Here is a 56,334-nt window from a genome sequence, read left to right on the forward strand (position 1 = left end):
TCGCGCGCCAGGTGCGCGCCGAGGTGCTGGCGCATCCCTGGCTGCTGGAGGTGTCGCCGTGGCGCGCGGTGCTCGGGCCGGGGCGGATGCGGCGCTACGAGCGTCAGCTGGCGGCCATCGAGGGGATCGGGCTCACGGACCTCGCGATGGATCGGGCCATCGCGGTGCTGACCGAGTTCGCGACCGGGAACGCGCGGATGGCGGTGGCCGCCGCCCGCGGCGCCGCGGAGCTGAGCGACGCGCAGTGGTGGGAGCGGTACGGTCCCGAACTGGCCAGGGTCATGCCGCTCGGGGAGTTCCCGCTCGCCGGGCGGGTCGGCGCGGCGGTGGGGGAGCGGTATCAGGCGCCCGCCGATCCGGACGGCGCTTTCGAGTTCGGGTTGGCTCGGCTGCTGGATGGAATCCTCGCCGAACTCGACACCGATGTGACCTAGGCCCCGTCTCGAAGTCCCTCCGCGGCCACGGACACATCCGGCCGGACTTCGAGGCAGGGCCTGGTCCACGTAGGCGAAGCCGAGCCTCGAGCGCTGTGACCTCGAACACAGTGAACTCCGAACACGCCCGCAGCGGGCGACGATTCGTCGCCCGCTGCGGGGAAAGGTCCTGTTGTTCGATGCTGTTGTGTCGGGAAGCGAAAACCGGTCAGAGGGCGGGAGCCGACTCCGTGTCGATCACGGCCTCGAGCTCACGCAGCCGATCCATGTGTTCGTTCGCGTGATGCTGGCAGAAGAGCAACTCTCCACCTGCGGGCAGAACGGCACGCACTCGGGCAGCCGCCCCGCAACGGTCGCAACGATCGACCGCGGTCAGTGGGGTGCTTGTCAGGGTTCCTGGCATGACTCCTCCGTCCTGGCTCCCGGCACTACAGTCCGTTCACCTGGTGTGGGGCCCGTGGTCACTCACCACGAGCTCGCTACCGCTACTTCCCAGCAGTGGTATGACTACTCTGTCAGACGTTCGGGACGGGGGCATTGTTCCCGCAAGTGATTCTGTGTGTTTTCTCTAACACGACCTGGGATTTCGCTGATGGCGAACGCTCCAGGTCAGGCATCGAACCACACTCGATCACCCACGAACTCGTCTATCCAGTTGGTCTGTTGGGAGATTACCCGTGACGTGTGACACTCACACGCTGGTTCACCTTTGTACTTTGCCCGAATGGCGCAACGCACGGCAAACCGGCGAGCACCGACCGCCCTCGTTGGCCGAGGTCGGGTTCGTTCACCTTTCGACGCCGCAGCAAGTCCACCTGCCCGCCAACCGGTTGTACGCGGGACGGCATGACCTGGTGCTGTTGCGCATCGACGCGAAAATGCTCGTGGACCCGGTGAAATGGGAGCCGGGCGTCCCGACGGACCCGGCCTCGATGCTCTTCCCGCACCTGTACGGACCACTCCCTGTGAGCGTCGTCACATCTGTCGACGAGTATCGGCCAGGGCCGAACGGAACTTTCGCGCCGCTGCCGGAGTGACCGCCGTCACTCAGCGCGCCCGCGCCTGCCGCGCCAGGATGGCCGCCTGAACACGGGACCGCACACCGAGTTTCGTGAGCACCCGCGAGACGTGCGTCTTCACCGTGGTCTCCCCGATGAACAACCGCGCCGCGATCTGCGCGTTCGACAAGCCATCGCCGAGGCAGTCCAGCACCTCGCGTTCGCGTTCGGTGAGATCGGCGAGTCCGGCCGGCGCGGCGGGCTCGGCGTCGGTTCCGGAAGACGCGAACGCGGCGATCACCGCCCGGGTGACCTCCGGCGCGAGCACCCCGTCGCCCGCGGCGACCGCGCGCACCGCGTCGACGAGCGCTTGTCCCGATGTGGATTTCAGCACGAAGCCGGACGCGCCTGCCCGCAGGGCGCGAAAGACGTACTCGTCCAAGTCGAATGTGGTGAGGATGAGGACCCGCGCCAGCGCGTCGGCGGTGATGCGCTCGGTGGCGGTGATGCCGTCCACGCCAGGCATCCGCACATCCATCAGCACCACGTCGGGTCGCAACGCCTTGGCCTGCGCGACCGCGACGTCGCCGTCGGCGGCCTCGCCGATCACCTCGATGCCCTCGGCGCTGTCCAGGATCATCCGCAACCCGGCGCGGATCGCGCCGTGGTCGTCGGCGATCAGCACGCGAATCGTCATGCCATCTCCGGAGTTCGGCTGCCATGTGGTGCCGGTTCCGCCCCGAGCGGAAGTCTGGCGCGCACCGCCCAACCATCGGCTTCCGGTCCTGCGGTGAAGCCGCCGCCCAGCGCGGCGGCGCGCTCGCGCATGTTCACCAGGCCGCGATGCGCCGCTGCGGAATTCGCGGATCCGGCCGAATTCGCCGGGGTGGGAGCGGGATTGCGCACCGACACGTCGAGTGTCGACCGATCGGCGCGCACCGCGATGTCGACCGGCCGCCCGGGGGCGTGCTTCATCGCGTTCGTCAAGGCCTCCTGGACGATTCGGTAGGCGGCCTGGTCCACCGCGCTGGGCAGCGCCGCGCCGTCGAGCGAATCGGCAACGCGCACCGTCGTTCCCGCCGACCGGGCGGCGTCCACCAGGATCGGCAACTGGGCCAGGGTGCGCGGCGCGGCGGGCTCGTCCTCGCCGCCGTCGTCGCGGCGCAGCAAACCGATCATGGTCCGCATCTCCTGGAGCGCGCTGACGCTGTTGGCCCGGATCGAGCCGAGGATCCCGGCCATCGCGGGATCGGTATCCGCGCGGGTCAGCACGCCGAGCGCCGCCTCGGACTGGATCGCGATGGCCGAGAGGTGCCCCGCGATGACGTCGTGCAGGTCGCGCGCCATCGTCTTGCGCTCGTCGGCGATGGCGGCGCGCCGGTCCAGCTCGGCCACCAACGCCATCGCCTGCACCCGCGCGCGTTCGGCCTCGGCGATCTCCTTGTGTGTCCGCACCGACAGCGCCCACCAGATCGGCGTGCCGACGAACGCGGCCGCCGCGGCGACCGAGAGCACCAGCACCCGCCAGTCGCCCGCCGCGACGAACGCCGCGATCGTGATCACCGTCGTCAGCCCGGCGCAGCCGATCGTCACCCAGCGCGAGACCGCGCGGGTGCCGTAGAGGACGGCCGCGTAGATCAGATCCGAGTAGACGATCCACACCGGCACCGTCGGGCCGAGCGCCAGATCGATGCCGACCGGGACCGCGCCAGCCAGCAGCGCCGCCAACGGCGCGCGCCGCCGCAGCAGCGTCGCGGCGCACAGCAGCGCGAGCACACCGAACCGGGTGCCGAGCGAAGGGGCGACGCTCGCCTGGGTCATCGGGTAGAGCCCGGACAGGTACAGGAACGCGCCGAAGGTGAACGCGAAGGCCGCGACCAGCGCGTCCTGCGCGGTCGCCGACAACGCGCGCCACTGCTTCACCGACCCATCACAGCACACCCGCCGACGGGCGCGGGTCCGCCGAAGTGATGACGCGCGATCGATCCGACGGCCGACGCGGCGCACCCCGGCGGGGCGCGAGGCTCGGTGCGTGACACTGTTGCTCGCCCTGATCGGGCTCGCGCTGGTGGACAGCACCAGCATCGGCACCCTGATCGTCCCCGTCTGGCTGCTGCTCGCCCCCGATCGACCGCCCGCCCCGGCGACTGCTGATCTACCTCGCCGCCATCGCTTGCTTCTACTTCGCGCTCGGCGTCGCGTTGCTGACCGTGGTCGGCGCTGGCCTCGAGCGGTTCGGTGAGCTGGCGCGCAGCCCGGTCGTGCTGGTGCCGCAGCTGGCGCTCGGGGTCGCGCTGTTCGCCGTCTCGTGGCGCTTCGATTCGAAGAAGCGCCGGGCCAGGGGCGAACCGGACCGGACGGCGGCGTGGCGCACCAGGGCGCTGCGCAGCCAGACCTCCGGCGCGGGTCTCGCGGTGCTCGCGGTGAGCGCCGGTGCGCTCGAAGCGTTCTCGATGGTGCCGTATCTGGCCGCCATCGGGTTGCTCGTCGCCGGTGACGTGCCGATCGGAGGTTCGGTGGCGCTGCTGGCCGGGTACTGCGTCGTGATGGTGGTTCCCGCGCTGGCGCTCACCGCGGGGAGGTCGCTGCTGCACACCAGGATCGAACCGTTGCTCGCTCGGCTGGACGCCTTCCTGTCCCGCCACGCCGACAGCGCGACCGGATGGGCGCTGGCCATCGCGGGCATCGTCTTGGTCCGCGGCGCCATCGGCGGCCTTGCCGCTGGCTGATCCTCGAGAGGGTTACGCTGAACAAGTGAACGTCGACGTCACCGCACTACCCGGCATCGGGGTACGCAAGGACTTCGAGGCCCGGTCGGGCCGCCGGATCGGCGTGGTCGACCACCGGGACGGAAGCATCGATCTGATCGTCTCCAAGCTCGACGACCCCGACGCCTGCGCCGCGCAGGTGCCGTTGACGAGCGACGAGGCGGCCGTGCTCGCCAATCTGCTCGGCGCACCGCAGCTGGTGGCCAAACTCCGCGAGGATCATCGCGACCTGCCCGGCATCACGACCAGGCAGCTGCCGATCGCCGAGGATTCGCCGTACGAGGGCCGAGCCCTCGGCGAGACGGCGATGCGCACCCGCACCAAGGTCTCGATCGTCGCGGTGATGCGCGCCGGTCAGCTGCACCCCTCGCCAGGGCCCGATTTCACCTTCGCCGCAGACGATCTGCTCGTGGTCGTCGGAACCCCCGACGGACTGGACGCCGCCGCGAAGATCCTCTCGCACGGTTGACCTGTGAACACGACCGCGCTCGCCCTGCTCGAGCTCGGAGCGGTGTTCTTCGCTCTCGGCATGCTGGGGCGAGTGGCGGGACGGTTCGGCATGTCCCCGATACCGCTGTATCTGCTCGGCGGACTGGCGTTCGGATCGGGCGGGTTCATCGAACTCGCCGAGGCCAACGAGTTCGGCCACGTCGCGGGCGAGATCGGTGTGGTGCTGCTGCTTCTGCTGCTCGGACTGGAATACACCGCCGCCGAGCTGGTGACCGGACTGCGACGGTCGTGGCCCGCGGGCGTGGTCGACATCGTCGTCAACTCGATCCCCGGTGTGGTGGTGGCGCTGCTGCTCGGCTGGGGCCTGCTCGGCGCGCTCACCATGGGCGGGGTCACCTACATCTCGTCCTCGGGCATCGTCGCCAAGGTGCTCAACGATCTCGGTCGGCTCGGTAACCGCGAAACCCCGGTCGTACTCTCGATTCTGGTGTTCGAGGACCTGGCCATGGCGATCTACCTGCCGATCCTCACCACCCTGCTGGCCGGCCTGAGCTTCATCAGCGGACTGCGGGCGCTCGGCATCGCCCTGGTGACGATCACGATCGTGCTGGTGGTGGCGCTGCGCTACGGCCGCTACGTCTCGGCCGTCGTGGACAGCTCGGACAACGAGGTGTTCCTGCTCAAATTGCTCGGAGCGGCGCTGCTGGTGGCAGGCGCGGCCTCGGCGCTGAATATCTCGGCGGCGGTCGGGGCGTTCCTGCTCGGCATCGCGATCTCCGGATCGACCGCGCACCAAGCCGCGAAACTGCTGGAGCCGCTGCGGGATCTGTTCGCGGCCATCTTCTTCGTCGCCTTCGGGCTGAGTACCGACCCGCGCGCGATCCCGCCGGTCTTCGGCTGGGCGGTGCTGCTCGCCGTGGTGACCACGGTGACCAAGGTCGCGACCGGCTGGTGGGCCGCGCGCAGGCAGGGCATCCGGCGGATGGGCCGGGCAAGGGCGGGGGCGGCGCTGGTGGCACACGGCGAGTTCTCGATCGTCATCGCGGGTTTGGCGGTGAGCGTCGGCGCGGTCGTCGGTGAACTGGCCGCGCTCGTCTCGGCCTACGTGCTCCTGATGGCGGTGCTCGGCCCGATCGCGGCGCGGGTGGTCGAGCCGCTGGTGGCCTTGGTGAAGCACGAGCCGGGTCCCGCGGTCACCCCCTGATCGGGAACGCCTTGCGCCGGTCGGCCGGGGCGCGACGCGCGTCGGCGGACGACTCCGAAGCGAGGCGCTACCTCCGGCGCGGAACGTCGTGCGTCGTCGGCCAATACGGTGTCCCCGTCGTAGGCGCTGCGGAGATCGCGGTCGACTGCGGACGGGGTTCGGGCGCGGGTTCCTCGGCGGCCAAGTGCATGGGGGCCGCGTGCGGCGGCAGCGAGGGCACGGGAGCCGCGTGTGGCGGGAGCGAGGGCACGAGATCCTCGGCGGTCGGTCGCACCGTGGACGGGGAAAGCGACGCGAGATGCTCCGGGGTGACGTGCACCGCGGCGGGGCGCGGTGGTGGCGGTGCGAGATCGTCGGCGGCAGAGCGCGCGGGGGCCACGTGGGGTTTGGGCAGCGGGGCGAGGTCCTCGGCGGCGGGACGGACGACGGCCGCGCGCAGCGGCGGCAGCTCGACATCGCGCTCGATCGCGGTGAGGCTCACGGCGATCAGCAGCAGCATGGTCACGATGCTGATGCCGACGATCAGCGGCGCGAGCAACTGCATCGCTCCCGTCCCGTCGACCGGCGCACCGTGGCTCGCGCCGTGCGCGTGCATCGACGCCATGCCCGTGTAGTGCATGCCGCACACGGCGAGGCCCATGATCCCCGCCGCGCCGGTGGTGGCTAGAAAACCGTTGACCCGCAACGTGAACCACAGCGCAACCGTCGCCGCGACCACCGCGATGACCACCGAGAGCGCCACCATCGGCAACTCGTAGCCGATGGTCGCGTTGGACTTCATCGCGAACATGCCGACGTAGTGCATGGCCGCCACGCCGAGACCCGTGACGGCGCCGCCCGCGAGCAGGGCGACCAGCGTCGGCTGCGGCGTGACCACCACGAACAGCCCGATGCCGACCACCACGATCGCGGTCGCCGCGCTGAGCAAGGTGAGCGGGACGTCGTAGCGGATCTCCGCTCCGGTGATCGAAAAGCCGAGCATCGCAATGAAATGCATGACCCAGATGCCGGTGCCGCCGATCGCGAACGCGGCGAGCACCAGCCACCCGGCCCTACCTTGCCCCGCCCTTGCCCGCGCGGCGCACTGCAACCCGAGCAGCGATCCGGTGAAGGACATGATGTAGGCCAGCAGTGGTGTCAACCACCCGTACGTGAAGTGGTGAATGTCGAGCACGTGAACCCCATGGCCGGGCCGAGACCGCCCGGCGATCGAAAACTTGTGCGTCAGACAGTACGGCAGCGCGCGGCGCAAAACCGCGTTCCCCGAAGTGTTTTGGATCACTTTCCGGTTTTGTTCCATCTGGAAAGTGGTATTGGCTCGTGCCCCTACCGTCGCGAACGACAACGGGCCCGCATCCCGGTCGTGCCGCCGAAATGGCAAGTGGCACAAGGAATGCGGGCCCGTGGGTCCGTGCGTATCAGTCCAGGTAGTCGCGCAGCACCTGGGAGCGGCTGGGGTGGCGCAGCTTGCTCATGGTCTTGGACTCGATCTGGCGGATGCGCTCACGCGTGACGCCGTACACCTGGCCGATCTCGTCGAGGGTGCGCGGCTGGCCGTCGGTGAGGCCGAAGCGCAGCCGGACAACGCCCGCCTCGCGCTCGGACAGCGTCTCCAGCACCGACTGCAGCTGATCCTGCAGCAGGGTGAAGCTCACCGCGTCGACCGCGACCACGGCCTCGGAGTCCTCGATGAAGTCGCCGAGCTGGCTGTCGCCCTCGTCGCCGATGGTCTGGTCCAGCGAGATCGGCTCACGCGCGTACTGCTGGATCTCGAGGACCTTCTCCGGCGTGATGTCCATTTCCTTGGCCAGCTCCTCCGGGGTGGGCTCGCGGCCCAGGTCCTGGAGCAGCTCGCGCTGGATGCGGCCGAGCTTGTTGATGACCTCCACCATGTGCACCGGGATGCGGATGGTGCGGGCCTGGTCGGCCATGGCGCGGGTGATGGCCTGCCGGATCCACCAGGTGGCGTACGTGGAGAACTTGTAGCCCTTGGTGTAGTCGAACTTCTCCACCGCGCGGATCAGACCGAGGTTGCCCTCCTGGATCAGGTCCAGGAACGCCATGCCGCGGCCGGTGTAGCGCTTGGCCAGCGAGACGACGAGTCGCAGGTTGGCCTCGAGCAAATGGTTCTTGGCCCGGTTGCCGTCGCGCACGATCCAGTTGTAATCGCGGCGCATCGCGACCGGCAGCTTCTCGCCCGCCTCGGCGAACTCGCGCACCTTCTCCGCCGCGTAGAGGCCTGCCTCGATCCGCTTGGCGAGTTCGACCTCCTCCTCGGCGTTGAGCAGCGCGACCTTGCCGATCTGCTTGAGGTAGGCGCGCACCGAGTCGGCGGAGGCGGTGAGCTCCGCGTCCTTGCGGGCCTGCCGCAGCGCCTCGGACTCCTCCTCGTCCCAGACGAAATCGCCGGAGGCCTTGTCCTTCTCCGACGGCTCCTCGGCGCCCTCGGCTTCCTCGTCCTCGGCGACGTCCTCGGCCGAGTCCTCCGCCAAGTCCGCGTCGTCGGCGAGCTCGCCTTCATCGACCTCCAGATCGTCCAGATCCTCGAGATCGAGAGCCTCGTCCTCCAACGCCTCCTCGGCGCCGGGCTCGCCGTCGGGGCCCGCCTTCTTGGTGGCGGCCTTCTTCGCGGGCGCCTTCTTGGCCGCGGCCTTCTTCGCGGGCGCCTTCTTGGCCGCGGCCTTCTTGGCCGGTGCCTTCTTGGCGGCAGCCTTGCGGACCGGCCGTGCTGCGGTTACATCGGTGGAGTCGGCGTCGGCCGATTCGGCGGTCTGACGGGTCGTGGCTACCACGTACGCCCTTTCGTGACGGTCTCGTGCGGCGTCACGCCAGAGTGGTGTTCCGGCGGAGCGGTCTGTCGGGTTTCACCGGCGGAGGGCCGGTCGGGTTTCTCCGGCTCACCGCCGGGCATGTTCCATTGTAACGATCCAACCAGGGTACTCACGGCACGATGCCAGTTGTCGCACGCCCGCCTCGCGCGTGTTCCGCGTCGTCGCCGACCCGTCGCTCACGCGCCGCCGTGCAGGTCACGGGACGACGCCCGAGGCGATCGCCATGGCGGCGCCGACGATACCCGCGGTGTTGCGCAGCCGGGCGGGGACCACCGGAGTCCGATTGGTCAGCAAGGGAATCCACTGGTCGGAATCGCGGCTGATGCCACCGCCCGCGACGATCACCTTCGGCCAGAAGAGGTTCTCCAGACCGATCAGTACGGTGCTGACCTCCGCGGCCCACTGCTCGTAGCTGAGGCCGTCGCGATCCTTGATGGAGGCCGCGGCGCGGTGCTCGGTCTCCATGCCGCCGATCTCGAGGTGGCCGAGTTCGGTGTTGGGCACCAGGGTGCCGTTGTAGAGCAGCGCGGAGCCGATGCCGGTGCCGAAGGTCAGCAGCAGCACCAGCCCGTCGAAATCCCTTGCCGCGCCGTAGCGGTCCTCGGCGAGCCCGGCCGCGTCCGCGTCGTTGAGCACCGTGACCGACCGGCCGCCGAGCGCCGCCGAGAACAGGGTGCGCGTGTCGGTGCCGATCCAGGTCTTGTCGATGTTGGCGGCGGTGCGGGCGACGCCTTCGAGGACCACGGAGGGCAGCGTGATGCCCACCGGGCCGGACCAGTCGGCCTCGGCGACCAGCTTGGACACCGCGTCGGCGACGGCGTGCGGTGTCGATGGATGCGGGGTCGCGATCTTGATCCGCTCGTGCAACAGCTCGCCGGTGGCCAGATCGACCGCGGCGCCCTTGACGCCGCTGCCGCCGATATCGATACCGAATGCGTGCCCCCGAGCGGACATGGCTAACCCCTCGTTCCCTTAGCTGGCGGTTGTGATGACAGCGCCCGCCGCACCGGGCCCACGCGGCCGCCCGAGGGCGGGTGCGCTGGGGTGCCCGACGACGGCGCTGTGTCGTGCACGACAAGAGTAATGCGCGATCGAGGCTGCGCACGTGGAAGCATCTGTGATGCGATGGATGGCGTGCCGGAATCCAGTACCCCAGTAGCCGAAGAGTCCGCCGCCGAGACCGCAGAGACCGTGTCCGAACTTCGCCGCTTGGCGGTCGAGCTCGCCGAACGAGCCGCGGCCCACGTCCGCGCCCGCCGCCCCGAGGTGTTCGGCGCGGTCGCGATCGACGGGGCCGTGCGTAGCAAGGGCCACGCGACCGATCCGGTGACCGTGGTGGACACCGAGAGCGAGGAGTTGATCCGCGCGCTGCTCGCCGAGCGACGGCCGGGCGACCCGATCGTCGGCGAGGAAGGCGGCGGCAGCATGATCGCCGACCGCGACGCGGTGCACTGGGTCGTCGACCCGATCGACGGGACCGTCAACTTCCTCTACGGCGTCCCCGGCTACGCGGTCTCGGTGGCGGCGATGCGCCGCGGACGCTCCGTGGCGGGTGCGGTGGTCGACGTCGCGCGGGCGGTGACCTACAGCGCCGGGCTCGGCGCGGGCGCCACCGCGACGGCCGCCGAGGGCACGGTCGAACAGTTGCGGTGCAATCCGGTCGAGGACCTCTCGATGTCGTTGGTGGCCACCGGATTCGCCTACGGCACGCACCGGCGCGCACGGCAGGCCGAACTCCTCGCGCGGGTGCTGCCCCGGATCCGCGACATCCGCCGCTTCGGCGCGGCCGCGCTCGACCTGTGCCATGTCGCCGCCGGGCGGGTGGACGCGTACTACGAGCACGGGCTCAACGCCTGGGACTGGGGCGCGGGCGCGCTGATCGCCGCGGAAGCGGGCGCGCGCCTGACGCTTCCGACCGCGACCGCGTCCGGTGCGGCGGGCGATCTCGTCGTCGCCGCTGCCCCTGGCATCGCACGGGAACTCGGCGAGCTGCTGGCCGAAGTCGGTGCGACGGAGCCGCTCCCGGATCGCTGATCCGAAAGCGGCTCCGTCTGGGTGGGGCTGCTCGGCGTCGACTACGGAACGCGTCAGCAGTGCGCGGCGCGCGCGGCGTCGAGCAGTTCGGAATCGATCGCCGTGCTGCCGCCGGGCGCCGGATTCTTCAGCGAACGCAGCACCTCCTCGGCGTCGTTGCTCGGCCGCAGATCACGGAACAGTGAGCCGAGCACCAGGTCCACGCTGTCGTCCTCGCGCTGATCCTCGATCAGCTCGGCGCACGGCGCGACCAATTGCACCGACGCCGCGGCGGGCCTGCCGTTCACGCCGAAGCGGATCTGCCCGGTGCATTCCAGGTCGCCGTTGACGTATATGGAATCGTTGCCGTACTGCGTGCCTGGTGCGCTCGCGAAGCCGAGATCACCGAGCTGCGCCGCGACGTGCGCGGCCTGGCCACGCTGGTTGTTCGCGTTCAGCACGCGCACCTTGCTCGCCGCGAGCGGTGCGGGTTCCACCTGCTCCAGCCGCGACGCGCCGACCCGCTGACCGAGCTTGGGCGCGGGGGCCGCTCCCGGATCGCTGGCGGGACTCGGCGCGTTGCAGGCCATCGCGGTGGTGTCGGTGTCCTGCGTCGTCAGCGCCTTGATCCACACGATCGCGCAGATCAGCGCCATGACGCCGAGCATGATGAGCCAGGGTTGGGGGCGGCGCCGAGCGTAGGGTCGTCCCTGCGAATCCGACGCGCTGCCTTCGGTGATCAGTGAAACCACGAGCCACACTCTACGAAAATGTCGTGAGGCGGGTGCGGAAGGTCTCGGCGAGTTCCAGCGTTGGTGTCGATTCCCCGACAGTTTCGACTCGGCTGTGTTTTGATTGCGACTTTTGTCGCGCGGTCCGCTATTGTCTGGCGGCCCAGATCGAATCACCAGCGGCGAAAACGGTGGGTCGGTCGCGGGAACAAGTAGGGCATGTCCTGCGTTTACCGAGCGCTACCGGGTATGGATCCTAGTGATCCCCCCTGATAGGTGACCGGTGCACGTGTGATGTGCACCACCGGCGGGGCGGTGCGGACGTTCGATTCCGGCGAGGAATCGGTGTGTCGGCAGCCGGTCCGGGATATACGGAGTAAGGACGAGGGGAAGACGACATGGCAACCGACTATGACGCACCGCGGCGCACCGAATCCGACGATGTGTCGGAAGATTCGCTGGAGGAGCTGAAGGCTCGTCGCAACGAGGCGCAGTCCGCCGTCGTGGATATCGACGAATCCGATACCGCGGAGTCGTTCGAGCTTCCCGGCGCGGATCTGTCCGAGGAAGTGCTTTCGGTTCGGGTGATTCCGAAGCAGGCCGACGAGTTCACCTGTTCCAGCTGCTTCCTTGTTCACCACCGCAGCAGGCTTGCCAGCGAGGCAGGCGGTCAGATGATCTGCATGGATTGCGCAGCCTGATACTTCGCGGAATGTGAGATCCGGCCGGATCGCGGGTTCGGCCGAAGGTAACTGTCAGCCCGCGCTCGGCAGCCCGAGCGCGGCAAGGACCTTTTCCGGTCGGCGCGTACTGATCAACCAGTACGGCGTCGGATCATCGGGGTCGTCGAGGACCAACAACACCATCGGACCGATCCAGGGACGGTGTTGCACATACGCGGCGGGATCGAGCTGGCGGCCGAGGGCCGCGCTCTTCGCGGAGGGGGCGACCATCGCCGCACGGGACACGAAATTCACCGGCAGGTGAGCGCGGTCGACGCGCAGTTCCGGTGTTCCCGAGGCGTCGGCGGCCACTTCCACCTTGTGGCGGCTCAACCACAGCAGCACCCACGCCGCGATCGGGAACAGCAGAACGTAGGGCAGCCAGGCCCGGATTCCCGGTGCGCCCATGTGGATTTCGGCGGCGAGCAGCCCGGCGATGCCGAACGCGACCGGCCACCACCACAGCGGCACCCAGAGCCGCTCATTGTAGGGCTGGCGGGCCTGTTTCTCGTTGTCCGTCACCGAAGGGTTGGGCCTGTCCGACACGACTCAACAGTAGGCCACCGTCCCGCCAGGCGAACGCCGAGGTACGCGTAGGCTCGACCAACGTGAGCGCACTTTCACCGATACCCCTGCTGCGGCTGGATCCGGGCATTCCCGTGCCGACGCGCGCCCATGCGGGCGACGCGGGCGTGGACCTGTGCACCACCGAGGACGTCATCCTGGAGCCGGGGGAGCGGGTGCTTGTCGGCACCGGTGTCGCCGTTGCGCTGCCGGTCGGCACGGTCGGGCTGATCCATCCCCGGTCCGGGCTTGCCGCCAAGACCGGGCTGTCGGTGGTGAACACGCCGGGGACCGTGGACGCGGGCTACCGGGGCGAGATCAAGGTGTGCCTGATCAATCACGATCCGCGCACGCGCATCGAGTTGCGCCGAGGCGATCGGATCGCGCAGCTGCTCGTGCAGCGGGTCGAGCTGGTGGACTTCGTCGAGGTCGATCAGCTCGACGACACGACGCGGGGTGCGGGCGGCTACGGGTCCAGCGGCGGTCACGCCAGTCTGGGCGCGGAGACCGACGGGGCGAGCCGGGCGACCGGCGGGGAGGCGTGAGGCGACGATGTTCGGAAAGAGAAAGAAGCGGTCGGACCGGTTCGAGGACCAGTACGACGAATACGGCGCCGAGTACGACGACGTGGACTACGACGCCGAGTACGACGAGCTGTCCTACGACGAATTCGCCGAGGACACCGCCGGTTTCGCGGAGCGCAAGGAGGAGGGCGAGCGGACCGGCCCCTACGACTACGACGAAGTGGCCGAGCTGCTCGAAGGAGTCGTCGAGCAGCGCCTCGACCTGGGTTCGGTCATCCTGCCGGTGCCGCCGGGCGGCCAGCTACAGGTCGAGATGACCCCCGACGGCACCCCGCAGGCGGTGCACCTGGCCACCGAGCACGGCCGCATCACCGTCGCCGCCTATGCCGCGCCCAAATCGCCGGGACAGTGGCGTGCGGTGGCGGCCGACCTCGCCGACTCGCTGCGCAAGGACGGCGCGCGGGTCGCGGTGGAGACCGGTCCGTGGGGCCGCGAGGTCCTCGCCATCACCGAGGGCGCCGATCTGCGCTTCATCGGGGTGGACGGCTACCGCTGGATGGTGCGCCTGGTCGCGGCGGGCCCGTCGGGCGCGGCGAACGACGGCGCGCCGCTGGTGGCCGCGGCCCGCGCGATCCTCAGCGAGACGGTCATCCGGCGCGGCACCGACCCGCTTCCGGTGCGTGATCCGCTGCCGGTCGTCCTTCCGCAGCAGCTCGCCGAACAGCTGGCCGCCGCGCACCAGGCGCAGATCGAGGCGCAACAGCAGCAGATGGCCGCCCAAGCCGCCGGGGTCCACAACCCGGTGCCCGCGCAGCCGCAGACGTTGCCTCCCCAGCCGCGCCGCGGCGCCGACGGCTCGGCCATGCAGCAGCTCGGCCTGAACTGACCCGACCGAAGGTGACCCTCGGCCGCCCAATGCGACCGAAGGCCACCTTCGGCCGATTCCCCGCCCGCGGGCGTGTCCCGAGCGAAGGTGACATGCAGTCCGGCTGACGGGATCAGGGCCGCCTTCTGTCGGGAGGCTGCTCTTGCTGACCGACACGGCCGCGGACCGCGATGGGTCCCGGATCGACCGTCAGTCGAAGGCGGTGAAGCCGAGGCGGCCGAGGATCGCCGGGTCGGCGCCCAATTCGTCGAGGGTGGTGCGGAACAGTCGGGCGCCAGGGATCAGATCGGCCCACTCCTCGGCTACGGCGAGGGGATGGACCGGGTCGTCGACCGCGGTGACGACCGCGACCGGCACGTCCAGCGTGGCGAGGCGATCGGTGCTCGGCCACTTGTAATCGGCGGCTTCTTCCAGGGCTTGCGGCAGATGCGGCCACTGGGAGCGCCAGGACTGGGTCAAGGCGTCGGCGAGCCAGCGCGGGCTGCTCGCGCGCATCCGGGCGATGACCGTCTCCAAGCCGTCGGCGCGCAGCTGCTCGGCCGTCACGGCGGCGCTGAGCGCGGCAGGGCAGCGGGCGGTGTCCGAGCCCGTCCACGCCGGCAGCGCGGCGACGACGCCCACGACGGATTCCGGATGCGCGCCCGCCCACTCCAGTGCGATCGCCGCGCCGAGCGAGATGCCGGCGGCCAGTACCGGGCCGCGCGCGGCGGCCGCGTCCAGCGCGGCGTGGCAGCTCGCCACGACAGCGCGCGGATCCGGCTCGACGGCAATCGATTCGAACCCGCGGGCGACGCTCGCCGGACCGAAGGCGCGCCGGGCGAAATCGGCGTCGGAGCCGGTGCCAGGCAGCGCGACGACGAGCGGAACCGCAGGTCGTGTCGCCGTCGTGACATGTGTGGAGTCGAACACCGGGTCGAGCGTAGCGGGGGTGACCGCGGGCATCTACAGTGGCGGGTGTACGGCCAACAGCCGGTCGTCACCGAACAACCACGATGGCGTGAGACCCGCGCCATCTGTGCAGCAGGAGAGCGTGCAATGCCATCCGCAGCCTCAGGGTATTTTCGACGTCTGGGCCGCAGGCTGACCGAGGACATCGACCGACTCGATGCCGAGGAGCTGGCCGAGACCGCAGAGGCGTCGGGCGCGTGTCGGGCGTCGGAGTGTCGTCGCGGTGACGAAGCGACGATGCTCGGTCGTCTACGAAGTGTGGAGGCCTGCCCCAAAGCGGTGGGCGCCAGTGTTCAGGCAGAATTCTTCGACGGCACCGATGCCATCACCCTGGTGTGGATCGGCCGCCGGCGCATCCCCGGCATCGAACCGGGGCGGCGCATTCTGGTCCGCGGCCGGGTCGGTGACCGAGACGGCCGTAAGGTGATCTTCAACCCCTACTACGAATTACGCGGGAACAGCTGACACGTATGCCTTCGAGCAACGACCACGGCGCCGATCTAGGCACGCCGACCGATATCGAGCGACCGATCGACGCCGCGGCTCGCCGGCGAGTGGACGGCCGTCCTGCCTCGGCCGAAGAGGCCGTGCGTGAGGAAGCCGCCGAACAGACGCTGCTCGAGCAGCTGGGCGGTTTCAGCGGCCTGATCTACTCGACGTTGCCGGTGCTCGTCTTCGTCCCCGTGAACACCCTCGCCGGGCTCACCGCCGCGATCTGGACGGCGCTCGGCGTCGCGGCCGCCGTGCTGGTGTGGCGGCTGGTGCGCCGCGAGCCGCTGCAACCCGCCATCTCCGGCTTCCTCGGCGTCGGCGTCTGCGCGCTGATCGCCTACCGGGTCGGCGAGGCCAAGGGCTTCTTCCTGTTCGGCATCTACACCAGCCTGATCTACGCGGGCGTGTTCCTGGCCTCGATCCTGGTGCGCAGGCCGCTGGTCGGCGTGATCTGGGGCGTGCTCAACGGCCACGGCTCCGGCTGGCGGTCCGATCGCAGGGCGCTGCGCCTCTACGACCTGGCGACCGCCACCTTCGTGGTGGTCTTCACCGCCAGATATCTGGTCCAGTCCGAGCTCTACGACACCGACCAGACCGGTTGGCTCGCCGTCGCCCGCATCGCGATGGGTTGGCCGCTGACCGCCGTCGCCTTCGCCGTCACCATCTGGGCCGTGCGCCGGGCGGGTCATCTGCCGCGCGCCAAGGCCGAAACCGCCTGATACGGAACAGGGGTGGGGCCTGACCCACCGCCGAGGTGGTGCACTCTCCACCCTGGGGTACCTGGTTGGTGAGCCGAGTTCATCGGACGATCGTTTGCAACACGAGAAACGCAACGATCGGCGAGAAAGGACTCGGACATTGGCTACCGAGCACACGGTTTCGACCACCAAGACCCACGCCCACACCAGCCCCGCGCTGTCGGAGAGCCGCCGGGTGGCGGCCGAACTGGACAAGCTGATCGGCCCCGCCGCCGCGGGCGACAAGCGCGCGGTGTCGGAGATCGTGCGGGTGGTGCACCCGCTGGTCCGCCGCTACACCGGCGCCCGCCTGGGCAACACCGCCCACCTGCACGTCACCGCTGACGACGTGGTGCAAGAGATCCTGCTGGCCACCGTCAAGGCCATTCCGCGCTACCAGGATCAGGGCAAGTCGTTCCTGGCCTTCGTCTACGGCATCGCGGCCAACAAGATCGCCGACGCGTTCCGGCGCTCACAGATGCACCCGACCTACCCCGTCGCCGACGTCCCCGACTCCCCTTCGGCGGCCGCGGGCCCGGAGGAATGGGCGCTCGCGCTCGAACGCCGCACGGCCACAAGGGAATTGATGAAGATCCTGGCCCCGGCGCACCGCGAGGTGCTGGTGATGCGGATCGTGCTCGGCTGGTCGGCCGCGCAGACCGCGGAGGCCATCGGCACCAGCCCCGGCGTGGTCCGGGTGATGCAGCACCGCGCCCTCAGCAAGCTGCGGGCGCAGCTGCAGCCGGCGTCCTGACCCCCGAACCGCGGCAGCAAACCGTATCGGGGTGTTATGGCTTGATGCCGTGGTGGGCCAGCGCCACCCGCAGATCTTCCTCGGCTTCCACCGAGGTCACGAACAGCAGCTCGTCCTCGCCCTCGAAGGGATCGTCGGCCTGCGGCACGATCACCCGGCCGCCGCGCAGAATCGTCACCAGCGCGGCGTCGCGGGGCAGGGTCAGGGTGCGGACGGGCTTGCCCGCCAGCGCGGTGTCGGCGGGCAGGGTGATCTCCACCAGGTTCGCCTGCCCTTGACGCAGCGTCATCAGGCGGACCAGATCACCCACCGAGACCGCCTCCTCGACCAGCGAGGCGAGCAGGCGCGGCGTGGAGACCGCCACGTCGACGCCCCACGACTCGTCGAAGAGCCATTCGTTGCGCGGGTCGTTGACCCTGGCGACCACTCGGCGCACGCCGAACTCGGTCTTGGCGAGCAGGCTGTGCACCAGGTTCGCCTTGTCGTCGCCGGTGGCCGCGATGACCACCTCGTAGGTCTCCAGCCCGGCGTCTTCCAGCAGCGCGAGCTCGCACGCGTCGGCGTGTACCCAGACCGCGTCCGGAATGGCTTCCGCATCGATGTGGTCGAGCTGACGCTCGATCAGCATCACCGTGTGTCCGCTGCGTAGTAGTTCGCGGGCAATCGATCGGCCGACGGCGCCTGCCCCGGCGATGGCCACCTTCATGATCAGTCCTCGCTAGCGGGGGGCTTGCCGGCCAGTGCGACGACCTCGCCGACGTTGCCGGAGTTCGCGGCAACGTAGACGATGTCGTCGGCCTGGACGATGGTCTTGCTGTCGGGCAACAGGCCCTGGCCGAACCGGATGATGAACGCCACCCGGACGGAAATCGCGCGCTCCAGATCGCGCACGGTGCGCCCGTACCAGTCCTCGTGCAGCGTCAGCTGGGTCACCGCGACCGTTCCGGTGGGATCGCGCCAGGTCGTCGTGCTGGAATCGCCGACGAGGGTCCGCATGAAACGGTCGGTGGTCCACGGCACCGTGGCGATGGTCGGGATGCCGAGCCGTTCGTAGACCGCGGCGCGCTTGGCGTCGTAGATCCGGGCGACCACGCGCTCGACGCCGAAGGTCTCGCGTGCCACCCTGGCGGAGATGATGTTGGAGTTGTCGCCGGAGGAGACCGCGGCGAACGCCTCGGCTCGCTCGATTCCGGCGCGGGTCAGCACATCTCGGTCGAAACCGACGCCGACCAGGCGCTCGCCGGGGAAGTCCTCACCCAGCCGAAGGAACGCGCTCGGATCCCGGTCGATCACGGTGACCTCGTGGCCAACCCGGACCAGGGCGCGGGCCAGCGACGAGCCGACGCGACCGCATCCCATGATCACTACGTACACCGTGCAACCTCGCTCCTGGACCAATGGCTTTCGGTCTACTTGCCTGTCCGCAGAACCGTACCCGCCGGATGTGTCCATGGCCCACTTTCCCCCTTCGGGGGGCGGGCAAACCTGTTTGTGACCCGTGGGCCTGCGCAGACGCGCAGCGGCACCCCGCGGGCGATCAATGGCCGGGGGATCTATGCTCGCTCCAGTGTCCAAGTTGACGACAGCAGCCAAGCGCATGCTGCTGGGCAGGCCCTTCCGTAGCGATTCGCTGGGGCACACGCTGCTGCCGAAGCGAATCGCGCTTCCGGTGTTCGCCTCCGACGCCATGTCGTCGGTCGCCTACGCGCCGGAAGAGATCTTTCTCATGCTCTCGGTGGCGGGTATCTCGGCCTACGTGTACGCGCCGTGGGTGGGTCTCGCGGTCGCGTTCGTGATGGCCGTCGTCGTGGCCAGCTACCGCCAGAACGTGCACGCCTACCCGTCCGGCGGCGGCGACTACGAGGTCGCGACCACCAATCTCGGCCCGACCGCCGGGCTCACGGTCGGCAGCGCGCTGCTGGTGGATTACGTGCTCACCGTCGCGGTGTCGATCTCCTCGGCCGCCTCCAACATCGGCTCGGCCATTCCGTTCGTGGCCACCCACAAGGTGCTGTTCGCGGTGGTGGCCATCGCGCTGCTGACCGCGATGAACCTACGCGGCGTCCGGGAATCCGGGACCATGTTCGCGATCCCGACCTACGCGTTCATCATCGGCATGTTCGTCATGCTCGGCTGGGGCCTGTTCCGCACCATGGTGCTCGGCGAGGAGCTGCACGCCGAGTCGGCCGGTTTCCAACTAGACGCCGAGGACGAACAGCTGTACGGCCTCGCCTTCGCCTTTCTGCTGGCGCGCGCGTTCTCCTCCGGCTGCGCCGCGCTGACCGGTGTCGAGGCGATCAGCAACGGTGTGCCCGCGTTCCGCAAACCGAAGTCGCGCAACGCCGCGACCACCCTGCTGCTGCTCGGCAGCATCGCGATCGTGCTGCTCTTGGGCATCATCATCCTGGCGCAGAAGATCGGCGTCGTTTACGCGCACGACACCGACCACCTGGTGGGCGCGCCAGCGGACTACCACCAGAAGACTCTGATCGCCCAGATCGCTCAGACGGTGTTCCAAGGCTTTCCGATCGGCTTCTTCCTCATCACTATCGTCACCGCCCTGATCCTGGTGCTTGCCGCCAACACCGCCTTCAACGGGTTCCCGGTGCTCGGTTCGGTTCTGGCGCAGGACCGTTACCTGCCGCGTCAGCTGCACACCCGCGGCGACCGGCTGGCCTTCAGCAACGGCATCCTGTTCCTGTCCGGCGCGGCGATCGCGTTCGTCGTCGTCTTCGGCGCCGAGGTCACCAAGCTCATCCAGCTCTACATCGTCGGCGTGTTCGTCTCGTTCGTGCTCAGCCAGACGGGCATGCTGCGGCACTGGACGAGGCTGCTGCGCACCGAGACCGATCCGTCGCAGCGGGCCAGGATGCAGCGTTCCCGAGTGATCAACGCGATCGGCCTCAGCGCCACCGGGGCGGTGCTGATCATCGTGCTCGTCACGAAGTTCTTCGCGGGCGCCTGGATCGCGATCCTGACCATGGTGGCGATCTTCGTGGTGATGAAGAGCATTCGCCGCCACTACGATTCGGTCGCCAGGGAGCTCGACGAGCACGAGTGGGACGGCGTGCTGCCGAGCCGTTCGCATTCGATCGTGCTGGTCTCCCGGCTGCATCTGCCGACGCGGCGCGCGCTGGCCTACGCGCGCGCCACCCGCCCCGACACGCTCGAGGCGATCACGGTGAACGTCGACGAGGCCGACACCAGGGCGCTGGTGCGGGAATGGGAGAAGAGCGATATCACCGTGCCGCTCAAGGTGATCGAATCGCCGTACCGCGAGATCACCAAGCCGGTGTTGGACTACGTCAAGCGGGTGCGCCGCGACGCACCACGCGACGTGGTGACGGTGTTCATCCCCGAGTACGTCGTCGGCCACTGGTGGGAGCAGGTGCTGCACAACCAGAGCGCACTGCGGCTCAAGGGCAGGCTGCTCTTCGAGCCCGGCGTCATGGTGACCTCGGTGCCGTGGCAGTTGAGCTCGTCGACGACGCGGGCCGGGCAGGCGGGCGAGATCAACGCCCCGGGCGCGGTGCGGCGCGGCTACGAGGACCGGGTATGACCGACTGGTTCGGCCAGACCTTCGACGTGCGGCTCGGGCCGCCCGGACACGGCGGGTTCTGCGTCGGCAGGCACGAGGGCCGGGTCGTGTTCGTGCGGCACGGGCTGCCCGGCGAGCTGGTTCGCGCCACGGTCACCGAGGACCGCGGCGGCTCGTTCTGCCGCGCCGACGCCGTGCGGATTTTGGAGCCTTCGCCGGATCGGGTGCCCCCGACCTGTCCGGTGTCCGGGCCGGGCGGCGCGGGCTGCTGCGATTTCTCGCACGCCACGCCCGCCGCGCAGCGGGCGCTGAAGGCGGCGGTGGTCGCCGAGCAGCTGCGCAGGCTCGCCGGGATCGAGCGCGAGATCGTCGTCGAACCGATCGCCGGGTATCCGGACGACGCGAGCGGCGGCTGGCGCACCAGGATCCGGCTGCCGGTCGACGCCGAGGGGCGGGCAGGCATGCACCGCTACCGCAGCACCGAGGTGATCGCGGATCTGCGCTGCCCGCAGCCGGTGCCGGGTGCGATGGACGGCATCGCGGACCGGATCTGGACGCCGGGCGCGGATCTGGTCGTCGCGGTGGACGGGGACGGCGTGCGGCATCTGGTGGAACTGCCGCCTGCCGAGCAGGTGACCGCCCGGCGTGGGCGGCGGCACGGTGGCGGACCGCGGGGTCGGCGCAGGGACGGCGGGAACCAGGGCGCGGAGCGGCCGCGCGGTGTCGTCGGCCCCTCGGGCCGGGTGGAGGAACGGGCCGAGGATCCCGACGAGGTGCGCCGCGAGGCGGTGGCGCGGCGGGCCGCGTCGCACGCCGCTCGTGACGAATGGGTGGTCGACGGCACCGGGCGGGCCGTGGAGTACGTGGCCGGACGGCGCTGGGAGGTCGCGGCGACCGGTTTCTGGCAGGCGCATCGCCTTGCGGCGCAGTGTTATTCGGATCTGGTAGCGGACTGGTCGGGACTCGACAGTGGCGACCTGGCCTGGGATCTCTACAGCGGCGCTGGGGTTTTCGCGGCGCGACTGGCGGATCGCGTCGGCTCGCGGGGATCGGTGCTCGCGGTGGAGTCCGCGCGTTCGGCCGTGGCCGACGGACACGCCGCGCTGCGCGACCTGCCCTGGGTGGATCTGCGGGCCGAACGGGTCGAACGCTGGGTGGCCGAGCACGTGGGCGGCGCCGCGCCGCGGGCCGTGGTGCTCGATCCGCCGCGCGCGGGCGCGGGCAAGGAGGTCGTCGCGGCGGTGGCCACGGCCGGCCCCGCCCGCATCGTCCACGTCGGTTGCGACCCGGCCGCATTCGCCCGCGATCTCGGCCTCTATCAGTCGCACGGCTACCGCCTCACCGACCTGCGCGCCTTCGACGCTTTCCCCGCCACCCACCACGTGGAATGCCTTGCGCTACTGGAGCGCTGACCGACCGGGCGCTTAGAGTCCAGGCCATGACCGTGTATGTGATCGCCCAGCTGAAGTTCACCGACCGCGAGGCCTACGACCGCTACCAAAAGCGCTTCCTGCCGGTGTTCGCCAAGTACGAGGGCACGCTGCTCGCCGCCGACGAAACCCCGACCACCCTCGAAGGTACGACCGACCGCGAGAAGGTCGTCCTGATGTCCTTCCCCGACGAGGCCGCCGTCACCGCGTGGTCGCAATCCCCTGAGTACCGGGAGATCTCGAAGGACCGCGAGGCGGGCGCCGACACGATCACCCTGCTGGTGAAGGGCCTCGACCACCGCCCCAGCTGACGCGGAAGCGCCCCGATCGGGACAGCGGCCCGCGTAGAGTCGCCGGCGTACCCGAGAGTCCTTGCGCTGGACGATGACCGGGCGATGCCGAGGGAGGGATGTCGTGATCCATCACGTGCAGGTGAGCTGTCCGCCGGGATCCGAGGGCGCACAGCGCGCGTTCTACACCGGTGTGCTCGGCTGGCCCGAGTTGCCGAAGCCGCCGCTGCTGGCGGCGCGTGGTGGTTGCTGGTTCCGGGTGCCCGGCAACGGTGGGCCGGACGGTGAGCTGCACGTCGGTGTGGAGGCCGACTTCCGCCCCGCCGCCAAGGCGCATCCCGCGTTCGTCGTCGACATCGACGCGACGGCCGAGGCGGTCGCGGGTGCGGGGTATCCGGTGCGGTGGGCCGATCCGGCGGAAATTCCGGGGCGGCGCCGGTTCTTCACCGTGGACGGTGTCGGCAATCGGCTCGAGTTTCTGGCGGACTGAGTTCGGAACGCGCTGTGCGGCGGACGCATATCGGACCCGACGCTCGGTCCGATCAGTGTTCGTAGTGGGGTGGGCGGCGGTCGCGGCGGGCGCGGATGGCTTCGTCGAAGTTGTCGGTGGTGAGACGGACGTAGAGCTGGGCCAAGCCCTCCTGCTGCATGTGCGACTCGAAGCTGCTCGCCTCCAATCCGCTCCACAGCATCCGTTTGGTGAGCTCGGTGCCGACCCTGCTGAAGCCGATGATGCGGTCGGCGAGGTCGTAGCAGGTGTCGAGGAGCTTCGCGGTGGGCACGGTGCGGGAGACCAGACCGATCCGCTCGGCTTCGACGGCGTCGACGTCGCGTCCGGAGAGCATGATCTCGAAGGCGCGCGCGGAGCCGATGGCGCGCGGCAACAGGAAGCTCATGCCGAGCTCGGTCGAGGTGAGGCCGTTGTTGATGCCCGCCGCGCGGAAGTACGCGTCCTCGCCCGCGATGCGGATGTCGGCGCCGACGCTCAGGCAGAACCCGCCGCCGATGGCCGCGCCGTTGATCGCGGCGATCACCGGCTGATGCATCCGGCGCAGCGTGATCATCACGTCGTTGAGTAAGTCCATCGAGCGGCGCGCGACCGTGGTGGACGTGAGCCCCGCGGTGTTCGGCACCCGCCCGGCGCCCTGCAGGTCGGCGCCCGAACAGAACCCTTGCCCCGCACCGGTGAGCACCACCACGCGGACGTCGTTGTCGGCGCTCACCTGCTCGAGCGCCTCGCGCAGCGGGATCATCACGTCGAAGGCCATGGCGTTCATCCGCTCCGGCCGGTTGAGCGTCACCAGCGCGACGTGCGGCCGCGGCCGGTCGACGAGCACGAAGGACATGGCGGCTCCTGACCCGCGGCGCCGGGTCCGCCGCGCGCCTTCACTATAGGGTCGCCCGCGCGCCGATCGCGGCGAATCCGTCGCTGCGTCAGTCCAATTCCCAGGTGGCGCGCACGCTCGCCGACACCTCCGATTCGCCGAGCTCGACCGGCACCGCGGCGGCGAACGCGACCTCGCCTACCGGCGCGGACATGGCGCGCATCCGCGGCGCGAACGGCGGTGCGGACGCGGCGTTCTCGGTGATCTCCAGCACCGAGCCCAGCGTCCGGCCCGCCCGCGCGGCGTACTGCTCGGCCTTGGCCAGCGCGTTGTCCCATGCCGCGTCGCGGGCCCGCGCGAGCAACCCGGCCTGATCGGCGAAGGTGAGGGTGAGCCCGCCGAGCCGGACGTCGTCGCCGCCCGCCTCCACCGCGTCGGCGATGATCGTCGCGGGTCCGGTGTCGGCCCCTGCTTCGGCGTCGATGTCGCGCAGCGCCACCGTCAGATCGGCGGTCGCGAGATAGCCCGTGATGCGGTTGCCCTGTCCCTCGGTCCACACCGTCTCGGTGCGCACCGACAGCCCGCCGGTGGCGATGTCCGCGTCGGCGACGCCGTTGCCGCGCAGCGCCGCGGTGACCGCCGCGACCCGCTCGCCCGCCTGCCCGTAGGCCAGCGCGACCTTGCTCGCCCTCGTCTCGATGGAAATGGTGACGCGCATCAGATCCGGGGTGGCGCGCACACTGCCCTGCCCGAAGGTGGTGACCGTGCCGGTGTCGGACTTCTTCTTGCTCACGTCGCTGCGCTCCTCGCTCGCTCGGTGGTGTCGGGTCCTCGTCGCAGGCTCAACGGATGAAACGGCTCAATAGTCCCCGCCGCGCACCGCGATCGCGCGCACGGCGGCGTCCATCTGCGCGTACGCGCCCGCCGCGAGCCGTTCCAGCAGCGCCAGCTTCAGCTGCGGCGCGCGCTGGGCGAGCACGTCGAAGCGGGCGGGGCTCAACACCGCGACGCGGACGCCGGTCTCGGCTCGCGCCTCGTTCACGAACGGGGTGCCAACCAGCATCGGGATCTCGCCGAACGACATGCCCGCCGAGAGCGTGACCAGCCGGTGGGTGCGCCCGTCGGCGCCTTCGAAGCTGAGCCGGACCCGGCCCTCCAGGATCAGATACAGCCCGGAACGGCCGCTGCCGCGGCGGGCGATCACCTCGCCACGGGCGATGGTGCGCACCTCGAAATCCGCCGCCAGTCGCGCCCTGGACTCGGGGGTGAGCGCAGCAAGCGCGGGATGCTCCGCGACTGTGATCGACGTGCACGCCGGTTCGTCGGCGGGACGGTGGCGGGCGAGCACGATGTCCTCGCACCACTCGGTGGCGGTGTCGCGGTCGACGAAGACGCGGCCGCGCGGGTCGGCCCGGTCCACGCTCGAGATCAGGCGTCCCAGTTTGGCGTCCGGGTCCACCAGCGCGACAAGGCACCCGGTCGCGGCCAGCTCGCGTCGCAGCTCGTCGAGCATGGTCACCGCGATCGCGCTGACCTCACCCACCCGGCGCAGGTCGATCACCAGTGCGTCCAGTCCGCCTGCCCGCGCCTCGATCGCGCGCACCGCGCCCTCGGCGCCCGCGAACAGCAGATCGCCGTGCAGTTCGTAGACCCTGGCCCGGTGTCCGTGCTCGTCGAGCACGGCGATCTCCCCGGTGCTGCGCCGCGTCCTGGACGGCACCTCCACCACCGTGTAGTCGGCGCGGATCGCGGTGCGCGCCGACCGGGTGACGTGCAGGAAGTGCAATTCCAGCCGCCGCGACAACGCCCGGCAGGCCGCGACACCGCGCACACTGTTGCCGTGCCGGTCCAGGCGAGGGGAGTAGACGGCGATCCCGATCTGCCCGGGCAGCACCGCAAGAATGCCGCCGCCGACACCGCTCTTGGCGGGCATGCCGACGGTGCTCACCCACTCGCCCGCCGCGTCGTACATTCCGCAGGTCGTCATCACGCTCAGCACCTGCTCGGTCAGCGTGCTCGACAGGGCCCGCTCCCTGGTCAGCGGATTCACGCCGTTGTTGGCCAGTGTCGCGGCCATCACGGCGAGGTCGTGGCAGGTGACGTCTATCGAGCACTGCCGGAAGTAGCGGTCCACCGCCTCGTCCGGATCGGAGTCGATGACGCCGAACGAGCGCAGCATGTAGCCGATGGCGCGGTTGCGGTAGCCGGTGCGCGCCTCGGAGGCGTAGACGGCTTCGTTCACGCGCAGCTCGCGCCCGGCGAAACGGGAGTAGCAGCGGCGCACCCGCTCGAATTTCTCGGCGGCGTCGCGACCGTCGATCAGTGCGGCGGCGGTGATGGCGCCCGCGTTGATCATCGGGTTGCGCGGACGAGCGGTCACCGGGTCCAGGCTGATCTCGTTGAACGCTTCGCCGGAGGGCTCCACGTCGATCCGCTCGGCCACCGCGGCGGGTCCGCGATCGGCCAGCGCCAGCGCGTAGGTGAACGGCTTGGAGATCGACTGGATGGTGAAGGGAGCGTGCACGTCACCGGCGCCGTACACCCGCCCGTCGGCGGTGGCCAGGCACAGGCCGAACGAATCGGGTTGCACCGCGGCGAGTTCGGGAATGTAATCGGCAGGCTCGCCGGACCGATCGGCCAGGCACTCGGCGTACACCTCGGCGACAATGCGTGCCACCACACCGGAATCGGTCGTTCGCGGAACCGCTGGCTCGGGCTCGGCCACCCGACCACTGTATGGCCGTTCGCCGCCGACGCGCTCGAACTTCGGCCGGACTCCGTCGGACCGCGCGCGGCCGACGGGTACCGTGGAGCCCACGGCCGGACGTTTCGTCCGGCTCGCGCGTGTCCAGTCTCACATGTCACGACGAAGTCGGCTGGTGACAGGCAGTTGTCGGAAAGAGGCAGTGTCACCGCTTTCGTAGACTGATCGGATCAGAAGCGATATCCGGAGGGAGCGAGTTCAGGTGGGAGTGCTTTCCCGGGTCGACACGCCCGAAGACTTGCGCCGGCTGAACGTGGCCGAGCTGAAGGAGCTGGCGGAGGAGATCCGCGAGTTCCTGGTGCAGAAGGTCGCCGCCACCGGCGGTCACCTAGGACCGAACCTCGGCGTGGTGGAACTGACCATCGCGCTGCATCGGGTCTTCGATTCGCCCGCCGACCCGTTGATCTTCGACACCGGCCACCAGGCCTACGTGCACAAGATCCTCACCGGCCGCAAGGACCAGTTCGACGGTCTGCGCAAGCAGGGCGGCCTGTCGGGCTACCCGAGCCGTGCGGAGAGCCCGCACGACTGGGTGGAGTCCTCGCACGCCTCCGCGGCGCTGTCCTACGCCGACGGGCTGGCCAAGGCGTTCCAGCTCACCGGGCAGGGCAGGCACGTCGTCGCGATCGTCGGCGACGGCGCACTCACCGGCGGCATGTGCTGGGAGGCCTTGAACAACATCGCCGCCGCGCCGGACCGCTCGGTGGTGATCGTCGTCAACGACAACGGCCGCTCCTACGCGCCGACCATCGGCGGCCTCGCCGAGCGGCTCACCGCGCTGCGCACCCAGCCCGCCTACGAGGTCGCGCTGGACGCGGGCAAGCGGATTCTCAAGAGCATTCCGCGGGTGGGCGAGTCGGCCTACTCGATGGTGCACGCGGTGAAGGCGGGCATCAAGGACGCCGTGAGCCCGCAGGAGCTGTTCAGCGATCTCGGGCTCAAGTACGTCGGCCCGGTGGACGGCCACGACGTCGCCGCCATGGAAGCGGCGCTGCGCCGCGCCAAGGACTTCGGCGGTCCGGTGGTGGTGCACGCGGTCACCCAGAAGGGCCGCGGCTACGCGCCCGCCGAGAACCACGTCGCCGACCAGATGCATGCCTGCGACCCCATCGACCCGCTCACAGGACGTCCCGTCGGCGGTCCGAAGGCGGTCGGCTGGACCTCGGTGTTCTCCGAGGAACTGATCGCGCACGCCGAGCAGCGCGACGACATCGTCGCCATCACCGCCGCAATGCCGGGCCCGACCGGTCTCGCCGCGTTCGGCGAGCGGTTCCCGGACCGCATGTTCGACGTCGGCATCGCCGAACAGCACGCCATGGCGTCGGCGGCCGGTCTCGCGCTCGGCGGTCTGCACCCGGTGGTCGCGATCTACTCGACCTTCCTCAACCGCGCCTTCGATCAGCTGCTGATGGACGTGGCGCTGCTGAAGCAGCCCGTCACCGTGGTGCTCGACCGCGCGGGCATCACCGGCTCCGACGGCGCGAGCCACAACGGCATGTGGGACCTGTCGGTGCTCGGCATCATCCCCGGCATCCGGGTCGCCGCACCGCGCGACGCCGCCACCCTCCGCGAGGAACTCGGCGAGGCGCTGGCCGTGAACGACGGGCCGACCGCGCTGCGCTTCCCGAAGGGCAGCGTGACCGAGGACATCCCGGCGGTCGAACGTCTCGACGGCGTCGACGTGCTTCGGCTGCCCGACGCCGAGGGCGGCTCGGCGCAGGCGCAGCGCGGTGACGTGCTGGTCGTCGCGGTCGGCTCGTTCGCCGAGACGGCGCTGCGAGTCGCGGATCTGCTTGCGCCGGAAGGCGTTTCGGTCACCGTCATCGACCCGCGCTGGGTGCTGCCGGTCTCCGACACCGTGGTGAAGCTCGCGGAGAACTACCGCCTGGTGGTCACCCTCGAGGACGGCGGCCTGCACGGCGGCATCGGCTCGACCGTCTCGGCCCGCCTGCGCTCCTCCGGTCTGGACGTCCCCACCCGCGACCTCGGCGTCCCGCAACAGTTCCTCGACCACGCCTCGCGCAACCAGGTCCACGAGGAACTCGGCCTCACCCCCGTAGACATCGCCCGGCGCATCACCGGCTGGCTCGACGCCAACTGACTCCGCGATCTCGACGCGCCCCGTCTCGGACCACCGAGCGCGGGGCGCGTCGTGTTGTCGGCCCCGGAATTCTCGCTCGGCCGCCCCTCTCGGCCGCCACGCAGAAGTGGCACAACGCGCTCCGCAATCCGCGCGTCGCGTTCCTCGTCGACAGGTGTCCAGTCGGTGGATCCGCCCATCGGGCGTGGGGTCGGGACTCGCGGTGTGGCCGGGCCGCTGCGCGCGCGGTCGGCAGCAGCGGTGGGCTCAGCGGCGAGGTGATTCGGCTTCCGCGCCGGACCGCCTCGTGGGGTAGTGGATAGGCCGTGGCCGTGGCCGTGGCCGTGGCCGTGGCCGTCGTGGTCGCTGTCGCCCGTCGGTCGCTGTCGCCCGTCGGTCGCGACGCCCCGACCGCGGCAGGCGCGGGTACGGCGGTGCGGGGAGCCGGGGACGGCGAATTCGCGCTACCGAGGCCGTAGGGACGTCGAACGGGAAATCGGCAGCGCGATACCGGACAGCCGTCGGTATGAGCGCGACGGTTCGCCAGGAGGCGATGCGCGCCGCGGGGAAACGGGCGTCGCCGGTGGGACGTCCGACAGCGCTGAACTCAGGCGGGCGTCGGTGCCAGCGCGATGGTGAGGCGAGGAACGGCGAGTTCGCGCTGCCAAGGCCTGGCACCGCCGGACTTGAGGAAGCCGTCGACCGCGGCCGCGAGTTCGGCGGTGTCGCCGCGATCGTATTCCGGCAGTCCGTCCCAGCACAGTCTGCGGACCAGGTCGGGGGAGAGCAGGTTCTCGACCGGGATGGCGTGCTCGAGCGAGAGCTCGCCCATCGCGGCGCGGGCGCGGGCCAGACGGGCCGCGGCGATCGGGTCGCGGCGCTCCCAGCGGTTCGGCGGGGGCGGACCGTCGAACGGTTGGGTCAGCGGCGGCAGCTCGCTGTCCGGCAGCGCGCGGGCGCGATCGATGGCGCCGAGCCATTCCCGCGAATACCGTCGCTGGCGCGGGCCGCCGAACACCGGGAGGGCGCGCAGCTGGGCGATGGTGCGCGGGTCGGCGGTCGCCGCGGAGACGATGGCCGAGTCGGGCAGGATGCGCGCGGGCGCGACGTCACGGGCGCGGGCCAGCGCGTCCCGCGTCGTCCACAGCTCGCGCACGACGGCGAGCTGACGCGCGCGGCGCAGGGTGTGGATGCCGGAGGTGCGCCGCCACCGGTCGGCCTTGGGCGCGGGCGGTTCCGTGGTGCGAATGTGCTCGAATTCCTGTGCCGCCCAATCGGTCTTGCCCTGCACCTCCAGGTCGGCGGCGACCTTGGCGCGCAGCTCCAGCAGCAGCTCCACGTCCAGCGCGGCGTAGTTGAGCCAGTCGGCGGGCAGCGGGCGGGTCGACCAGTCGGCGGCGCCGTGGCCCTTGCGCAGCGCCCGTCCAAGCAGCTTCTCGACCATCGCGGCCAACCCGACCCGCTCGTATCCGGCCAGCCTGCCGCCGAGCTCGGTGTCGAACAACCGCGCGGGACGAAGCCCCAGTTCCGCGAGTCCCGGCAGATCTTGATCGGCCGAGTGCAGCACCCACTCCAGGTCGTTGATCGCCTCGGCCAGCGGCGCGAGCGCGTCCGTCACCGGGATCGGGTCGATCAGGAAGGTGCCCGCGCCCGCACGGCGCAGCTGGATCAGGTAGGCCCGCGCGGAGTAACGGAAGCCCGAGGCGCGTTCGGCGTCGACCGCGAGCGGACCGGTGCCCGTCGCCAGCTTCGCCGCCGCCGCGGCGACCTCGTCCGCGGTGGCCAGAACCGGCGGCACTCCATCGACGGGGGCGAGCAGAGGTTCCGCTGTGCTGTCTCCCGCGCGCCCGTCTTCGGGCTGGTCTCCTACCGGCATAGACCTGAACTTTACGTTGTGGTCAGTTGTGGTCGTTGCTGGTATACGACTGCGGGCGCAGATGGGTGATTCCCGCGGGCGGCAGACCCGCCGAATACTCCAGCACCTCGCAGAACGCTTCGACGTGCGGACGCATCTCCGTGGTGAGCGCGGTCCACGAGGCGCGCAGCTCCAGTTGGTGGGCGCGCGGGGGGCCCGCGATGTCGCCGTAGCGCACCGAACTCGTCGAGGTGACGGTGCCGCCGAGCGCGGTGAACGGCTCGGTACGCGACTCGAGCGCGTCGACAAGCCAGCTCCAGGCCACCTCTGGAAGCAGCGGGTCGGTGGCGAGCGCGGCGTCGATGTCGGCCTGGATGTAGGCCACCAGACGGAACACCCCGTGCCAGGCGTCGTCGCCGTCCGGGTCGTGCAACAGGATCAGCCTGCCGAACGCGTCACCCTCGGAATCGACCGGAACCACGGGCGTCTCGAGATGTTTGACTTCGGCGCCGACGGCGTAGGAGTACGGCGCGAGGCGTTGCGGCGGCCGGATGGGCGCGAGCTCGATCCGAGGATGCACAGTTGCGGTGCCCATCGCCTCGACCGCGGCGCGAAATGGAGCAGGTTCGCCTTGGGGGCCTTCGGTCGGTGCGGCGCCGTCGCGGAAGTCGAGCGGTGTCACAAAAGCGACGGTAGACCTTGTGCACGCGGCGTGGGCGGAGGCGCGCCGCTCAGTGCCCGCGACGGCCCGGTTCGGCCGGTCCGTTGCCGCCCGCCGGGCGCGCATACGATAGCGGTGATGAGCACCTACAATCGCCGCCGGTTGACCGACGCCCCGTTCCTGGCCGCCGCCACCGGCGCCACCCCGAGTCGGCGCCCGGTGTGGTTCATGCGCCAGGCCGGACGTTCGCTGCCCGAGTACCGCGAACTGCGCGCGGGCATCGGCATGTTGGAGTCCTGCTTCGACCCGGAGCTGGTGTGCGAGATCACCATGCAGCCGATCCGCAGGCACGGCGTCGACGCGGCGATCCTGTTCTCCGACATCGTCGTTCCGCTCAAGGCGGCCGGTATCGACCTCGACATCGTGCCCGGCGTCGGCCCCGTCGTCGCCGCGCCGGTGCGCACCCACGACGACGTGCGCGCGCTGCCCCGGCTGCGGCCCGAGGAGGTGCACGCGGTCACCGAAGGCGTGCGACTGCTCACCGACGCGCTCGGCCAGACCCCGCTGATCGGTTTCGCGGGCGCGCCGTTCACGCTGGCCTCGTACCTGGTCGAGGGCGGGCCGAGCAAGCATCACGAGCGCACCAAGGCGATGATGCACGCCGACCCCAAGACCTGGCACGAACTGCTCGGCGCGCTCACCGACATCACCATCGTGTTCCTGCAGGCGCAGCTGGCCGCCGGCGTGGACGCGGTACAGCTGTTCGACTCCTGGGCAGGCGCGCTGTCGCTGGCCGACTACCGCACCTTCGTGCTGCCGCACTCCGAGCGGGTCTTCGCCGAGATCGCCGACGCGGACGTGCCGCGCATCCACTTCGGCGTCGGCACCGGCGAACTGCTCGGCGCCATGGGCGAGGTGGGCGCCGACGTGGTCGGCGTCGACTGGCGGGTCCCGCTGACCGAGGCGGTCCGCCGCGTCGGCGCCGGAAAAGCCTTGCAGGGCAACCTGGATCCGGCCATCCTCTTCGCCGGTCCCGAGGCCGTCGAAGCCGAGGCAAGGCGGATCGCCCGCGAGGCCGATCAGGCCATCACGATGGGCGCGGCGGGCCACATCTTCAACCTCGGCCACGGTGTTCTGCCGGACACCGACCCGGGTGTGCTCACCGCTCTGGTCGAGCTCGTCCACGAGCTCTAGATCCATCCCTCTAGGCTGGGCCGTCGCGTCGACACGGCGGCGGCGCGGTTCTGCGGCGCGCGATCGGGCGCGTGGGTGTTGCGGATTGTGGGCGTGCGGTCGGCGCGGCGGATCGCGTGCGCTGGGGCCGCAGTTGTCGGCGTGGATCGCCCGGCGTGACGAAGCGGACAGCGGGGCGGCGGCGGAAACGGGCGGCGAACGGGATACCGTCGCAATCATGAGGATCGCGATTGTCGGCGGTGGGATCAGTGGTCTCGTTGCGGCGTACCGGCTGCGCACGCGGCTCGGCGCGGACGCCGACATCGTGGTGCTCGATCGCGCGGAACGGCTCGGCGGCATCCTGCACACCGGTGAAATGGGCGGCGAGCCACTGGATCTGGGGGCCGAGGCGTTCGTCGGGCGCAGGCCGGAAGTGCCCGCGCTGCTCGGCGAACTCGGCTTGACCGACCAGCTGGTGACACCCGCCGGGCGGCGTCCCCTCGTCTGGGCGGGTGGCGAGGCGCACCCGCTGCCGCCGCGCACCCTCATGGGCATTCCCTCCGACGCCGAGTCGCTGCGCGGCCTGGTCGACGAGGACACGCTGGCGCGGGTCGCCGCCGAACCCCAGCGCGCACTGACCTGGTACCCGGACGCCGACCTGGACGTGTACAGCCTGGTCGCCGACCGGTTCGGCGCACAGGTCGCCGAGCGCAGCGTCGACCCGCTGCTCGGCGGGGTCTACGCGGGCAGCTCCCGCTCCATCGGTGTCCGCGCCGCCCTGCCCGGCCTGGCCGCCGCGTTGGACGCGGGCGCGCCGAGCCTCACCCACGCCGTGGCCGCCGCGCTGCCGCCGCCGTCGGACACCCCGGTCTTCGGCGGCATCCGCGACGGGTACCGGGTGCTGCTCGACGCGCTGGCGGAGGCCGCGGCCGCCCGCTTCGTCACCGCCACACCCGCCACCCGGCTCGCCCGCGCCACCGGCGGCTGGGTCCTCGATCCGATCGGTCTGGTGGACGCGGTGGTGCTCGCCACCCCGGCGCCGGTCACCGCCACGTTGCTGCGCTATGTCGCGCCGCGGGCGGCGGACGCGGCCGCGGGGATCGAGCTGTCCTCCTCGGTCGTCGTCGCGCTGTCGCTCCCGAGGGACACCGCGCTGCCGGACAACTCCGGCATCCTCGTGGCGACCGGAGAATCGTTGCGCGCCAAGGCCTTCACGCTGTCCAGCCGCAAGTGGCCGCACCTGGCCGAGCGCAAGACCGCGCTGGTGCGCGCCTCGTTCGGCAAGTTCGGCGACGACGCCCCGCTGTCCTGGTCCGACGCCGAGCTGATCGCCGCCGCCACCGAAGACCTGGCCACCGTCACCGGCGCGGTCATCGATCCCGAGGAGGCGATCGTGCAGCGCTGGCCGGGCGGTCTGGCCCAGTACGCCGTCGGCCACGTCGACCGCATCGCCGAGATCGAGTCCGCCACAGAAGATCTCGACAGACTCGCGCTGGCGGGCGGATACCTGCACGGCGTCGGCGTCCCGGCCTGCGTCGCCTCCGGCGAAAACGCCGCGCGCCGCATCGCCGAATCTCTGGTCTGATCGCGCTCAGCCTCCCCGGCGCGGCGGGGACATCGACTGGCCGGCGTCGCTCGGCGCAGGTAAGCCGCTCGATATCGTGGCTCGGCCCGGTCGAGCGGTGCCGCCCCGACAGCGGCGCGTCACCCCCGGCATCGATGTGCCCGCAGCCCCGGATGCACGCCCGACAGCGTGGCTCGGCCCGATTCACCGAGCGTCGCCCCGACGGCACGGCGTCGGCGTCCCCGGCTGCGTCGCCTCCGGTGGGAACGCCGCGCGCCGCATCGCCGAATCGCTGGCTGGATCGGGGTTGCGGACTGGCAGGGGCCGGTATTCAGGTAGTCGGTGTTCCGGTCCGTCGGGAACTGCTCGGGAGCGGGAACCGTTGGGGTGCTAGGGGACACCCAACCTCCTCCCGTGACTTGTCCCCACGGCGCTGTTCTCGAACAGCGATATCACTTCTCCCTTTTGGGAGGGCTGATGTGACGGAGTGTCATGAATATCGATGTCCTGGAATCGTTGCCAGTGCCCACTTCACTCGGGGAGTGGGCAGCTTGGATCGGGCTCTACGTCTTGAAGCATGTGATCTCTTTCGTGCTGAAAGAGCTGCTGGCGACTTGGCGCCGTAGGCGCCATTGCCGTCAACGGGCAGAGCCGATCGCTCCTCCCTCCGATGCGGAGGAGCCGAAGGGAGACAATGTCGACCCCTCCACTCGTGGTACTGGCCAGCGGGTAGGAGGCCCTTCTGGGGTTGGGACTGGATAGCCCCCGCCGAGCCCGCTGAAGTAGCGACCCGAGCAGGAAGATGGCCCGCTGTTCTCGTGACAGCGGGCCATTCGATTTCTCAGTCACTCGGGTCGCCAGCTGGCAGGTACCGGAGTTCCGGACTGGCAGGGCCCGGTAGTCGGGTAGTCGGTATTCCAGTCCGCCGCCGACGTTGCGACGACTGCTCGGGGTCAGCGGCCCGCGGTCAGCCCGCGCTCGCAGCCAGGGCTGAACCTTCCAGGTCGCGAACTCTCTCACGATCCGGCGATGATGGCGATTGCCGATCGAGGCGAGGTGACCGGGCAGCCAGCGCTGGAAGAACAGCAGCTGCTTGTCGACCTCCGGCAGCAGGCCGCAGCTCACCAGCAGTTCGCGCAGGTGTGCGGCCGCCCGCCAGGGCTCCAGCTCGTCGAAGGCGTTGTGTGTCAACGGGATCGAGCCATCGGCGAGGCCGCGGAGGAAGCGCGGGACGTAGGGGTTGTAGAGCCAGGTCACGCCGGTGAGCGGGTTCTTCATCGCGGTCAACGCGTCGAACAGCGGCGTCAGTTCGGGCCGGACCTGCCCGGTTCCGTCGTCGAGCAGACCTCGGGGCCGGTCGACGAGGAGCAGTGGCTGCAGAGCTTGCCGCGGTGCAGCTTGCCTTCGGTGCCGCAGCGGACGCAGTCGACCGACAGCCGGAAGCCGGCGCATCCAGTGCAGATCGGGGTCCGCTCTCAGCCCGGGAAGGATGCGGTCCTGGCCGCAGCCCGGGCAGCAGCCCCGGACCCGCAGAGCGCGATCGCTGCAGGTGCGGCAGCACGGGCCGTCCGGCCAGTAGGCCGCGACCTAGGCGTGCCGGCCGCAGCGAACGCAGTCGCGCTTCTACGCACGCGAACTCCTGGACCAGCGAGAACAATTACGAAACAGCCAGATACAACTATCATGCTATCCAATTGCCGCTTGAAAGCGGTGTCAGACCGCCGCGATGCCGACGAAGGGGCCGGAGGTGGTGGCCATGAAGCCAGGAAGTCGGCTGGGGTGGAACGGTGGACCATCGGGTAGGAAGGCAACGTCGTCGCGGGAGCAGAAGTACAGGTTGTTCCAAACTCGCCACATGGCTTGCCGCCGTGGCAGATCGGCTTTCAGGCGTATAACCCGGGCCACACCGGTGATAGTGACGGGCACGCCGGGTATCAGTAGCCAACTTGACAGACAGAGCGGCGCAAGGACAGTGACAACCAGCGACGCTCCGAGTGTGGAAATCACCAGCATAGCGAAGACATGCACGGACAGCCCGACAACCAATGCTGTGATTCCTCGCGCGAAGTTCGCCAGGTTGGGTTTCAGCACTGGTGGTGAGAGTTGTTGCGCCAATACCGTCTGAGTGGACATGCTGGTCTTGCGGCCGTTCCTGTTGTCATATGAGCTGCCATGCCCCTGCAAAGTGCCGGCCGCGTAAATCGCAGACACCTTCTGGCACTGGTCACTTCGACGACATATCGGACAGGTCCCCTCATTCACTGGGCCAGCGTAGACCATGGCTGATGTGGGTGCTGATCGCTCAGCGAATGTGCTGCTCAGTGCGATCGCTTGTGGGGGAATTGAAGTGCGATTACGGTCCGGGGCCGAGACCGCTTGCCACCGACGGATTCGGACGTTAGGCTGACGGCGGACCTTTGAGGGTTGCGACCCGCTGAAACCTGTTGCGGGACTGGGGGAGTCGAACATGGTGCGGTAGGCCTCTATGATGAACAATGCGCAGTAGGGGCGTCTTTGTGGGCGGCCGCAAAGCATCTGGCCGCTTTCGCGGTGTCGCATGTGACGATGGTCCGCCAATGCCCGTCGGGGGTTCCTGTCGGTCTGGAGTGCGGTCGCACGGCAGAGATGTAGAACCAGACAAGGTCAAGTGCGGATCAAATCCAGTTACTGAATTCAGTACTTGACCTTAGTGAAGGAATGCAGCCGTTTTGGCGGCTGCGAGGAGATGTGGCAATGGCAACAAGCGGTGGTACAACCATTATGACGATCCAGACGAGTTTTGGGACGAAGCGCCACTTGAAGTCAACCAGACATCAAAGCCCAAGCAAGTTCCTAAATTAACAAATTTCGATAGAGACGTTTCCATGGGGACTCCTGACATTGCATTCCCCTACGGAGCGGCACCGTCAAGAGGCGTCGCCGAATCGAATTGGGGCCGTCGGGAATCGTATCGAAACGCTACCGATAGCGGTTCCGAATCGATGCTCCTCCGGGCCGGCCTCATCGAAATGACCCTCGATGCTGATCGACTCCCAATTCGTGTTGAAGTGAATCGCAACCTGCACAGTCGGCTGGACCCCGGAAATATTTCCGAGGCGGCAATGGCAGGCTACTACCTTGCGCTTTGGAAGCATGACGCTCCTTTGATCACGCGGGGGCGGTTTGCGGAATTGAGTGTAATGCCATCCCGGCGGGCGCAGATAATTGCGCTACTCGGCGCCCGGTCACGTTCTCAATTCGAAGCCGTCGAACGAGTGCTGCGGGGGCGGGACGAGTACTCGGCTAACGGTCCCCGAACTACCTTCGGCACTTACTCGGTAACCGTGGTGGCAAACCTGTCCCGAATAAGTCGAATTAGCATCAGCCCAGAATGGGCCACAACCGTCGACCCGTCTTATATTGCCAACGATATACTCGACTGCGCCAACCAAATTCGCGAGAATCGGCCGAAGTTTAGCGAAGAAGGAGCATGGTCGCACTGTTCCGATGAAGAGCTCGTGCGCGAGTTGGCCGAATATAAAGACTACTTGAGGAGAACGTCGTAATGCCGGACTTTTCAGCCGACCTGAACCAATTGGTCAAATCCGCCAGATCCTGGGAAAATGCATCCAAAGATCTAAAGGAAGGTGCTACGAAGGCTCAAGGCATTCAGAATGGCAATAAAGAAGTCGTATGGGGCCTATTTCGAGATGCTTGGGATGCGAACTTGAAAGCAGCCCAGTATATGTACGACAGAATGAACGAAGGAAGTCAAGAAGCGGAGTCCATGGGTGATGCCCTCGAGCATGTCGCCAATGGAGCAGGATCAGAACTTCGCGAACGTCCTGCTCAAACTCGATACTGACTGGAATTGACGAATGGGTGCTACAAAGTCCCTTGACGAGATAAACGCGGTTCTGGCTCAATTCTCGGAAAAAGTCGAAGAGATCCGAAATTCCCCGCAAGACGTTGAGGAGGCCTTTCGTGAGGCGGCGAAGTGGGCAGCTGCAGCGGAAGGGGCCTCAATGTTCGGCGTTTTCGGGGGCGTAGCCGGATATGCGTATGGATCGATCACCGAGGATGACTTCTCGGGGTATATGCAAGAACATAAGGAAGAGATCAAGAGAAAAATTCAAGAGCTTTTGGAGAAGCTGCAGAGCGCGATTGACGGACTTAAAGCTCCTATAGCCTTCGTTCAGGTCAGTGAAGAATGGCTGAACCTACAGACGGAAGTTAACCAGGCTCGAAATTGGGTTTTCACGCAAACGGATCTTCGAAGCACCTGGAGCGGGCAATCTGCCGACGCCCACTTTGCGGCGCAGCAACTTCAGGTCGCTGCGACAGACACTGCCAGCGGAATCTGTGACACCGTGAGCAAAGCTCTACGCGACGTCGCCGACTTGTCCTGGGAATTCTATTCCACTCTCGTATCTGACATCACGGGATTCTTGGTCGATCTGACCGCTGCGCTCAGCAAGATCGCCACTGGTGTGGGAGCGCCATGGGGCGTCTCCGACGCTATCGACGCCTTAGCGTCTATTATTAAGAATGTGGTGGATTATGGGCTCAATCTCGGAAAGACGCTAATAGCTGAGAGAGGTCAAGTAACAATCATTAACAGTGCCATTGATAATCCTAAATCATTCCATCTCAACAAATGGCCCCAAATCGACGAACAGGTCGTATCGATCGACAGGCCGAACCGTGAAAAGTGGACGGCTAAGTGAGAATTCGCACCGTTTTCTTGTCAGCTGTAACCTTGGTCCTTACCGGATGTCAGTTCACGCCAACGTCTCAGCCGGTAGAGCTGTATTTGAATGAGCATACCTTGCAGGAGCTATGCGATTATCCGAGGCAGTTTTTCGCGAACCGCTACCACGTCTCCGACTTGACGGCGAAACCAGCGCAGTCGAAGTCCATGAATTCCCAGATCGACGCGTTTGCTGGATGTTTCTACGAAAAGTCGGCCACCGAGGGCGGTAAGCAACTTGGGCATGTACTGCTGCACCAAGAAAACAACGAGACAAAATCGATTCCTGATAATTCTCGGGTTCAGCGCCTGACCGTCGACGGGGTGACGGTTATTGAAATCGTAGAACCGCTAGGCGACCTCCAAGATCCCAACACTGCACGACCGGCATATACGTTGCAAGCCAGCATCGATGGGTGGCGGGGTGAACTGCGCTTTACAGCGGGAGATGAACAAGGAGCGCAGGCCGGGGCGCCGATTCTGGTGGGAATGATCCGAACATTGAAAGGCCCTCGCATTCCTTCGGCTTCATGAAAGGCTGTGTGTATCTACCGGTCTAACGCGACAGTTGTATTTTGTTGCGCTGCCCGAATACTGGATCGGCGACCGAGAGCATTGCATCGAAGTCGAATCCCCGAAATCACACCCTCACTCACGCCCTGGCCACCCGGCAATGGCTCCGGTGCTACCAGAACTATGAGCTCCTGACCGGTTCGGCTGGTTGGCGTTGGGTTGCGTTGCAGTGCAGTACGTTTCGCTGTGGCAGCACCCTGGATCGTGGATGACGAGTTGTGGGCGGTAATCGAACCGCTACTGCCGGTGAAACCGGCCGGGACACCGGGACCACCCCAGATGGACTCCCGTCTGGTGCTGCAGGGGATCTTGTTCGTGTTGATCACCGGATCGGATGGGAAGACCTGCCCCAGGGGCTCGGCTTCGGGTCCGGAATGACCTGTTGGCGCAGGTTGCGGGACTGCACTCCTGCGCGGGCGGCCGGGGAAACCCCGCCGCCGGATCACCACCCTGATCGCGGACAATCCCAGCGTGTATTCGCAACTGCGGCAACGACATATCACCGGCTACATCGCCCGCTGCGGCACCCGCGACAAGGTCACCGCCGGCCGCTGGATCATCGAGCAGACCTGTGCCCTGCTGCACCAGTACCGGCGGCTGGCCATCCGATGGGAACGACGCACCGACATCCACCACGGATTCCTCGACCTCGCCGCAGCACTGATCTGCTGGCGACGACTCAGCACCGAACCCGATAGGAGCTCTTAGGCGCAAGGCCGAGACCAAATCGGACACGCCCGTTCCACGGACGTGTTCGCGCTGGGAGAGCTACGGGTGTGAGTTGCGCTCACCGGACGCGCGGCGGCAGTATCCGTTGATCGATCGTCAGCTAGTCCACACAGCGGAGTGTTTGCCAGTTAGAGACGAGGATGAAATGAACGGCCTGGCCCTGCCCGCCGCACGACGCGCACAACCGGACTACACGCAGCTCCGCTTCGGGGGGCCTCGAGGGTGGCCGACTTCGTTGGACTTCGGCAATTACTACTGGAACCGGTGATCGTGCCGCCACGAGGTGCGGGCGGGCTGACGTCGATGAGCCCGCCGTCTCGGGTGTGCCCGCCCGACATCGTGACTCGGCCCATCGGCGCGACCCGACGGCATGGGGTCGGCCGACAAGGCGTCGACCACGACGTCTCACGCCGGCCCGCGCGGTCGAGTGAATTCACCCCAGTGGCACGATAGGAAACATGGCGCGACTCGACTATCAAGCTCTCAACTCCACCATCCGTTACCTGATGTTCTCGGTGTTCCAGGTGCAGCCGGGCGTGCTTGGCGAGGACCGCGAGGCGGCCGTCAAGGAGGCGCGCGCGTTCTTCGACGGGCTCGCCGAGCGGGACGTGGTGGTGCGCGGTATCTACGACGTGGCGGGCATGCGCGCCGACGCCGACTTCATGATCTGGACGCACGCCGAGCGGGTCGAGGACCTACAGGCGGCGTACGCGGACTTCCGCAGGACCACCGAACTCGGCCGGGCCAGCGCCCCGGTGTGGAGCAATGTGGCACTGCACCGCCCCGCGGAGTTCAACAAGAGCCACATCCCGGCGTTCCTGGCCGGTGAGGACCCGGGCAACTACATCTGCGTGTACCCGTTCGTGCGCTCCTACGAGTGGTACCTGCTGCCCGACGAGGAGCGTCGCAAGATGCTGGCCGACCACGGCAAGGCCGCCCGCGGCTACCCGGACGTGCGCGCCAACACCGTGAGCTCGTTCGCGCTCGGCGACTACGAGTGGATCCTCGCCTTCGAGGCGCCGGAACTGCACCGGATCGTGGATCTCATGCGCGATCTGCGAGCCACCGAGGCGCGCCTGCACGTCCGCGAAGAGGTGCCGTTCTTCACCGGTCCGCGAGTCGAGATCGACAAGCTCATCGCCGCGCTGCCCTGAGCGCCGACGGGCGCCTGGACGAGGTCGGGCCCGACCCGCTCGACTACCGGCCGCGCCCGGACGCGGCGAACACCCTGCATGCCCCGAGGATTCGGGGCATGCACGGCGGGTCCTCGGACCCGTATTCTGCGCTGAGCGTTCGGTCGGCTACCCGGCTGCGCTGTCCGAGGGGTGCAGCCGCAGAGCGATGGAGTTGATGCAATAGCGCTGGTCGGTGGGCGTGGGATAGCCCTCGCCCTCGAACACGTGGCCGAGGTGGCTGTGGCAATTCGCGCACAGCACTTCGACCCGGTGCATGCCCAGCGAATTGTCCGAACGCAGGATCACCGCGTCGGATTTCGCCGGATCGAAGAACGACGGCCACCCGCAGTGCGACTCGAATTTCTCGGTGCTGCGGAACAATTCGGCGTCGCAGGCGCGACAGCTGTACACGCCCTCGGTCTTGGTGTCGGTGTACTCACCGGTGAAGGGTCGTTCGGTCGCGGCCTCGCGCAGCACCGCGTATTCCTCGGGATCCAGCTTGGCGCGCCACTGCTGCGGCGTCAGCTGGAGTCGTGGCGCGGGTAGAGACGTTTCGGCGTCGGAACTCATTGCTCCACGCTAATACGTTTCTCCTCGGCGGGCGCCGACCCGTTGGCTGACCTGGGCGAAGCCGGGGCCTGCGCTCGGTCGGCGGTGGCCGCGACGGACTCGTCCGCCACATCCGCCTCGGCGCCGTCACGACTGTCGGGCGCGGTCCGCATCCACACGGGATCGATGCCGAACGGCAGTCGGCCTTCCCGGCGAGCGGCCAGATAGCGATCGCCGAGCACGCAGAACACCACGATGAGCAGCAGACCCCAGCCGAACGTGATGCGCAGGTACTCGAGGTTGCGTCCGAAGCTCTGCCAGCGGTCCGACAGCCACTTGTCGTAGGACATGAACCCGAAGATCGCCAGCCATGCGGGCCAGTTGCGCAGCACCGAGTTGCGCAGCACCACCGACATCAGGAACGGGAACAGCATCATCGAGTAGTACATCTGGCCGAGGCCGGTCAGCAGGAACTCCGCGGTGAGCAGGACACCCGACGACGTGGTGACGAAGAACAGCTCGTCTTCGCGGTAGTAGCGGTAGAGGATCCACAGCGAAATCGCCACCAGCCCGGCCATGGTGAGGCGGATGCCCCAGGTCAACGCGTCCGGCAGACCGTAGTAGGCGGCGTTGCCCGCGATCGCGCTGTTGAAGTAGTCCCTGGTCTCCAGCAGGTAGGGGAGCGTCCTGGTGAAGAACTGCTCAGGGTCCTTCAGCAGCGGCCAGGCGATCGCGGTGAGCGCGATCGGCACACCGATGGCGGTGATGAACACCTTCCACTGCCCGCGCGCCGCCGCGACCAACACCAGCGGAGCCAGCGTGGGTTTCACGGTGATGCTCACTCCGAGTATCGCGCCCGCCCACAGATCGCGCCGCGCGAGCAACAGGTGCAGGAACAGCAGCTCGGCCAGCAGGATGCAGCCGTTGACATTGGTGAAGACCAGTGTGTTGATGACCGTCTCGGACATGAACATGGCCAGCAGCAGCGCGGGCGCGGCCACCGACTTCAGCGTGTACTTGAACAGTCGAAGCAGCAGGTACCAGGCGAGCAGGATCGCGGCGGCGTTCAGCAGGATGAAACACCAACGCGATTTCTCGGGATCGATCAGCGCGATGGGCGCGATGAGCAGCGTGCCACCCGGCGGATACAGGTAGTGCGGGTCCACCGAATCGAAGTTGGCGGTGTAGACCGGGCGGCCGTTGAGGAAGGCCAGCGAGGCGTTGTAGACCGGCTTGTAGTCGTCGGTGATGAACCCGTTGACAGCCTTGATGAATACCCTATTCAGCACCGTCATGACCGCCAGCGGCCAGAGTGCGAACTTGATCACCTCGGCGGTGGTGCGAGCGGTGCGGGGCTCGAGCTGTCGAAGTAACACTGGGGCACGGTACACCGGATGGGCGGCGGATAGGTTGCCGGGATATGTCTCGGCGCGGCGACGCAGCCCATGCAATCAGGCTATGACCGGCGCGTTCAGGCCGGACAGGCGCTGCCGTCCTGCGGCAGCCGCGCCTCTTTCAGGTAGTCGAGCAGCAGTCGCTGCGCGCAGCCCGAGTGGGTGAACACCGGGTGCCCCCAGCCCTGCCAGGTCGTCGATGCGTGACGTGCGCCCGCGGCGCCGAGCGCGCCCGTCACCGAGGCCTGACCGCCGTTGCCGACCACCGGGTCGGCGATACCGCCGAGCACCAGCACCGGAAGGGTGAATTTCTCCGGCAGCGGCGGTGTGCCGGCGACCGGCCACGCCGAGCAGCCCATCAGCGCGATCGCCGCGCTCCGGCCGAACACCGGGTACTTCTGGCCCCATGCCGCCGTCAGCTCGGTCGCCTTGGTTGGGGTCGGCGGTTGCTGAATGTCGGTGCAGCGGTTGACGAACTGACCGTCGCTGGCGGTTGCCGCCGATTCGCGCAGCACCAGGTTGCCGAGCGCGGCCCGGTCGCCGCGCCCGGCCGCCGAGAGCGCGTCGGCCAGTTCGGTGATCCGGTTGGCCTGATCGGCGCGCGGCGACCCGAGGAAGCCGCTGATCGTGGTGAGCAGCGCGTTGGCGGAGATGTCGCCGAGACCGCCCTCGCCGGCCCTGCGCACCAGGTCGGTGATGGCCGCGCGCGGGTCGGGCCCGAGCGAGCAGCCGAGCCCGGTGCAGCGCTGGGCGAACGCGGTGAGCGCCGCCTCCGCGCCCTGCAGGCGGTGCTCCTCGGCGGTCACCGAGTCGGCGCCGACGGCTTCGGGGGAGTCGAGCGCGAGCCGCGCCAGGTGATCGCCGAACTTGCGCGCGTAGCTGAGCGCGACCCGCGCGCCGTTGCCGGTGCCGAGCAGGTCGATGTGCTCGACCTGCCACTGCCTGCGCAGCTGTTCGATGTCGTCGGCCGCGTGCGGCGCGTCGAAGGTGCCCTCGTAGGGCTGCAGGAAATCGCGGCAGGAGATGGTGGCCTCCCGGCTCAGCGCGGCCACCGCCTGCACCGGATCGGCCGCGTCGGGACCGAACTGGGCGTTGTCCGCGAGGCCGCGCCGGATGTCGGGCGGCAGGCAGTCGATCGGCTGGGAGGTGCCGAGGCCGCGTCGGTCCACCGCGACGATCGGGCGCGCGCCGAGCAGCGCGCTCGCCTGCCCGACGGCCAAGCCGGCGAGCGTCGCGGTGGAGGAGCGGTCCGTGCCCGAGGTCAGCACCAGCGGTGCGACATCGGTCGGGGTCTGGGCGAGACGGGCCCGCATCGCGCCGGTGCGGAAGCTGCCGAGCACGCTGCCCGCGGCATCGATCGGCGTGGAATACTCCGCGCACTCCAGCACCAGACCCGAGGGGGCGGGGCCGAGACCGAGCAGATCGAGGGTCGGCGTCGTGCACTCGCGCCAGCTCAGGTCGGTCTTGGGCACCTCGGCGTTCGGCGGCGGGGGCGGGGTCGACGCCGAGGTCTCCGCGCCGCCGACGGCCGGATGCTCGACGGCGACGACGGGACGATCGGACGGGCCCGCACCGCATCCGGCGATCATCATCGACAGTGCCGAGGCCAGCACGGCGGCTCGAGTCCAGCGCATGCGCTACAGCCTGCCAGGTTCGGAGCCGTGTTTCACCGACGGGCCCATCGGGTCAGCATCGTGCCGTCGGTATCGAGCACGATGTGCCTGCGCTCCATCGGCATCCGGAACTCGTGCGCGGACAGCGAGATTCGCCGCGCGGTGCCGCCGACCAGCACCGGCGCGGTGGTCAGGCACAGCTCGTCGATCGCGTCGGCCTCCAGCAGTTCGCCGAACAGGTGCGGCCCGCCCTCGCACAGCACCCGGGTCAGCCCGCGTTCGGCGAGCGCCGTGAGCAGGCCCTTCGGCGTCACCGCGACGCCGCCCGCCTCGATCACCACGCCGCCCGCTTCGGCGAGCGCCAGCTTTCGGTCGGCGGGCGCGATGCTGGTGGTGATGATCAGCGGCGGCACCGCGGTGTCGGTGAACAGGCGGCAGCCGGGTTCCAGGGCGGCGCTGGCGGTGACCACCGCGATCGGCGGCGGCGCCCCGTCCGGGTGCCCGCCGAGCCCGCGGTCGTAGAGCTCCCTGCGGCGGGTCGCGCTGGTGCGGGCGCCGCCGTAGTTCTCCGCGCGGACCGTGCCCGCCCCGACCAGGACCACGTCGGCGAGCTCGCGCAGGAGCATGAACACCGTCTTGTCGGCCGGGGTGCCGAGGCCCGCGGTCGCGTCCTCGCTGGTCGCGGCGCCGTCGATGCTCGCGACGAAATTCGCGCGGACCCAAGGGGCCTGGAGGTCGAAGGGATAGGCGTAGAGCATGGCGAGGTCTTCGCGACTCAGCTCTGTGAGCTGGATCGCATTGTGGATACGCTGCATGAAGTCACATCACACCACGTCATTAGGCTTCGTCCATGCAAGAACGCCTTGTCGATCGCCATCCGGAGGTTCCGGCGGACCAGCTCGTCGCCCAAATGGTGCCTCCGCCCATGTTCGACGAGGTCAGTTTCGCCACCTACATCCCGGACCCGAAGGAGCCGAGCCAGGCCGCGGCCGTGCGCAAGGCCGAGGACTTCGCCGGAGAGGTGGCCAAGATCCACAAGGCCGCGGGCAAGAAGGGTCTGTTCGGCAAGAAGAAGCAGATCAGCGGCGCCGGCCTCTACCTCGACGGTGGCTTCGGCGTCGGCAAGACACACCTGCTCGCCTCGATCTTCCACAGCGCGCCCGCGCCGAAATCCTTCGGCACCTTCGGCGAGCTGACCAACCTGGTCGGCGCGCTCGGGTTCAACAACGCCGTCGAGCGGCTCGCGGGCAACAGCGTGCTGTGCATCGACGAATTCGAGCTCGACGATCCGGGCGACACCATGTTGGTCTCGCGCCTGCTGACCGAGCTGTCCGCCCGCGGCGTTTCGATCGCCGCCACCTCCAACACCCTGCCCGGCCAGCTGGGCGAAGGGCGTTTCGCCGCGCAGGATTTCATGCGCGAGATCAAGAAGCTCGGCGCGATCTTCGAGGCCGTGCGCGTCGACGGGCCGGACTACCGGCACCGCGACCTGCCGCCCGCGCCGGAGCCGACCTCGCCCGACGTGCTCGCCGAACGAGCCGCTGCCACACCGGGTTCCACCCTCGACGACTTCGACGCTCTGCTGAAGCACCTGAGCACGCTGCATCCGTCCAAGTACGGCGCGCTGATCTCCGGGCTCTCGTCGGTGTTCATCTCCGGGGTGCACCCCGTGACCGACCAGGCCGTCGCGCTGCGCATCGTGGTGCTCGCCGACCGCCTGTACGACGCCAGCGTCCCGGTCACCGTCTCGGGCGCCAAGCTGGACGAGATCTTCTCCCAGGAGATGCTGGACGGCGGGTACCGCAAGAAGTACCTGCGCGCCATCTCGCGTCTGCTTGCGCTGTCCCGTTTCGAGGCCGCCGCGGCCTGAGCCGACCGCACGACCGCCCGCCTCGGCGGGCGCGAGGAAAGGAATTCGTCGACGTGACCTCGGATCGCGCCCTGCGCGCCTCGATCGCCGCCGCGACCGGCCTTGCCATCGCGTTCACCCCGGTGGCCGGTGCCGCCGTGGCCGACCCGGTGGTCGCCGCGGACACCGCGTTCGAACGATCGGTCGGCTTGCACAGCGTCCAGAACGCCAGGGACGTGGGCGGTTACGGCACCGTCGACGGTCGCCTCGTGCGCACCGGCCTGGTCTACCGCACCGGGCAGCTCAACAACGCGACCCCCGCCGACCTGGCCGCCCTCGATGAGCGCGAGGTCCGCGTTGTCACCGATCTGCGCACCCGTTACGAGCGGGCGATCGCGCCGGACCGCGTGCCCGCCGGCGCCGTCGATCACTGGGACGACGTCATCGGCCACGCGCCGCCGCTGGTGCTGATCACCGCGCTCACCGGCGGGACCGACCTGTACCGCGCGTTCATCACCGCGCCGGGCGCCAACGCGGCCTTCGCCTCGGTGCTGCGCGACGTCATCGAGACCGGCGACGGCGCCGTGCTCTACCACTGCACGGCGGGCAAGGACCGCACCGGCTGGGCCACGGCGGTGCTGCTGACCCTGCTCGGCGTCGATCGCGCCACCGTGACCGAGGACTATCTGCTGTCCAACCGGTATCGCGATGCCGGACCGGACGATCCGCTCAACGGCGTGCGATCCGCTTGGCTGGACGCCGCTTTCGATCAGGTGAACCAAACCTACGGCGGTTTCGAGGCCTATGTGCGCGATGGGCTCGGCCTGACCGACGCCGACATCGCCGCGCTGCGGGCCAAGATGCTGGCCTGAGCGTGCGACGTAGGCCGCGCGCAGTTCGGCGCCGCCGACGCGTGGATCCATGCCGGCCCCGCGGTCGGACGGGTCGGGTCGAAAGGATCCTTGTCGACACCAGCCGGGCGCTGACTACGATCCGGACATGTCGAAGTTCGAGACCTGGGACGGGCTGGAGCTGAACTACCGCGTGTGGGACGGCGAAGGTCGCACGGTGGTGCTGCAGCACGGTGTCGTCGCCGATACCAACGCCAACTGGATGAGCATGGGCGTGGTGGCCGCACTGCAAGCCGCAGGACACCGGGTCGTCTCGCTGGACGCGCGCGGGCACGGGCGCTCGGAGAAGCCGCACGATCCGGCGCGGTACTCGTGGTCGGCGATGGCGCGGGACGTGCGCGCGCTCTACGACGAACTCGACCTGGACGACGTCGCGCAGGTGGGCTATTCGATGGGCGGAGTGATCTCGCTGCTGGTCGCCGCGGCCGACGAGCGGGTCGCGAAACTCGCTGTGGGCGGGATCGGTTCGGGTGTGCTCGACTGCGGCGGCGTGGACCGGCGGGTGGTGGAACCCGAGGAGATTCGCCTCGCGATGAACGGCGACGGCGCGGGCGCGTCACGGGCGGCGCGTCAGTTCCGCGTCCTCGCCGACGCGGTCCGCGCCGATCTGGACGCTATCCGCGCCGTGGTCACCGGCCTCGACGACCGCCCGATCAGCACGCTCGACGACATCACCGTCCCCGCGCTGGTTCTCGCGGGCGCCGAGGACCCTTTCGCCGCCGAACCCGAGCGCCTCGCCGACGCGTTGCCGGACGGTCGCTGCGTCGTCGTCCCCGGCGATCACCTGCTGGCCGTGATGAATCCTGAATTCAAAGACGCCCTTGTCGATTTCGTGCGCTGAGCCCCGCGGCGGTCAGAAGACCAAGCGCATCACGTAGTCGTGGTGGAGCTGGTTGCCGACGGGGAAGGTCTTGGTGCCGACCGTCTGGAAGCCGTGCTTGGCGTAGAAGCGCTGGGCGCGGGTGTTCTCCTGGTTGACGCCGAGCCACACGCCCGCGTAGCCCTCCTCGCGTGCCCGCTCCAGCGCGGCACGCATGAGCGCCGTGGACACCCCCGTGCCGTGGTGACCGGGTAGGACGTACATCTTGCTGATCTCCAGCACCGGCCGCAGATCGACGGCCCTCGCCACCTCGGGGTCCTCCGGATCGCCCGCGTGCAGCATCGCGTAGCCGACGATGTCGCCGCCCGCGACCGCCTTGAGCACCGTCCGCGCGGGGTCGGTCAGGTATTCGCCGAATCGTTCGCCGGACAGCACCTCGGTCAGGTAGATCTCGATGTCGTCCGCGCTGGCGTCGGGCGGGCAGGCCAGCGGAAAGGTCGTGGCCGCAACGTCACTGAGGGCTTCGGCGTCCCACAATCCGGCCCGGTCGACGATGACTGGGATGTTGCTCATACGTCCAGTAGAGCACGTTCGCGCGAAATCACGCAGGATCCGTCTTCCCGAGATCTGTCCCGCGCGGCCGGACGATAGTGCGGCCATCGCGCACTCGCTCCGCGGGGTCGGTCCGCCCCGAAGGCCGTCCGGTTCGTCCGCGGCGCTGGCCTAGTCGCGGCACTGCTCGCGGACCGGGCGGCGTGCGGATCCGTTTGGCCGCTTCCGACTCGCGTGGTTCGGCGTCCGCGTCGGCGAAGAACGGGTCTCCCTCGTGAGCGGCACACGGCGAGTCGCCGCCAGCTCCGCGGGGCCGGTCTGCGTACGGATGGTAGCCAAATGTGTGCTATCAGATAGTCGGGCATCCTAGGTCGCCGGCTCATGTCAATTGCTCGTCGTTGCACCGTGGCTGACAAGGCAAGGGATGTAGCGCATTCGGTGCTCGATCACTCCCATCCATCGCCCCGTGCTGGACGAAGACTCAAGGTAGCTAGATGTTGTCTATGGGTCGATCCGACAGTGAGGAGGATTGAGCGAATGCTGGACTGCGCGGTCGCGGTGATCGGCGCCGGATTCGGCGGCATCGCGATGGGAGTCGCGCTGAAACGTGCCGGAATCGAGGATTTCCTGATCTTCGACAAGGGGCACGAAGTCGGCGGCGTGTGGCGCGAGAACACCTATCCGGGCTGCTCGTGCGATGTGCCCTCGCACCTGTACTCGCTGTCGTGCGCGCCTTACCGCGACCGGCGCGTGCGCTACCCCGGTCAGCGGGAGATCTTGGCGTATCTGCGCCGAGTGGCCGACGAGCACGGCTTGGCGCGGCATCTCCGCCTCGGTATCGCCATCACCGAGGCGACCTACCTCGACGACACCGGATCCTGGCGACTCGGCACCGCGTGCGGTCACTACTCGGTGGCCGAAGTGGTCGTCTTCGCGGTCGGTCAGCTGCACCGCCCGAACATCCCCGATCTGCCCGGTCGCGCGGATTTCGCCGGACCCGCGTTCCACTCGGCCGAATGGGATCACGGTGTGGACCTGCGCGACCGCGCCGTCGCGGTGATCGGCACCGGCTCCTCGGCCGCCCAGATGCTGCCGGATCTCGCGGCGACGGCGCGTCGGGTGTTCGTCTTCCAGCGGACACCGCACTGGGTGCTGCCGAAGCCGCGGCCCGAGTTCGGCCCGGTTTCCCGTGCGGCACTGCGGGTTCCGGGCGCCCACGAGCTGTACCGCCGAATGCTCCATCACGGCGCGGACCGCGTGCTCGCTCCTGTCATGCGGCGCGGCTGGTCGGCGCGGCCGGTGGAGTGGGCGGCGCGCAGGCACCTGCGCAGGCAGGTGCTCGATCCCGCGCTACGCGCCAAACTGACTCCCGGCTATCCCATCGGCGGCAAGCGCATCGTGTTCGACAGCCGGTTCTACACGATGCTCACCTGCCCCACCGTGGAGTTGGTCACCGAGGCGATCGAGCGGGTGACCGCCGACGGTGTCCAGACCGTGGACGGAACGCTGCGCCGCTGCGATGTCTTGATCTACGCGACGGGTTTTCGCGCCTCGGAGTTCCTCGTCCCGGTCACCGTCCGTGGTCGCGGCGGCGCGGTGCTGCACGAGCGGTGGGCGACCGGCGCGTCCGCGTTCCTCGGTGTGGCGGTGCCTGGTTTTCCGAACGCCTTTCTCATCGCGGGGCCGAATACGTTCAACCCGGCGGGAAGCAACCCGACGATGAAGGAGTGCCAGGTCGACTTCATCGTGCGCTGTCTGCGGTGGCGTGCCGAACTGGACGCCGCCGCGATCGAGGTGACCGCCGAAGCGGCGCGTGCCTACCAGCTCTGGTTGGACAGGGCCATGGCCGCGACCGTCTGGCCCGCGATGGAGCAGTGCTGGTACAAGCACGGCACCGGCCGGGTGACCAATCCGTGGCCCGCCTCGGCGCGCGCGTTCGGCAAGATGCTGCGCCGCCATCCCGCCGAATCGTTCGCCGTCGTCCGGATCGGCGACCGCGGCGGCCACCGCGCCGATACTGGCCGAACCCCGTGACCCGTGCCACTATCGAAGTGGCGCAACACAACTCGCGACTGGGGAAGGCCATTCGATCATGAGACAGCTGCCACCGGACTTCTTTCGTACACCGTATGCCTTCTACGAGCAGCTCCGGGCGCAGGGCCCGGTGCATCAGATCCAGTTGCGCACCGGTGTGCGCGCCTGGCTGATCGTCGACTACGACGCGGCGCGCGAGGCGCTGCGCAATCCGACGATCCGCAAGGACCCGCACACCGACACCGGCGCAGGCGCCCGCAGGGAGGGCGCGGGCGAGAGCGGCGTCGGCGCCGTCAACGCCCGGCTCAGCTACCACCTGCTCAACACCGATCCGCCGCACCACGCCCGGCTGCGCAAACTCGTCACCCCCGCGTTCGCCCCCGCCCGCATCGAGGCGCTCACCCCGCGCGTCACCGCCATCACCGACGAACTGCTCGACCGTCTCGCAGCGGCCGACGGCCCGGTGGATCTGATGGCCGAGTTCGCCTTTCCGCTGCCCATCACGGTCATCTGCGAGATGCTCGGCGTGCCCGCCGCCGATCGCGAACAGTTCAAGGAGTGGTCGGCGGTGGTCTCCGACATCACCCTTGCCGACCCGGCGCGGATGCGCGTGGCCACCGACGCGATCGTGGCGTACTTCGAGGAGCTGCTCGCCCGCCGTCGCGCCGAGGGCCCCGGCCCGGACCTGCTCTCCGATCTGCTGAGCGCCAGCGAAGCCGACGACCGGCTCACCGACGACGAGATCATCTCGATGGCCTTCCTCATCCTCATCGCGGGCCACGAGACCACGGTCAACCTGATCGGCAACACCATGCTCACCCTGCTCGCCGATCCGCCGAAATACGCGGCCCTGCGCGAGGATCCGGACCAGGTGCCCGCGCTGATCGAGGAGATGCTGCGCTTCGAGGGCCCGGTGAACATGGCGACGCTGCGCTACACGACGGTGCCGACCGTCATCGGCGAGACCGAGGTCCCGGCCGGGGAGCTCGTGTTGGTCGCGCTGGGTTCGGCCAACCACGACGACAAGCACTTCGACGCGCCGGACACCTTCGATCCCGGCCGAAACGCCAACGGCCACATGGCCTTCGGGTACGGCATCCACTACTGCCTCGGCGCGGGCCTGGCCAGGCTGGAGGCGCGTATCGCCATCTCCCGGCTGCTGGAGCGCTATCCGGATATGCGTCTCGCGGTGGACGCCGACGACATCCTGTGGCGGGAGAGCGTCCTGTTCCGCGGCGTGCTGGATCTGCCGGTGGAGACGACCAAGTCGCCCGCGCTGCGCTGAGTTTCGCGGGCGACTCGGCGAGTAATCCACAGGCCCGCGGTTGTGCACAGCGGCGCCGACGAGGGTTCCGAGGGTCGCGGGGGTGTGCCACGCTGAGTTCGGCACACCCCCGCGGACACCTCAGGAGGAGCGATGAGTCGAGGGCACGCAGCCACGGTCGCGAGTTACCCGCCCGGCCCGGCCCTTCCGGTATTCGCTCAGACCTTTCTCTACCTCCGGTACCGCGCCGAGTTGCTTCCGATGCTGCGCCGCCGCTACGGCGAGGTCTTCTCGCTGCGCATTCCTCCGTTCGCCGATCGGCTCGTGGTGTTCTCCCGCCCCGAGCACATCAAGGAGATCTTCGCCGGGGACCCGTATGACATGCACGCGGGGGAGGCCAACAACATCCTCGGTCCGGCGATGGGCCCGCATTCGGTGCTGCTGACCGACGAAGCCGAACACGCGCGGGCGCGCAAGCTGTTGATGCCCGCGTTCAACGGGGCGGCCCTGCGCGGCTATCGCGACCTGGTGAGCGAGATCGCCGCCGCGGAGACCGCGAGCTGGCGGCCGGGCTCGACCGTGATCACGCTGGACCGGATGAACGCGCTGACCCTCGAGGTGATCATGCGGGTGGTCTTCGGCGTCACCGACGAACGCACCCGCGCCGAACTGGCGCCGCGACTGCATCGCATCGTCACCATCGGCCCGCTGCAGTACGCGGGTCTGCGCATGCCGCGGTTGCAGCGCTATTGGCCATGGCGGTCCTTCCACGACACGCTCGCCTCGATCGACGACCTGCTCTACCGCGAGATCGCCGAGCGGCGCGCGGCTCCCGATCTGGCCGACCGCACCGACGTGCTGTCCCGGCTGCTCCAAGTCGGCGGTGGCGAAGCGCCGCTGACGGACGCGGAACTGCGCGATCAACTGGTCACCTTGCTGCTGGCCGGGCACGAGACCACCGCGGCGGCGCTGTCTTGGGCGCTCTACGAACTCGCCGCCGACCCGGCGCTACAGCTCGCGACATACCGGGCCGTGCGTGCCTGCGACGACAAGGCCGTGGAAGCGGTGCTGAAGGAGGCGATGCGCCTGCACACGGTGATTCCCGGCGCGGTACGCAAACTCACCGAGGACACCACCATCGGCGAATGGGACCTGCCCGCGGGCACCACGGTCAGCTGCTCGATCTTCCTCGCGCACCGCCGCCCCGAGAGCTATCCCGACGTGGCCGCCTTCCGCCCGGCGCGGTTTCTGGACGGCGAGGTCGAGCCGAACACGTGGCTGCCGTTCGGCGGCGGCGTGCGCCGCTGCCTCGGCGCGGGCTTCGCGCTCATGGAGGGGACCGCGGTCTTGCGCGAGGTCCTGACCAGGCACACGCTGGCGCCTGCCAGCTCACGGCCCGAGCGCGGCCGGGTGCGGAATATCACCACCGTGCCGCGCGGCAAGGCCAGAATCGTGGTCACGCCGCGTTAGGAGGCGCAGCCGGATGGAGTCGGTCGGCGGTCCGCGCACGGCCGCAGCGGGGGCGGAGGTAAGCGTAGATCCGAGGAATCTGCGCCCGCCGGCTTTGCGCCGAGCCGCGGGCGGGTAATCTCGGTGGCCATGACGAGCGGTAACCGCATCGCGGTCGTAGGTGCGGGCATCGCAGGCCTAGCCTGCGCGAAGGTGTTGAGCCGAGCGGGTTTTCCGGTCGAGGTTTTCGAACGGGCTCCCGATGTCGGTGGTGTGTGGAGCGCGACCCGGCGTTATCCCGGGCTGCGCACGCTGAACAGCAAGCACACCTACCGCTTCTCGGACTACGCCATGCCCGAGGACTACCCGCGCGTGCCCGACGGCGCCCAGATGCAGGCCTACCTGGAGGGATACGTCCAGCACTTCGGGCTGCGCGAGAACCTTCACCTCGGCACCGAGGTGGTGGCCGCCGACCCGGTGGACAGCGGCTGGCTGCTGGAGATCCGTGACGAGACGGGTGTGCACCGCACCTCGTGCGACCACCTCGTCGTCGCCAACGGCGTGTTCAGCGAACCCGCGATGCCCGACTACCGCGGCGCCGAGGCGTTCCTCGCGCGCGGCGGGCAGCTCTATCACTCCTCCGAGTTCCTCGACATCGAACAGGCGCGCGGGAAGTCGGTCGTGGTGGTCGGATACGGCCAGTCCGCCTCCGACATCGCCGAGGCGGTGAGCCACGTCGCGGCCGAGACCACGGTGGTCGCTCGACGTTTGCTGTGGAAGATGCCGCGCAAGCTCAGCACCGGACTGGACTTCGAGCGGCTGTTCCTCACCCGGCTCGGCGAGGCGCACTTCCGCTACCACAGCCCGCGCGGGTTCGAACGCTTCCTGCACGGCGCCGGACACAGCTTCCGCGACACCGATTTCGACGTCATCCAGGAACTCGCCACCAAGAAGCTCGGCCTGCGCGAACTCGATCTGGTCCCCGAGGGCCGGTTCGAGGAGATCGCGCAGAGCACCGCGAGCATCGCCACCGAGGGATTCTTCGAGCAGGTCCGCGACGGCCGGATCACCGTGCTGCGCGACACCAGCGTCACCGAGTTGTCCGGCACGCCCGCCGGTTGTGCCGCGTGGCTGTCGGACGGGCAGGTGCTGCCCGCCGACATCGTCGTGTGCGCCACCGGCTTCCAGCAGCGGGTGCCGTTCCTGACCCCGTACATCCAGCGCAGGCTCACCGACGACGACGGCAATTTCCGCCTCTACCGGCACATTCTGCCGACCGAGGTGCCGAACCTGACCTTCGCGGGCTACAACTCCTCGCTGCTCGGCACGCTCAGCGCCGAGGTCGGCGCGCACTGGACCGCCGCGCTGCTGCGCGGACGTCTGACGCTGCCGTCGCAGGAGGAGATGGCCGAGCAGATCGACGCCCGCCTGCGCTGGATGGCGGCGGGCACCGGCGGCCACCACGCGCACGGCACCACCATCACCCCGTTCGCGCTGCACAACATCGACGAGATGCTGGCCGACCTGAAGTTCCGGCTGCCGCTGAGCACCCGGCTCGCCCAGTGGTTCCGGCCCGTGAAACCCGCCGCTTATCGCGGATTGGCACAGCGCGGGCAGACGCCGGTCGAGCCGACGCCGCCCGCCCCGACTTCGACCGAGCTGTACCCGGAGCCGCAGCGCGATCCGCACCCATCCCAGGCCTGAAACGCCGTGCTCGCGGATTGTCACCGGCGCAACGCGACCGCGTCCGAATTGCTTCTGTGATAATCCGCGAGTGGACGCCCTCGACCTGAATCTGCTGGTTGCTCTGGATGCGCTGCTCGACACGAACAGCGTCACCAAAGCCGCCGAACGCCTGGGCACCTCGACTCCCGCCATGAGCCGCACGCTCGCGCGGCTGCGCGGGGTGCTGGACGATCCGCTGCTCGTCCGCTCCGGGCGGAACCTGGTTCCGACTCCGAGGGCACTCGAATTGCGGTACGAGGTGGCGGCGTTGGTCGAACGCGGACGCGCGCTGCTCGACACCCGCACGGAGGCCGATCCCGCCGGGCTGCGGCGCGGATTCACCGTGCAGGCCGACGACACCGTCCGCGCCCACCTCGCCGCCCCGCTGCTGTCCGCCGTGCGACGCCGGGCGCCCGGCGTCACCGTGCATTTCCTGGCCGACGGCGCGGAGGGCTCGTCGGCGCTGCGCGACGGCCGCGCCGACATCGCGGTCGGCGTCCTGGAACGCAGCGATCCCGAGATCACCGTGCAGCGGGTGCTCGGAGACCGCCTCGTCGGCGTCGCCGCGCCGGATCATCCATTGATCACCGAGCGGGTCACGGTGGCCGCCTACGCCGCCGCGGCGCACCTCTCGATCTCGCGACACGGTCGCGCCCGCGGCCCGATCGACGACCGCCTCGCGCTGCACGGACGCACGCGCCGGGTGGTCGCGATCGTCCCCGATCTCAGCACCGCGCTGCTCGCGGTGCGCTCCGGCGAACTCGTCTGCCCGGCGCCCGCCCGGCTGGCCGACGACGCACTGCGGGCGATGGGGTTGCGCGCCTTCGACATTCCGCTGCCGCTACCGGAGGTGACGATCGGCATGGCGTGGCACCCGCGCAACACCGCGGACAGCGGGCATCGCTGGTTGCGGGAATCGATCCGCGGGTTGCTCGCGCCGAGCGCGAGCGGGTGACTATTGCGCGGGCAGGTCGCCAGGGGGTGTGCTGAGCGGCCTGCCGAACGGGCCCGACGGGTTGCGCTTGAGTTCGTCGAGCATGGCCTGCAACTTGTCGACGTGCGAGTTGTCCTCGATGGCCGAGCGGTGCTGGGTCGGCGCGGCGGCCGGTTCCTCGCGGTCGGCGCGCGGTGCGGTCAGGTTCGCGTCGGGGCGGCTGGTCAGCGTGGGCGCCTCCAAACGACCGTTCAGACGCGGTGCGCTGTCGACACCGGGCGTGCCGACACTGCCGTAG

Annotated in this window: 58 protein-coding genes (2 of these 58 running past the window's edge); 34 read left to right on the top strand and 24 right to left on the bottom strand. The window is 69.0% G+C overall.

Going from position 1 to position 56,334, the window contains the following annotated elements; all coding sequences use genetic code 11:
* A protein-coding gene (locus NAM01S_RS04240; RefSeq protein WP_253798302.1) for a TetR/AcrR family transcriptional regulator crosses the window boundary here: on the top strand, window positions 1–434 show its 3' portion. The gene continues 328 nt to the left of window position 1, outside the view; only the last 434 of its 762 coding nucleotides appear in the window; its start codon lies off the left edge, out of view; the stop codon is at window positions 432–434.
* 208 nt (window positions 435–642) lie between these two features.
* Here the strand turns inward: NAM01S_RS04240 and NAM01S_RS36330 are convergent, their stop codons facing one another.
* Window positions 643–837, bottom strand: a complete 195-nt coding sequence (locus NAM01S_RS36330; protein ID WP_029903635.1) for a DUF7455 domain-containing protein — start codon at window positions 835–837, stop codon at window positions 643–645.
* A gap of 274 nt (window positions 838–1,111) precedes the next feature.
* Between NAM01S_RS36330 and NAM01S_RS04250 the strand changes: the two genes are divergently transcribed.
* Window positions 1,112–1,471, top strand: coding sequence for a DUF952 domain-containing protein (locus NAM01S_RS04250; protein ID WP_067779570.1), 360 nt, complete (start codon window positions 1,112–1,114; stop codon window positions 1,469–1,471).
* A 10-nt stretch (window positions 1,472–1,481) separates the two neighbouring features.
* On the opposite strand, the gene NAM01S_RS04255 is transcribed toward NAM01S_RS04250, so the two are convergent.
* Window positions 1,482–2,129, bottom strand: a complete 648-nt coding sequence (locus NAM01S_RS04255) for a response regulator (RefSeq protein ID WP_067779573.1) — start codon at window positions 2,127–2,129, stop codon at window positions 1,482–1,484.
* Complete coding sequence (locus NAM01S_RS04260) at window positions 2,126–3,355, bottom strand: sensor histidine kinase (RefSeq protein WP_067779576.1); 1,230 nt, start codon at window positions 3,353–3,355, stop codon at window positions 2,126–2,128. The genes NAM01S_RS04255 and NAM01S_RS04260 overlap by 4 nt, the downstream gene beginning before the upstream one ends.
* A 245-nt stretch (window positions 3,356–3,600) precedes the next feature.
* Between NAM01S_RS04260 and NAM01S_RS04265 the strand changes: the two genes are divergently transcribed.
* The 3 genes from NAM01S_RS04265 to NAM01S_RS04275 are packed head-to-tail and all read left to right on the top strand — an operon-like array spanning window position 3,601 to window position 5,854.
* Window positions 3,601–4,161, top strand: a complete 561-nt coding sequence (locus tag NAM01S_RS04265; protein ID WP_253798333.1) for a GAP family protein — start codon at window positions 3,601–3,603, stop codon at window positions 4,159–4,161.
* Window positions 4,162–4,186: 25 nt separating this feature from the next.
* The gene (locus tag NAM01S_RS04270) at window positions 4,187–4,669 is read left to right on the top strand and encodes a cation:proton antiporter regulatory subunit (RefSeq protein ID WP_067779578.1); all 483 of its coding nucleotides are present in this window, start codon (window positions 4,187–4,189) and stop codon (window positions 4,667–4,669) included.
* 3 nt (window positions 4,670–4,672) lie between these two features.
* Window positions 4,673–5,854, top strand: a complete 1,182-nt coding sequence (locus NAM01S_RS04275; protein ID WP_067779580.1) for a cation:proton antiporter — start codon at window positions 4,673–4,675, stop codon at window positions 5,852–5,854.
* Window positions 5,855–5,921: 67 nt separating this feature from the next.
* Here the strand turns inward: NAM01S_RS04275 and NAM01S_RS37030 are convergent, their stop codons facing one another.
* The 3 genes from NAM01S_RS37030 to ppgK all read right to left on the bottom strand — a co-directional run bounded on the left by NAM01S_RS37030 (window position 5,922) and on the right by ppgK (window position 9,639).
* On the bottom strand, window positions 5,922–7,028 hold the full coding sequence (locus tag NAM01S_RS37030) for an MHYT domain-containing protein (RefSeq protein WP_084482430.1): 1,107 nt from the start codon (window positions 7,026–7,028) through the stop codon (window positions 5,922–5,924).
* Window positions 7,029–7,272: 244 nt separating this feature from the next.
* On the bottom strand, window positions 7,273–8,646 hold the full coding sequence (locus NAM01S_RS04285; protein WP_067779582.1) for an RNA polymerase sigma factor: 1,374 nt from the start codon (window positions 8,644–8,646) through the stop codon (window positions 7,273–7,275).
* A 234-nt stretch (window positions 8,647–8,880) separates the two neighbouring features.
* Window positions 8,881–9,639 (bottom strand): polyphosphate--glucose phosphotransferase, encoded by a 759-nt coding sequence (ppgK, locus tag NAM01S_RS04290; RefSeq protein WP_067779585.1) that lies wholly within the window; start codon window positions 9,637–9,639, stop codon window positions 8,881–8,883.
* 171 nt (window positions 9,640–9,810) lie between these two features.
* Between ppgK and NAM01S_RS04295 the strand changes: the two genes are divergently transcribed.
* Window positions 9,811–10,719 (top strand): inositol monophosphatase family protein, encoded by a 909-nt coding sequence (locus NAM01S_RS04295; protein WP_084482431.1) that lies wholly within the window; start codon window positions 9,811–9,813, stop codon window positions 10,717–10,719.
* Window positions 10,720–10,772: 53 nt separating this feature from the next.
* On the opposite strand, the gene cei is transcribed toward NAM01S_RS04295, so the two are convergent.
* Window positions 10,773–11,450 (bottom strand): envelope integrity protein Cei, encoded by a 678-nt coding sequence (cei, locus tag NAM01S_RS04300; RefSeq protein WP_067780073.1) that lies wholly within the window; start codon window positions 11,448–11,450, stop codon window positions 10,773–10,775.
* A gap of 377 nt (window positions 11,451–11,827) precedes the next feature.
* On the opposite strand from cei, the gene NAM01S_RS04305 reads away from it, so the two are divergent.
* A complete protein-coding gene (locus NAM01S_RS04305) occupies window positions 11,828–12,130 on the top strand; it encodes a DUF4193 domain-containing protein (RefSeq protein ID WP_067779587.1) in 303 nt (100 codons plus the stop codon).
* A gap of 54 nt (window positions 12,131–12,184) precedes the next feature.
* On the opposite strand, the gene NAM01S_RS04310 is transcribed toward NAM01S_RS04305, so the two are convergent.
* Complete coding sequence (locus NAM01S_RS04310) at window positions 12,185–12,697, bottom strand: DUF3093 domain-containing protein (RefSeq protein WP_084482433.1); 513 nt, start codon at window positions 12,695–12,697, stop codon at window positions 12,185–12,187.
* A 62-nt stretch (window positions 12,698–12,759) separates the two neighbouring features.
* On the opposite strand from NAM01S_RS04310, the gene dut reads away from it, so the two are divergent.
* Both dut and NAM01S_RS04320 read left to right on the top strand, forming a co-directional pair.
* Entirely contained in the window at window positions 12,760–13,260 is a 501-nt protein-coding gene (gene dut / locus NAM01S_RS04315) for a dUTP diphosphatase (RefSeq protein WP_067779593.1), read from the top strand.
* A gap of 7 nt (window positions 13,261–13,267) precedes the next feature.
* The gene (locus NAM01S_RS04320; RefSeq protein WP_067779596.1) at window positions 13,268–14,125 is read left to right on the top strand and encodes a DUF3710 domain-containing protein; all 858 of its coding nucleotides are present in this window, start codon (window positions 13,268–13,270) and stop codon (window positions 14,123–14,125) included.
* Between the two features lie 189 nt (window positions 14,126–14,314).
* Here the strand turns inward: NAM01S_RS04320 and NAM01S_RS04325 are convergent, their stop codons facing one another.
* Window positions 14,315–15,034, bottom strand: coding sequence for an alpha/beta fold hydrolase (locus tag NAM01S_RS04325; protein ID WP_253798299.1), 720 nt, complete (start codon window positions 15,032–15,034; stop codon window positions 14,315–14,317).
* Between the two features lie 126 nt (window positions 15,035–15,160).
* On the opposite strand from NAM01S_RS04325, the gene NAM01S_RS04330 reads away from it, so the two are divergent.
* The 3 genes from NAM01S_RS04330 (at window position 15,161) to NAM01S_RS04340 (ending at window position 17,056) form a co-directional block, all read left to right on the top strand.
* Window positions 15,161–15,538 carry an OB-fold nucleic acid binding domain-containing protein gene (locus NAM01S_RS04330; RefSeq protein ID WP_067779602.1) on the top strand — a complete coding sequence of 126 codons (378 nt, stop codon included), beginning with the start codon at window positions 15,161–15,163 and terminating at the stop codon, window positions 15,536–15,538.
* Between the two features lie 5 nt (window positions 15,539–15,543).
* Window positions 15,544–16,284 (top strand): DUF3159 domain-containing protein, encoded by a 741-nt coding sequence (locus NAM01S_RS04335; protein WP_084482435.1) that lies wholly within the window; start codon window positions 15,544–15,546, stop codon window positions 16,282–16,284.
* Window positions 16,285–16,423: 139 nt separating this feature from the next.
* Entirely contained in the window at window positions 16,424–17,056 is a 633-nt protein-coding gene (locus tag NAM01S_RS04340; RefSeq protein WP_084482437.1) for a sigma-70 family RNA polymerase sigma factor, read from the top strand.
* 34 nt (window positions 17,057–17,090) lie between these two features.
* Here the strand turns inward: NAM01S_RS04340 and NAM01S_RS04345 are convergent, their stop codons facing one another.
* Together NAM01S_RS04345 and NAM01S_RS04350 are read right to left on the bottom strand one after the other, a co-directional pair.
* On the bottom strand, window positions 17,091–17,762 hold the full coding sequence (locus NAM01S_RS04345) for a potassium channel family protein (RefSeq protein ID WP_067779605.1): 672 nt from the start codon (window positions 17,760–17,762) through the stop codon (window positions 17,091–17,093).
* 2 nt (window positions 17,763–17,764) lie between these two features.
* Window positions 17,765–18,430, bottom strand: a complete 666-nt coding sequence (locus NAM01S_RS04350) for a potassium channel family protein (RefSeq protein ID WP_067779607.1) — start codon at window positions 18,428–18,430, stop codon at window positions 17,765–17,767.
* A 193-nt stretch (window positions 18,431–18,623) separates the two neighbouring features.
* On the opposite strand from NAM01S_RS04350, the gene NAM01S_RS04355 reads away from it, so the two are divergent.
* From NAM01S_RS04355 to NAM01S_RS04370, 4 genes are all read left to right on the top strand, one after another.
* Complete coding sequence (locus NAM01S_RS04355) at window positions 18,624–20,615, top strand: APC family permease (RefSeq protein ID WP_067779610.1); 1,992 nt, start codon at window positions 18,624–18,626, stop codon at window positions 20,613–20,615.
* Window positions 20,612–22,006 (top strand): class I SAM-dependent RNA methyltransferase, encoded by a 1,395-nt coding sequence (locus tag NAM01S_RS04360; RefSeq protein ID WP_067779620.1) that lies wholly within the window; start codon window positions 20,612–20,614, stop codon window positions 22,004–22,006. Before NAM01S_RS04355 ends, NAM01S_RS04360 begins: the two co-directional genes overlap by 4 nt.
* Before the next feature lie 26 nt (window positions 22,007–22,032).
* Complete coding sequence (locus NAM01S_RS04365) at window positions 22,033–22,335, top strand: DUF1330 domain-containing protein (protein WP_067779623.1); 303 nt, start codon at window positions 22,033–22,035, stop codon at window positions 22,333–22,335.
* A 103-nt stretch (window positions 22,336–22,438) separates the two neighbouring features.
* Window positions 22,439–22,804, top strand: a complete 366-nt coding sequence (locus tag NAM01S_RS04370; RefSeq protein WP_067779626.1) for a VOC family protein — start codon at window positions 22,439–22,441, stop codon at window positions 22,802–22,804.
* Between the two features lie 52 nt (window positions 22,805–22,856).
* Here NAM01S_RS04370 and NAM01S_RS04375 read toward each other — a convergent pair whose 3' ends face one another.
* The 3 genes from NAM01S_RS04375 to glsA form a co-directional block, all read right to left on the bottom strand.
* Window positions 22,857–23,660: an enoyl-CoA hydratase gene (locus NAM01S_RS04375; protein WP_067779629.1), complete on the bottom strand. Its 804-nt coding sequence runs from the start codon at window positions 23,658–23,660 to the stop codon at window positions 22,857–22,859.
* An 88-nt stretch (window positions 23,661–23,748) separates the two neighbouring features.
* Window positions 23,749–24,432: an SIMPL domain-containing protein gene (locus NAM01S_RS04380; RefSeq protein ID WP_084482439.1), complete on the bottom strand. Its 684-nt coding sequence runs from the start codon at window positions 24,430–24,432 to the stop codon at window positions 23,749–23,751.
* A gap of 66 nt (window positions 24,433–24,498) precedes the next feature.
* A complete protein-coding gene (glsA, locus tag NAM01S_RS04385) occupies window positions 24,499–26,364 on the bottom strand; it encodes a glutaminase A (RefSeq protein WP_084482486.1) in 1,866 nt (621 codons plus the stop codon).
* 241 nt (window positions 26,365–26,605) lie between these two features.
* Here glsA and dxs point away from each other — a divergent pair, with 241 nt between their 5' ends.
* Entirely contained in the window at window positions 26,606–28,504 is a 1,899-nt protein-coding gene (gene dxs / locus NAM01S_RS04390; protein WP_067779632.1) for a 1-deoxy-D-xylulose-5-phosphate synthase, read from the top strand.
* A gap of 586 nt (window positions 28,505–29,090) precedes the next feature.
* On the opposite strand, the gene NAM01S_RS04395 is transcribed toward dxs, so the two are convergent.
* On the bottom strand, window positions 29,091–30,359 hold the full coding sequence (locus NAM01S_RS04395; RefSeq protein ID WP_067779634.1) for a ribonuclease D: 1,269 nt from the start codon (window positions 30,357–30,359) through the stop codon (window positions 29,091–29,093).
* A gap of 22 nt (window positions 30,360–30,381) precedes the next feature.
* Window positions 30,382–30,933: a DUF3000 domain-containing protein gene (locus tag NAM01S_RS04400; RefSeq protein WP_067780087.1), complete on the bottom strand. Its 552-nt coding sequence runs from the start codon at window positions 30,931–30,933 to the stop codon at window positions 30,382–30,384.
* Window positions 30,934–31,137: 204 nt separating this feature from the next.
* Here NAM01S_RS04400 and hemE point away from each other — a divergent pair, with 204 nt between their 5' ends.
* Together hemE and NAM01S_RS04410 are read left to right on the top strand one after the other, a co-directional pair.
* Window positions 31,138–32,193, top strand: coding sequence for a uroporphyrinogen decarboxylase (hemE, locus tag NAM01S_RS04405; RefSeq protein WP_067779637.1), 1,056 nt, complete (start codon window positions 31,138–31,140; stop codon window positions 32,191–32,193).
* Window positions 32,194–32,410: 217 nt separating this feature from the next.
* Window positions 32,411–33,757 (top strand): protoporphyrinogen oxidase, encoded by a 1,347-nt coding sequence (locus tag NAM01S_RS04410; RefSeq protein ID WP_067780091.1) that lies wholly within the window; start codon window positions 32,411–32,413, stop codon window positions 33,755–33,757.
* 510 nt (window positions 33,758–34,267) lie between these two features.
* Here NAM01S_RS04410 and NAM01S_RS04415 read toward each other — a convergent pair.
* Window positions 34,268–35,188, bottom strand: a complete 921-nt coding sequence (locus NAM01S_RS04415) for a hypothetical protein (RefSeq protein ID WP_157107585.1) — start codon at window positions 35,186–35,188, stop codon at window positions 34,268–34,270.
* A gap of 261 nt (window positions 35,189–35,449) precedes the next feature.
* Window positions 35,450–35,947 carry a hypothetical protein gene (locus NAM01S_RS34720; RefSeq protein ID WP_157107586.1) on the bottom strand — a complete coding sequence of 166 codons (498 nt, stop codon included), beginning with the start codon at window positions 35,945–35,947 and terminating at the stop codon, window positions 35,450–35,452.
* A gap of 497 nt (window positions 35,948–36,444) precedes the next feature.
* On the opposite strand from NAM01S_RS34720, the gene NAM01S_RS34725 reads away from it, so the two are divergent.
* The 7 genes from NAM01S_RS34725 (at window position 36,445) to hemQ (ending at window position 40,921) form a co-directional block, all read left to right on the top strand.
* The gene (locus NAM01S_RS34725; protein WP_157107587.1) at window positions 36,445–37,281 is read left to right on the top strand and encodes a hypothetical protein; all 837 of its coding nucleotides are present in this window, start codon (window positions 36,445–36,447) and stop codon (window positions 37,279–37,281) included.
* Window positions 37,281–37,580, top strand: a complete 300-nt coding sequence (locus NAM01S_RS34730; RefSeq protein ID WP_157107588.1) for a hypothetical protein — start codon at window positions 37,281–37,283, stop codon at window positions 37,578–37,580. Before NAM01S_RS34725 ends, NAM01S_RS34730 begins: the two co-directional genes overlap by 1 nt.
* Window positions 37,581–37,593: 13 nt before the next feature.
* Window positions 37,594–38,442 (top strand): hypothetical protein, encoded by an 849-nt coding sequence (locus NAM01S_RS04420; RefSeq protein WP_067779642.1) that lies wholly within the window; start codon window positions 37,594–37,596, stop codon window positions 38,440–38,442.
* Window positions 38,439–38,999, top strand: a complete 561-nt coding sequence (locus NAM01S_RS34735; RefSeq protein ID WP_157107589.1) for a hypothetical protein — start codon at window positions 38,439–38,441, stop codon at window positions 38,997–38,999. Before NAM01S_RS04420 ends, NAM01S_RS34735 begins: the two co-directional genes overlap by 4 nt.
* 243 nt (window positions 39,000–39,242) lie before the next feature.
* Window positions 39,243–39,416 (top strand): transposase, encoded by a 174-nt coding sequence (locus NAM01S_RS37145; RefSeq protein WP_373862644.1) that lies wholly within the window; start codon window positions 39,243–39,245, stop codon window positions 39,414–39,416.
* 93 nt (window positions 39,417–39,509) lie between these two features.
* A complete protein-coding gene (locus tag NAM01S_RS37150) occupies window positions 39,510–39,746 on the top strand; it encodes a hypothetical protein (RefSeq protein WP_372511611.1) in 237 nt (78 codons plus the stop codon).
* Window positions 39,747–40,225: 479 nt separating this feature from the next.
* Complete coding sequence (gene hemQ, locus NAM01S_RS04430; protein WP_067779648.1) at window positions 40,226–40,921, top strand: hydrogen peroxide-dependent heme synthase; 696 nt, start codon at window positions 40,226–40,228, stop codon at window positions 40,919–40,921.
* A gap of 147 nt (window positions 40,922–41,068) precedes the next feature.
* Here hemQ and msrB read toward each other — a convergent pair whose 3' ends face one another.
* The 4 genes from msrB to NAM01S_RS04450 all read right to left on the bottom strand — a co-directional run bounded on the left by msrB (window position 41,069) and on the right by NAM01S_RS04450 (window position 45,313).
* On the bottom strand, window positions 41,069–41,512 hold the full coding sequence (msrB, locus tag NAM01S_RS04435) for a peptide-methionine (R)-S-oxide reductase MsrB (RefSeq protein ID WP_067779651.1): 444 nt from the start codon (window positions 41,510–41,512) through the stop codon (window positions 41,069–41,071).
* The gene (locus NAM01S_RS04440; RefSeq protein WP_253798296.1) at window positions 41,509–42,867 is read right to left on the bottom strand and encodes a glycosyltransferase family 87 protein; all 1,359 of its coding nucleotides are present in this window, start codon (window positions 42,865–42,867) and stop codon (window positions 41,509–41,511) included. Before NAM01S_RS04440 ends, msrB begins: the two co-directional genes overlap by 4 nt.
* Before the next feature lie 95 nt (window positions 42,868–42,962).
* The gene (locus NAM01S_RS04445; RefSeq protein WP_067779657.1) at window positions 42,963–44,519 is read right to left on the bottom strand and encodes an alpha/beta hydrolase; all 1,557 of its coding nucleotides are present in this window, start codon (window positions 44,517–44,519) and stop codon (window positions 42,963–42,965) included.
* Between the two features lie 32 nt (window positions 44,520–44,551).
* The gene (locus tag NAM01S_RS04450; RefSeq protein ID WP_067779660.1) at window positions 44,552–45,313 is read right to left on the bottom strand and encodes a pyrimidine reductase family protein; all 762 of its coding nucleotides are present in this window, start codon (window positions 45,311–45,313) and stop codon (window positions 44,552–44,554) included.
* A gap of 35 nt (window positions 45,314–45,348) precedes the next feature.
* Here NAM01S_RS04450 and zapE point away from each other — a divergent pair, with 35 nt between their 5' ends.
* The 3 genes from zapE (at window position 45,349) to NAM01S_RS04465 (ending at window position 48,099) form a co-directional block, all read left to right on the top strand.
* Window positions 45,349–46,368: a cell division protein ZapE gene (gene zapE, locus NAM01S_RS04455; protein ID WP_067779663.1), complete on the top strand. Its 1,020-nt coding sequence runs from the start codon at window positions 45,349–45,351 to the stop codon at window positions 46,366–46,368.
* A 53-nt stretch (window positions 46,369–46,421) separates the two neighbouring features.
* On the top strand, window positions 46,422–47,219 hold the full coding sequence (locus NAM01S_RS04460; RefSeq protein WP_067779666.1) for a tyrosine-protein phosphatase: 798 nt from the start codon (window positions 46,422–46,424) through the stop codon (window positions 47,217–47,219).
* A gap of 127 nt (window positions 47,220–47,346) precedes the next feature.
* Window positions 47,347–48,099 carry an alpha/beta fold hydrolase gene (locus NAM01S_RS04465; protein ID WP_067779669.1) on the top strand — a complete coding sequence of 251 codons (753 nt, stop codon included), beginning with the start codon at window positions 47,347–47,349 and terminating at the stop codon, window positions 48,097–48,099.
* A gap of 12 nt (window positions 48,100–48,111) precedes the next feature.
* Here NAM01S_RS04465 and NAM01S_RS04470 read toward each other — a convergent pair whose 3' ends face one another.
* Window positions 48,112–48,651: a GNAT family N-acetyltransferase gene (locus NAM01S_RS04470; RefSeq protein WP_301315987.1), complete on the bottom strand. Its 540-nt coding sequence runs from the start codon at window positions 48,649–48,651 to the stop codon at window positions 48,112–48,114.
* A gap of 516 nt (window positions 48,652–49,167) precedes the next feature.
* Between NAM01S_RS04470 and NAM01S_RS04475 the strand changes: the two genes are divergently transcribed.
* The 5 genes from NAM01S_RS04475 to NAM01S_RS04495 all read left to right on the top strand — a co-directional run bounded on the left by NAM01S_RS04475 (window position 49,168) and on the right by NAM01S_RS04495 (window position 56,057).
* Entirely contained in the window at window positions 49,168–50,664 is a 1,497-nt protein-coding gene (locus NAM01S_RS04475; protein WP_067779673.1) for a flavin-containing monooxygenase, read from the top strand.
* A gap of 58 nt (window positions 50,665–50,722) precedes the next feature.
* Window positions 50,723–51,949, top strand: coding sequence for a cytochrome P450 family protein (locus NAM01S_RS04480; RefSeq protein ID WP_067779676.1), 1,227 nt, complete (start codon window positions 50,723–50,725; stop codon window positions 51,947–51,949).
* Between the two features lie 132 nt (window positions 51,950–52,081).
* Window positions 52,082–53,398 (top strand): cytochrome P450, encoded by a 1,317-nt coding sequence (locus NAM01S_RS04485; protein WP_067779679.1) that lies wholly within the window; start codon window positions 52,082–52,084, stop codon window positions 53,396–53,398.
* 129 nt (window positions 53,399–53,527) lie between these two features.
* Window positions 53,528–55,081 carry a flavin-containing monooxygenase gene (locus NAM01S_RS04490; RefSeq protein ID WP_084482443.1) on the top strand — a complete coding sequence of 518 codons (1,554 nt, stop codon included), beginning with the start codon at window positions 53,528–53,530 and terminating at the stop codon, window positions 55,079–55,081.
* Window positions 55,082–55,151: 70 nt separating this feature from the next.
* Window positions 55,152–56,057: a LysR family transcriptional regulator gene (locus NAM01S_RS04495; RefSeq protein ID WP_067779682.1), complete on the top strand. Its 906-nt coding sequence runs from the start codon at window positions 55,152–55,154 to the stop codon at window positions 56,055–56,057.
* Here NAM01S_RS04495 and NAM01S_RS04500 read toward each other — a convergent pair whose 3' ends face one another.
* Window positions 56,058–56,334, bottom strand: the end of a protein-coding gene (locus NAM01S_RS04500) for a hypothetical protein (protein ID WP_067779684.1). The gene runs 836 nt beyond the window's last position; 277 of the gene's 1,113 nt are visible here — the last part of the coding sequence; the start codon falls outside the window, past its right edge; it ends in the stop codon at window positions 56,058–56,060.

Source organism: Nocardia amikacinitolerans NBRC 108937 (assembly GCF_001612615.1).
Lineage (GTDB): Bacteria > Actinomycetota > Actinomycetes > Mycobacteriales > Mycobacteriaceae > Nocardia > Nocardia amikacinitolerans.

Coding starts and splice junctions, on each gene's coding strand:
- NAM01S_RS36330 (WP_029903635.1), bottom strand. CDS start 837: ATGCCAGGAACCCTGACAAGCACCCCACTGACCGCGGTCGATCGTTGC.
- NAM01S_RS04255 (WP_067779573.1), bottom strand. CDS start 2,129: ATGACGATTCGCGTGCTGATCGCCGACGACCACGGCGCGATCCGCGCC.
- ppgK (WP_067779585.1), bottom strand. CDS start 9,639: ATGTCCGCTCGGGGGCACGCATTCGGTATCGATATCGGCGGCAGCGGC.
- NAM01S_RS04295 (WP_084482431.1), top strand. CDS start 9,811: ATGGATGGCGTGCCGGAATCCAGTACCCCAGTAGCCGAAGAGTCCGCC.
- NAM01S_RS04305 (WP_067779587.1), top strand. CDS start 11,828: ATGGCAACCGACTATGACGCACCGCGGCGCACCGAATCCGACGATGTG.
- NAM01S_RS04320 (WP_067779596.1), top strand. CDS start 13,268: ATGTTCGGAAAGAGAAAGAAGCGGTCGGACCGGTTCGAGGACCAGTAC.
- NAM01S_RS04330 (WP_067779602.1), top strand. CDS start 15,161: ATGCCATCCGCAGCCTCAGGGTATTTTCGACGTCTGGGCCGCAGGCTG.
- NAM01S_RS04335 (WP_084482435.1), top strand. CDS start 15,544: ATGCCTTCGAGCAACGACCACGGCGCCGATCTAGGCACGCCGACCGAT.
- NAM01S_RS04345 (WP_067779605.1), bottom strand. CDS start 17,762: ATGAAGGTGGCCATCGCCGGGGCAGGCGCCGTCGGCCGATCGATTGCC.
- NAM01S_RS04360 (WP_067779620.1), top strand. CDS start 20,612: ATGACCGACTGGTTCGGCCAGACCTTCGACGTGCGGCTCGGGCCGCCC.
- NAM01S_RS04365 (WP_067779623.1), top strand. CDS start 22,033: ATGACCGTGTATGTGATCGCCCAGCTGAAGTTCACCGACCGCGAGGCC.
- NAM01S_RS04375 (WP_067779629.1), bottom strand. CDS start 23,660: ATGTCCTTCGTGCTCGTCGACCGGCCGCGGCCGCACGTCGCGCTGGTG.
- NAM01S_RS04395 (WP_067779634.1), bottom strand. CDS start 30,359: ATGCCGGTAGGAGACCAGCCCGAAGACGGGCGCGCGGGAGACAGCACA.
- NAM01S_RS04400 (WP_067780087.1), bottom strand. CDS start 30,933: ATGGGCACCGCAACTGTGCATCCTCGGATCGAGCTCGCGCCCATCCGG.
- hemE (WP_067779637.1), top strand. CDS start 31,138: ATGAGCACCTACAATCGCCGCCGGTTGACCGACGCCCCGTTCCTGGCC.
- NAM01S_RS04410 (WP_067780091.1), top strand. CDS start 32,411: ATGAGGATCGCGATTGTCGGCGGTGGGATCAGTGGTCTCGTTGCGGCG.
- NAM01S_RS04415 (WP_157107585.1), bottom strand. CDS start 35,188: ATGCGCCGGCTTCCGGCTGTCGGTCGACTGCGTCCGCTGCGGCACCGA.
- NAM01S_RS34730 (WP_157107588.1), top strand. CDS start 37,281: ATGCCGGACTTTTCAGCCGACCTGAACCAATTGGTCAAATCCGCCAGA.
- NAM01S_RS04420 (WP_067779642.1), top strand. CDS start 37,594: ATGGGTGCTACAAAGTCCCTTGACGAGATAAACGCGGTTCTGGCTCAA.
- hemQ (WP_067779648.1), top strand. CDS start 40,226: ATGGCGCGACTCGACTATCAAGCTCTCAACTCCACCATCCGTTACCTG.
- msrB (WP_067779651.1), bottom strand. CDS start 41,512: ATGAGTTCCGACGCCGAAACGTCTCTACCCGCGCCACGACTCCAGCTG.
- NAM01S_RS04445 (WP_067779657.1), bottom strand. CDS start 44,519: ATGCGCTGGACTCGAGCCGCCGTGCTGGCCTCGGCACTGTCGATGATG.
- NAM01S_RS04450 (WP_067779660.1), bottom strand. CDS start 45,313: ATGCAGCGTATCCACAATGCGATCCAGCTCACAGAGCTGAGTCGCGAA.
- zapE (WP_067779663.1), top strand. CDS start 45,349: ATGCAAGAACGCCTTGTCGATCGCCATCCGGAGGTTCCGGCGGACCAG.
- NAM01S_RS04465 (WP_067779669.1), top strand. CDS start 47,347: ATGTCGAAGTTCGAGACCTGGGACGGGCTGGAGCTGAACTACCGCGTG.
- NAM01S_RS04470 (WP_301315987.1), bottom strand. CDS start 48,651: ATGAGCAACATCCCAGTCATCGTCGACCGGGCCGGATTGTGGGACGCC.
- NAM01S_RS04475 (WP_067779673.1), top strand. CDS start 49,168: ATGCTGGACTGCGCGGTCGCGGTGATCGGCGCCGGATTCGGCGGCATC.
- NAM01S_RS04480 (WP_067779676.1), top strand. CDS start 50,723: ATGAGACAGCTGCCACCGGACTTCTTTCGTACACCGTATGCCTTCTAC.
- NAM01S_RS04485 (WP_067779679.1), top strand. CDS start 52,082: ATGAGTCGAGGGCACGCAGCCACGGTCGCGAGTTACCCGCCCGGCCCG.
- NAM01S_RS04490 (WP_084482443.1), top strand. CDS start 53,528: ATGACGAGCGGTAACCGCATCGCGGTCGTAGGTGCGGGCATCGCAGGC.